Here is a 56,725-nt window from a genome sequence, read left to right on the forward strand (position 1 = left end):
GGCACTACGTCATCGCGGGCCATTCTGTTTGACGCGCAGATGCAACGGGTGGGCACGGCGCAGCGCGAATTCCCCCAGCATTTTCCGCAGGAAGGCTGGGTCGAGCACGACCCCGAAGATATCTGGAACAGTGTTCTGGCCGTCTGCCGCGAGGTCATGGACCAATCGGGTATCTCAGCCGATCAGATCGCCGGGATCGGCATCACCAACCAGCGCGAAACCACTGTGGTTTGGGATCGCAAGACGGGCGAGGTAATCCACAACGCGATTGTCTGGCAGGATCGCCGCACCGCCGAGATCTGCGAACGCCTGCGCCGCGCCGGGTGCGAAGATGACGTAACAGCGCAAACGGGGCTGTTGCTGGACCCTTATTTCTCGGGGACCAAGCTGAAATGGGTGCTGGATACCGTCCCAGGCTCCCGTGAGCGGGCAGCGGCAGGCGAGTTGCTGTTCGGCACGATCGACACATTCCTGATCTGGCGCCTGACCGAAGGGCGGATGCACAGCACCGACGCAACCAATGCTGCGCGCACCATGCTGTTCGATATCCACAGAGGCAAATGGAGCGCAGATATCTGCGAATTGCTGGATGTGCCCGTTTCCATGCTGCCAGAAGTCCGCGATTGCGCCTCGGACTTTGGCACCACGACCCTGTTTGGCGATGAGATCCCTGTTTTGGGCGTGGCCGGAGACCAGCAGGCCGCCACAATCGGACAGGCCTGTTTTCAACCGGGCATGATGAAATCGACCTATGGCACGGGGTGTTTTGCGCTGTTGAACACGGGCGATCAGCCGGTTGCTTCCAAGAACCGCCTACTGACCACCATCGCTTATCAGCTGGACGGAAAACGCACCTATGCGCTAGAAGGGTCGATCTTTATCGCCGGGGCTGCGGTTCAATGGCTGCGCGATGCGTTGCAGATAATCGAGGCCGCCCCGCAAAGCGGTGAACTGGCCCCGAAAGCAGACCCTAATCAACACGTTGTGCTGGTCCCCGCCTTCACGGGCCTTGGCGCGCCCTATTGGAAACCCGACTGCCGCGGGGCCATGTTTGGCCTGACCCGCAACTCGGGCCGTGCGGAAATCGCGCGCGCAACGCTGGAAAGCATCGCCTTCCAGACTCGCGACCTGTGGCATGCCATGCAGGGTGACTGGGGTGCGGATGCTGACGTGACTCTGCGCGTTGACGGCGGCATGAGCGCGTCGGACTGGACCATGCAGGGTCTGTCAGACTGCCTTGGCGCGCCCGTGGATCGGCCGGTCATGCAGGAAACAACCGCGCTGGGTGCCGCCTGGTTGGCCGGGATGAAAGCGGGCGTTTATCCCGATCAAGCCGGGTTTGCCGACACCTGGGCCTTGGATCGCAAATTTGAACCCGCGCTGTCCGATGCCGACCGCGACGCCGCCTATGCGCGCTGGCAGCGGGCGGTTGAGGCCACGATGGCGTTCTAACTGTGGTCCTTCAGCAGGCGCTGTTTCTGACGTGACCAGTCCCGCTTGGCCTGAGTTTCGCGCTTGTCGTGGGTCTTCTTACCCTTGGCGATGCCGATTTTGATCTTGGCCATGCCCTTGTGGTTGAAATACAGAACCAGCGGCACCAGCGTCATGCCCTTGCGCTGGGTCGCATTCCACAGGTTTGACAGCTCTTTGCGCGACACCAGCAATTTGCGGCGACGGCGTTCTTCGTGCTTGAAGACCTTGGCCTGTTCATACGGCGCGATATAGCTGTTGATCAGCCACAGCTCGCCGTCATCGACCGAGGCATAGCTTTCGGCGATGTTCGACCCGCCTGCACGCAAGGATTTGACCTCGGACCCTTCCAGCATGATGCCGCACTCAAGATCGTCCTCGATTGCATAATCGAAGCGCGCACGCCGGTTTTCGGCAATCACTTTGTAATTCGGGTCTGTCTTTTGCTTGGCCATGACGCGTTGATTTAGGCGGCTTGCGCCTGCCTTGCAAGACAGGCTTTCGCCCGGCACGTCAGGATTTCGCAGAAATGATCAGGTCCGGGCCAAAGATCGTGTCAGCATGATTGTGCAAATAGATCTTGAGCCAGGGCGTAAATCGGTCTGGGTGTCGTTTCACCTCGGCCAGCAGATCATGATAATCGATCCAGCGAATATCCATGACTTCCGCCGGATTAGGCTCGATCTTCAAGGGTCCGCGGACATGGGCAAGGAAGACATCGACCACTTCGTTCTCGACCATGTGGTTGCCGACATCGGCGTGGTATTCCAGCCGGTGCCGGTATTCCGGGTAAAGACCGGTTATCCCCAATTCTTCGCGCAGACGCCGCACCGCGCAGGCGGAGGCGGTTTCGTTCCAATCGGGATGGGTGCAGCAGGTATTCGCCCACAGGCCGGGCGTGTGATATTTGCTCAGCGCGCGCCGTTGCAGCAGAATTTCGGTGCCGCGCACGGCAAAGACAGAAACGGCTTTGTGCTTTAGCCCTTTTTCATGCGCCTCCAGCTTGTCGACGGGCGTCAAATGACCGTCCACCCATGCCGGAATCATCATACCCATTGGTTTTCTCCTGCAGCCGATCCCAAAAGGGGCGATCTTTGTGGAATGGCTTTGGCCTGCTTGGCCTGGCGTGCGTGTTGATGGATGCGGGTTTTAAACCGCATGGCACCAAGGTGACGCTGAATGACGCTTGGATCAATCGCACGAAAGGCCGCAGGGGCTGCGGCCTTTTGAATGGTAGTGTTTGGATAAACAGGCGTGCGATTATTCGCCGGACACACTCACGATATAGGCATAGACGTCTTTGGCGCCTTTCTTGAGCTTGAAGGTCATCTTGGACTTGGCTGAGGTCTCACCCAGATAATCCTTCAGGAACGCTTTGGGGTCCTGGGCATACGCAACAAACGTTTCTTCGTCCCAGACCAGGCCGTTTTCACCCGCGGCGACGATGCTTTCGCCATATTTGAACCCTTCAACAGTGCCTGCGGTGCGCCCCGCGATACCATAGAGGTTAGGACCGGTCTTGCCGCCCTTGACGATGACTTCACCCGCCGGGTCTGCAATCAGATGGCAGGATTTGCATTTGTTGAACGCTTTCTTGCCAGCATCTGCGTCACCTTCAGCATAAGCCGGAAGGGCCAGCAGGCCGGTCATTGCGATAGCTAGGATGCGATTCATGGCATTTGCTCCGATAGAATTGGCTGTGTCCAAAGGACAACCGGCCTTGGGCCGAGTCAATGCGCAGATTGCCGCGTAACGACATCGTGCTGGTCCCGCACGACCCATCAGCTTTAGCTGTTGAGCGCAGTCCAACAAGGAAGCAAATCATCTTTTGCCGGTGTCGCCAGGAAGATCGCGCGCGCGATGGCACGGCTGAGGCACAAAGACGCAGCATGGCCGATCAGGCCCAGCGCATCAGGCGTGCAGGCGCGATCGCCGGTGCTGACACCAAAGACCAGATCCCCATCCCCCAGCGTATGAGCCGGCAGGATTGCACGCGCGATCCCGTCATGAGACGCCACCGCAAGCCGAGAACACTGCTGTTTGGTCAGGGCGGCATCGGTGGCGACAATTGCAATGGTCGTGTTTGTCCTATCCGAAGGCACCCCTTGCATGGCCTGCGCCTTGAGGCTTGGTTGAACCTGTCCTTGACCGGATGACGGGTCAGGACCCAGGCCACCGAACTCTTCACCTTCTTCAAATGGTGCGGCCCAAAAATGGCGTCCTCCGGGTGTTGTAACACTACCCAGCGGGTTGGCCGCCACCAATGCACCTACCGTGACACCATTGTCCAGCACGTAGGATGCAGAGCCCAGACCGCCCTTTTGCATGGCCGCCAAGGCGCCGGTTCCGGCCCCGACCGAGCCCAGATCGAACTGCTCCGACGCCGCTTTGTAGGCGGCTTTACCAAGCGCGCGATAGGGATTGTCTGCCCAGTCCTTGTCCCCGCCATTGATCAGATCGAACAAGATCGCACCGGGCACAATCGGGACTTTGGCTTTGCCGACCGGAAATCCGCGCCCGTCGGCGCGCAGCCCGTCTGAAACACCGGAACAGGCGTCCAACCCAAAGGCGGACCCGCCGGACAGGGCGATGGCGTCAATTTGGTCGACCGTTTTATCCGGGGCCAGCAGATCAGTCTCTCGCGTGCCTGGAGCGCCACCCATCACATGAACCGATGCGGTGAATGGCTGGGCTGCGGTCAGGACCGTTGTGCCGGATTTCAGCGCCGCGTCCTGCGCGTTTCCGACCTTGAGGCCGGGGATGTCTGTAATCAGATTTCTGGGTCCGGCGATCATGGCAGTCGGTTGAAAAGCGCGCCGGGGCGCGCTGCCTTCGGCGAGAGTATTTTTGAAAAGATGAAGACGCGGGTCAGATGCATCGGCCTCCGTCCACTTCAAGCGCTGTCCCAGTGATCATACTGGCCTCGTCCGAACACAGGAAACAGGCGGCATTGGCCATGTCTTCGGGGGTTGAGAAGCGGCCCAACGGGATGGTCGACAGGAATTTGGCGCGCATTTCGGGGGTGTCTTCGCCCATGAAGGATTTGAGCAGCGGGGTTTCCCCGGCCACAGGGCAGATGGCATTGACGCGCACGCCCGATGGGGCGAGCTCGACCGCCATGGTTTTGGTTGCCGTGATCATCCAGCCTTTGGAGGCATTGTACCAATTCAGGTTGGGGCGCGGCGACAAGCCAGCGGTAGACGCAACGTTGAGGATCGCACCCTTACCGCGGGCTTTCATGGCGGGAACCAAGGCGCGGGCGGTCAGGTAGACGGATTTCATGTTCACGTTGAAGACGTGGTCAAAGTCATCTTCGGAGACATCCTCAAGCGGGGTCGGCATGTGGGTTACACCGGCATTGTTCACAAGGATATCGATGTTGCCATAGGCGTTGCGGGCAGCGTCGGCCATCGCCTGCACGCTGGTCCCGTCACCAACATCTACTTGCTGGGCCATAGCAGCTGTACCGGACTCTGTGGCCATATGGCGGGCCGCATCACCGTTGATATCTGCAATCATGACCTGCGCGCCCTCGGACAGGAACTTTTGCACAATGCCCGCGCCAAACCCGGATGCGCCGCCGGTGACGATTGCGGTTTTTCCCTCTAACCTCATGGTCTTGCTCTCCCTTGCAGGGCTCAGACTAGCAAGGCCGCGCGAAGTTACCAGATTATTCTTCCGAGACTTTGCCCCGCAGCGCCTTGACGTCTCCACGCGCCTTTTTGGCTGCAAGCCGCCGTTTGACCGATCCATAGGTGGGCTTGGTGGCAATCCGGCGCTTGGGTTTGACCAATGCGCGGGCGATCAATTCAGCAAGGCGGGCGCGGGCGATCTCGCGGTTGCGGGCCTGACTACGGGTTTCCTCACATTGGATGATGATCGCGCCGTCCTTGGTCCAGCGCCGCCCGGCCAGTCGCTTGAGCCGGTTCTTCACTGGATCGGGCAAAGAGGGTGAGCGGGCAGCCTCGAACCGCAACTCGACAGCGGTTGAGACCTTGTTCACATTCTGCCCGCCGGGACCCGAAGACCGAACGAAGCTTTCGGTCAGTTCCCAATCCTGCAGGGCGATATCGTCAGTGATGCGCAACATGAGGCGGACCTTACAAGGCGGCGGGCGAAACAGAAAGGGCCGCCCCGGTGGGACGGCCCTTCGAAAGTTCAGGAGGTCGGGTCGGTTAGATCAATCGACCAGCCGGAGCGAGCGCTCCGCCAAGGGCTGCCCTAACAGGCGATCCCCCCGGTTGTTCCGACACCTCTCTCCAATCTCTTTCTCGACACTGGATCACCTCCTTTTCTATCTGTTGCGGTTGATAAGGAGCGTGACACAAGTTGTGCCATTCTCAAAGAACTTTTTTATGCGGGCTGCGCCGTCATCCGGGCGACGATCACTTTGAACGGAATCAGCGCGATCAGCGCAATCGACAGCTTCACCAACCAGTCAGCCACAGCCAGCGTGACCCACAGCGGCGCCATCGGGCCGGACAGGAGGAAGGGAACCGGCTCCCACGCCCAGCTAATTGCGGCATCCGCATTTGCGCCAAAGAAGACGACCGAGGCCGAAAACGCCAGGGTGAAGAAGATCGCGGTGTCCAGCGCCGAACCGATCAGGGTCGACACCAATGGCGCGCGCCACCAGCGGCCCCCGCGCATCGCGTTGAATACGGTGACGTCGGTCAGCTGTGCGATCAGGAAGGCGGTGCCCGAAGCAACAGCAATCCGCAGCGGCACGGCAGCATAGGTGAATCCGTCACCCTGCAGCATGATCTGGCTGCCGATCAGCGAGCAGATGATGCCGGTGATGAAGCCAGCGAACACAACCTTGCGTGCGGTGGCCACGCCATAAACGCGGTTCATGATGTCGGTGACCAGAAAGGCCAGCGGATAGGTGAAGGCACCCCAGGTCAACAGCCCATCAAAGATCAGGAACTGGACCAGAATGTTTGAGGCCACGACAATGGCGGCCATGGCAATAATGCCGGGAATATAAGAGCGTTGCATGTTCAGATGCCCGTTTTGACAAGGTAGCGGCGACTTGGCCAAGGGGGAATCCCAAGGCAAGCCGTGCGTTTAGACCCTTGGCCGCGCCCTGTCAATCGGGCAAGAGGTATTCCACCAGCTCGGTCCGTTGCAGCGCCAGGAAATTGTCGTCCGAGATCATGGTCGCGCGCAGGCGGCCATTTGCATCCCGCCAGACGCAAAGCCCTTCGAGGTTGTCATGGGCCCCGGTGCCGCTGTCGATCAGAACCTCTTCGGCACTGGGGCGATCACCGCGGATCGCCCATCGACGCAGGCGCGAGCGGAACCCGATCAAGTCCACCTTACGTTCGAGTACATAAAACCGACCGTCCGGGCCGAAATCCGCCGCTACAGGCTGAAACCCGCCGCGCTCGGGCAAGGTAAAAGGCATGGACCACGCCACACCATCCCAGCGATAGACCGGGATCGTGCCTTGGCGAGTGCGGGTTTTTTCCGTCAACGTATACAGATGACCTTTGCCATCTATGGCCAGACTTTCGAAGGACCCGTTGCCATCCAGGTGCTCAAATTCACGCGGGCGAGGCAGAACGCGGGCCTTTTGACCGGGTTCGGCGTAATACGCGACACGGTGCACACCTTCGAACGAGATATAGAGGCTCCCGTCGGGCGTAACGGCAAGCCCCTCGGAATCTCCGGCCCGGCCAGACAGTTTTTTCCCGGAGCTGGACAAAAGCGGCCAGTGGTTTTGTACGGTGATCCCAGATATGCCGTCAGCGTCGCGCTCGATCCGGGCAGAGACCAGTACCGACCGGTCGCTAAGCGCATACATGTGACGCCCGCCATCGGGCAGGTGGATCGCTGAAAACCCGCCGAACCAGTCTGCGTTATGCCGCCAGGTATAGCTGCCCAGCCGCTTTGCCGGGCGCGTTTCCACGGCCCAGGCAGGTCCGACCAACACTCCCGTCGCGATCAGTTGGATTGCAAGACGGCGGCGCATTGCTGGGGCAGATCAGACAGTCGGTATTCCCGGCGCTTTTTCGGCGGCGGCGCATTTGGATCGGGCGGGGTTGGCGGCGGAGGGTTCAGGATGTTGTTCACCCATTGCTGGGCCTCGGCGCAGCCATCGCCCTTGGGTGGCGGATCCTGATTGACGCACCCTTTCGAACCGCGCGGGCATTTCAGACGGACGTGGAAGTGATAATGGTGCCCCCACCACGGCCTGATCTTGCGCAGATAGGCCCGGTTGCCCTTTTCGTCGTTGCACATTTGAACCTTGGCACCCGGGAACACAAAGATCCGGGCAACGCGCTTGTCCTTAGCCGCCTCGCGCAGCACAGCGTGGTGCTGTTTGGTCCAATTGCCGTTCACAAAGGCCCCCTCGGATCGGCGCAGGGAAATCGACGAGATATTCTCGCGCGCCCTGCGGCTCAGACGCATGTCACCGCCGGGCAGCATCCAGATGTCGATGTCCAGACCCAATTGATGGCTGCGGTGGCCCGAAGTCATGGGCCCGCCCCTCGGCTGGCTGATATCGCCCACGTAAAGCCCGTTCCATCCCGGTTGCTTGGCCGCAAACCGGCTGAGGTCCTGCACATAGTCAATCGCCTCGGGATGTCCCCAATTGCGGTTACGTGACAGGCGCATGGCCTGCCATGTGGGCCCGGTTTCGGGCAGTTGCACAGACCCCGCCGCGCAGCCGCGCGAATAACTGCCGTAAGCAGCAGGTTTCTGGGCAGAGCTGACTTTTTGCGACCCGAACAATTGCTTGGCCAGGGGCTGCGCACACGCGGCGCTGGACAATGTGATTGCGGCCAGTATTGCCAAAAAACGTAGTGAAATCATCGGTTCTGATCCCCTTCCGGTTTAACCCAGCGCATCAGGAATAAGCCCAGAATAAACAACCCGATCACCGGTGACACCCCTAAACGCGCGCTGCCGGTTACAGTTGTGGCTATTCCGATCAGCAATGGCGCAACAAATGCCGTGGCGCGCCCTGACAGACCATAAAGGCCGAAGCTTTCGACAGGGGCCGCCGGATCGGTGTGGCGTACCATCATCGACCGGCTGGCGGATTGCAAAATGCCACCCATGCCGCCGATCAGAATTCCGCAGCCAAAGAAGATCAGGTCCGGCAGGCCTGATCCTTCGGGCAGGGCGATTCCAAAGACCTGTGTGCGGTCCATCGAGACTATGGTGGCGCAGACAAAGATCAGCACCCAGATCGTCACCAGGATTACCGGTTTGGGTCCGAACTTTTTGTCCAGCTTGCCGCCAATCCACGAAAATACGGCAGCAGCCAGAACACTGACGATGCCAAACACACCGATCTTGATGAGATCCCATTCCAGCACCAGCCGCGCATAGACACCGCCAAAGCTGTAAAGCCCGTTCAACGCGTCGCGGTAGAACATGGATGACGCCAGATAGCCGGCAAGGCTGACCCGGTGGCGCAGGTCCGAGACTGCCTTGGACAGAACGCCCAGCGCCTCGCGCACGGTGCCGGTTTTGGTCACGACGTCTTCGTCCCTCACCCACAGGAAATACGGCACCATGAACAAGATGAACCATGCCGCGGTAAACGGACCGACAAATCGGGTGCCTTCCTGTTGGGCTGCATCCAGCCCAAACAGTGGATCAATCCCAATCAGGGTCTTGCCGTTGCCCTGTTCGACAAACAGCGTCAGCATGATCGCCAGGGCGATCAGCCCTCCGAAATAGCCAAAGGCGAATCCAGATCCCGAAATCTCGCCCACTTCGCTGTCATCACCCAGATCGGGAAGTTGCGAGTTGACGAAGATCAGCGCGTATTCCGCTCCGATGAAGCCCAGCCCAAAGGCCGACAGCATCAGCCACATGTTCGACCCGTCCGGCATCGTGTACCACAGCGCCCCCGATCCGACCGCGTACATAAGCGAAAAGGCAAAAATCCACGGGATACGTCGGCCCGACACATCCGCCATCGCCGCCAGAAACGGCGCACCAAACGCGATGATCAGCCCTGTGATGGTCAGGCAATTGGCCCACACGGTCTGCGCCTGCGCCGCTGCGGCCTCGGCATCCAGTCCAGAGGTCTGATAGTACCCGGCAGCGACCCCGGCAAAGAACGGGCCAAAGACAAAGGTCACAAGCAGCGTATGGTAAGGCTGGCTGGCCCAATCGAAGAACCACCAGCCCCAGATGCGCTTGCGCTTGGAAATCACTGCCATCGATGCCTCTGTTTCTTTTGTTTCATAAGACGTGGCTTTGCCCCGTTTCGCAAGCGTTGTGTTGCCATAGGCTTGCTCTTTGGCCCAAGGCCGCTTAGGTCTCAGGCAACCTGATTACGGAGTGCCCATGCTGTCGCTGATCCAAATCCTGCTGCTGATCCTGGACATTGTCTGGTTCATCATTCTTGCCCATGTGATCATGAGCTGGCTGATCAACTTCCAGGTGCTGAACCTGCATCAACAACTGGTCGCGCAGATCTGGTATGGCTTGAACCGGCTGCTGGAACCGATCTATGGCCCGATCCGCCGCGTACTGCCCAACATGGGCGGCCTGGATCTGACGCCGTTGGTGGTGTTGATCGCGGTCTACGCGCTGCGGATTATCCTGATCAACAATGCGGTCTATTTCGTCTGACCTCTTGCCCCGTGAATCCGAGTATGTGATGGTCCTGCCATAAGAGCAGACAGACCTCAAAAACAGGGCCACACCGCATATGTTCGACGCCGCACCCATGCTGCGAGATGTCTTTGGATTCGACGCCTTCCGCCCCGGGCAGGAAGAAATTGTCGATGCCGTGACCGCAGGGGACAACGTGCTGGCCATCATGCCAACGGGTGGCGGAAAATCTCTTTGCTTTCAACTGCCTGCGCTGATGCGCGATGGCGTGACCGTGGTAATCTCGCCTCTGATTGCCCTGATGCGCGATCAGGTGCGCGGGCTGCAAGAGGCCGGTGTTGAGGCCGGTGCCCTGACATCCGGAAACACCCCCGAAGAAACCGATGCGGTGTGGGACGCGCTGGAAGCCGGTCGGCTGAAACTGCTTTACATGGCGCCCGAACGGTTGGCGGCGGGGTCAGCACTGGGCATGTTGCGGCGGATCAACGTCAACATGATCGCCGTGGACGAGGCGCATTGCGTCAGCCAGTGGGGTCATGATTTCCGCCCCGACTACCTGCGGATTGGCGAACTGCGGCGCGCGTTGAACGTACCCCTTGCCGCCTTTACCGCCACGGCTGATGCGGAAACACAGGACGAGATTGTCCAAAAACTGTTCGACGGCACCGCGCCGCGCAAATTTCTGCGGGGCTTTGATCGGCCCAACATTCATCTGGCCTTTGCCGCCAAGGACGGGCCGCGCAAGCAGGTGCTCGACTTTGCCGCCGCGCGCAAAGGTCAGTCGGGCATCGTCTATTGCGGCACCCGCAACAAGACCGAAGTGCTGGCGCAGGCCCTGCGCGCTGAGGGTCATGTGGCTTGCCACTATCACGGCGGGATGGAGGCCGAGGATCGCCGCATCGTCGAAACCCGCTTTGCCCGCGAAGACGGGCTGATCGTCGTGGCGACCGTGGCCTTTGGCATGGGCATCGACAAACCGGATATCCGCTGGGTCGCCCATGCAGATCTGCCCAAATCCATCGAAGCCTATTATCAAGAGATCGGCCGCGCCGGGCGCGATGGTGGCCCAGCAGAGACGCTGACCCTGTTCGGCCCCGATGACATTAGACTGCGCCGGTCACAGATTGACGAAGGGTTGGCCCCGCCCGAACGGCGCATGGCCGATCACGCAAGGCTGAACGCTCTGCTGGGTCTGGCCGAGGCTTTGAAATGCCGCCGTCAAACGCTGTTGGGCTATTTCGGCGAAGAGGCTGAACCTTGCGGCAAATGCGATCTGTGCGACACACCGCCCGAGGTATTTGATGGCACAACGCCGGTGCGGATGGCCCTGTCCGCCATCCTGCGCACCGAGGAATGGTTCGGTGCGGGTCATCTGATCGACATCCTGCTGGGTCATGAGACCGACAAGACCCGCGCGCGCCGCCACGACGGCCTGCCGACCTGGGGCATTGGCAAGGACTTGTCCCGCCCCCAATGGCAGGCGATTTTCCGGCAAATGATGGGTCACGATCTGGTGCGCCCTGACCCTGAGCGCCACGGCGCGCTGCGCATGACCGAGGCCGCCAAACCCATCCTAAAGGGTGAGGTGCAGATCGACCTGCGCAAGGACACGATCCGAAAGGCGACCCGCCGCCCCGCGGTCAAGGCGATGGTCTCGGAAGAGGATGCGCCACTGCTGAGCGCACTCAAGGCCAAGCGCCGCGCGTTGGCGGAATCACAGCGGGTTCCGGCCTATGTCATCTTCCCCGATCGCACCCTGATCGAGATGGCGGAAAGACGCCCGATGACGCTGGATGACATGGCGCGGATCGGTGGGGTCGGCGCCAAAAAATTGGAACGCTACGGCGATATATTTCTTGAGGTGATCGCGGGTGCTATCGAAGCTGTCCACCCCGCGCGCCGCAAACTGGCAGGGCGTGAGCAGGGCGAAATCTATGATCAACTGCTGGAGGTTCAGTCGCAATTGTCGCGCGGCCCTGATGGGATCGACAAACCTCTGACCTGCTCGGCGTCGCAGCTGGCCAAAGTGGCGCAGTTGCGCCCTGACGACCCGCGCGGGCTGGAGCAGGTGCTGGGGGATCGTCGTCACGAAAGGTTTGGCGCTGCCTTTCTGGACGTGCTGCGACAGGCGGGCTAGATACCCCTCATCAGGCAAGGAACGAGGGCGGATATGCTGACAGTGATTTCCCCGGCCAAACGGCTGGATTGGGCAGAGCGGGATGTTGCGGTCACGCAGCCTGACTTTCAGGATGACGCGATCCGGCTGTCAAAAACCGCGCGCAATCTGACCTTGGGTGATTTGAAAAAGCTGATGGACCTCAGCGATGATCTGGCCCGATTGAACCGGGACCGGTACCGCGCTTTTGCCCAAGCACCGGAGAGCGAGAGCGTTCGCCCAGCCGCGCTGGCCTTTGCAGGCGATACCTATCAGGGGCTTGAGGCCGCATCGTTAGACGCGCAGGAAATGGCCTGGGCCCAGGATCATCTGCGCATACTGTCGGGGCTCTACGGCGTTCTGCGCCCGCTGGACGCGATACAGCCTTACCGCCTGGAGATGGGCAGCAAGCTGAAGACACGACGCGGCAAGAACTTGTATGAATACTGGCGCGACCAGCTGAGCAAAGCGTTGAACGCGCAAGCCGCCGAGATCGGCAGCGAGGTTCTGGTCAACTGCGCCAGCCAGGAATATTTCGGCGCGGTGGATCTGAAAGCGCTGAAACTGCGCGTCATCACCCCGGTCTTTATGGAAGACAAAGGCGGCACGCCCAAGATCGTCAGTTTCTTTGCCAAAAAGGCGCGGGGTGCGATGGCGCGATACATCACCCAACATCGCCTGACCGATCCCAAATCCCTGCGGGATTTCGACACCGGCGGCTATGCCTATCAGCCCGACCTGTCCCAAGAGGACAAGCCTGTCTTTCTGCGGCCATACCAAGCCTAGAGTGCTGGCCGAAAAACACTGCGTGCGAGTGAGGAGCCAGCCCTTCACGCCCAAAGGAAAATCGACAGAATAGATAGGACCCCGGTTTCAAATCAATCGCGTATCCGGGGTCGGTTCAGCTTGTCCCCTCATCCGTGGGGGAGGCCGGGCAGACGTCTTTCGGGCAGTGCAGCTGGATCATCTCGACAATCAGTTTCTTATGCAGCGGCTTGGTCAGGTAGTGATCCAGTCCGGCGGCGAGGATGTTTTTGTCGTCCCCGGCCATTGCATGGGCTGTTAGTGCCACAATAGGAACCCGGTGATCCGTGCCAATCTCGCGCCGTCGGATTTCGGACGCGGCCTCTTTGCCATCCATCTTCGGCATCGAAATATCCATGAAAATCAAGTCCGGTTTAAAATCCTCGAACATTTCGACCGCCTTCAGGCCGTTATCGACAAAGCGCAGTTCGATATTCTGATCCTTCGTCATCTTTTTCAGGATAAGCTGATTGGTCTTGTTGTCTTCAGCAGCCAGAACGCGCATCTGGCGCTTACCTTTTGACGGGCTGGCATCCGCCGCGCCCGCATCATCATGGCGGGCGTTTCGGTTAGCCTTTCCCGGCACGCCCAGCGCCAGAAGACGGCTGTACAGCTCGGCCCGAGGGATGGGTTTTTGCAACACGCCCTCAATCAGCCCCTGCGCGGGGTCTGCATGTATGACACCCGGGTTGGCCGACATGATAACGATGGGCAGATCCCCCCGACCGCGATCCCGCAGAGTGGTCGCCAGTTCCAGCCCATCCATATCGGGCAGATCATGGTCGCACAGCACCAGATCAAGGCTGTCATCCACAGCCTTCAACGCCTCCCCACCGGTGGCGCAAACCGTCACTTGTGACCCCAGCCGCCTGAGCTGTTTGGTCAGGATCGCCCTGTTGACCGCAAGATCTTCGACAATCAGCACATGCCGCAATCGACCGGCCAGGCAAGGGGGCACGGGTTGTGGACCCTCGGCAGTGGGCAAGGTGATACGAAAGCCAAAGCACGATCCCTTGCCCTCTTCGCTTTCGACCCAGACCGTGCCGCCCATCATCGTGATCAACCGTTTGGTGATGGCCAGGCCCAGGCCCGTACCTTCGAATTGGCGATTGCGCTCATCTTCGACCTGATTGAATTCCCCAAAGATGTGGCTGATTTTTTCTTCATGTATTCCGATACCCGTGTCTTCGATGGCCACGTGAATATCGCAGTTTTCGGCCCCGGTATCCGGCACACCGGTCACCCGGATCAATACGTGACCTTCCGAGGTAAACTTGACCGCGTTCCCAACCAGATTGGTGAGAATCTGGCGTACCCGCCCCGGATCGCCGACAAAGAGCGTGGGCAGGAACAGGTCATAGTCGACCAACAGGGTCAGCCCCTTGTCGCGGACACTCGGCTGCAGCAGCATGGCCACTTCAAGAATACACCGTTCCAGATCGAACTGTTCAGGGTGCAGGGTCAGTTTATCCGCCTCGATCTTGGAGTAATCCAGAACGTCGTTGATGATGACCAGCAAAGCCTCACCCGAGTTGCGGATGGTGTTCACATATAACCGCTGCTCTTCACAGAGCGGGGTTTCGGTGAGCAGCTCAGTCATGCCGACGATGCCATTCATCGGTGTGCGAATCTCGTGGCTCATATTGGCGAGAAAGGCGGATTTCGCGCGGTTCGCCGCCTCGGCGCGTTCGCGGGCTGATTGCAGCTCGGTCTCGTGCCGAACAGACGCGGTGATGTTGAGCGCAAGGCTGACCACGTCGCCGCCCGGGCCGCGCTGATCGATCAGCCGGATATATTGCCCGTTCCAAAGCTGTATGACCTTGGGTTCCGGGTTCGGGTTTATCCACCGGCTTTGCATCCGCTGCTGCCAGTCCGCTGCATTTTCCGCGCCGATATCGACGATCCCTTCGTTCGTCAGGATTTCGAGAATGCGGAAATAGCTGACCCCTGGCGCCACCTCGTCCAGACCGTCAAAAACCCGGAGATAGGCAGTATTGGCGCTGATCAGGTTGTTGTCACCATCGAAAAAGGCGAAACCATCCTGAATGGTCTGGATCGAATGCCACAGGCGGCGCTCGGCGACCTCGATCTTGGCATTGGCAACGGTCAGATCGGATTTCACCTTTTCGTTTTCGCCCCGTACGGTTTCAACCTCGGCCTGGGTTTGACCGATCTGGCGGGTCAAAGCGATGGCATGGCGGCCCAGCTTTCGGTTCGCCGCCGAAAGCTCGGCCTGTTTCAGCTCCAACAGGCGCTCCGCCGCCAGGCGGGCCCGGCGTTCCTGAGCCAGTTTTTCTGCAATATTCATTATGGGCTGCCCCGGGATGGTTTTCAGGCATCATCCCGTCAGACCGTGAAAAAGTGCTTAAGGGCTCAATGCCGTCCTTCGCGCAGCCAACCGGCCAGCAGGAAGCCGCCCGCCAGCAACAGAACAAGCCAGGGCGGCAGCAATCCGGCCTGGGTGACATCGCGGGTCTCATAGGCATTGCGCGGCGTCAGACCGATCCAGCCCCGGCCCGCGGCGGGGCGCCCCTCACGTACGGCGCGGATCGCGGGCAGACCATCTTCGATGCGGATCGCACCGCCACGCAGGGTTGCCAGCGTGGGTGACAGAATCTCATCGGTGGCAATGGTGCGCTCAAATTCCTTGGGCGCAGCAGGGCCAAGGCCGATCACAGCGGAATGCGTGCCCTCTTCCAGGCGGTAGAGCCCGATTTCAGGCCCGAGATACAGCGCTTCGAACCGGCCCGGGGATACCTCCTGCAGGTCGACTTCAAGGGTTTCGCCATTGGGGCGGGTCACTGTAACAGGCCCGATCTCATCCTCAAGGGTCTGACGAATGATGCGCATCGACTGACCGTTGGCCTCGGCCCACAGGGCCTCTTCCTCAAGCTCAGGCTCTTTCATCAGCCAATGCGCCAGACGGCGCAGCAGTTCCAACTGCGGGCCGCCGCCCTCAAAGCCGCGGCTCCACAACCACGCGTGGTCCGAAGCCAACAAAGCGACGCGGCCCTCTTTGACGCGGTCGAGCACAAGCAAGGGCCGTTCCTCCACGCCGGTCATCAGAACTTCGCCCGAGCGGTGTCTGACGTCGATCTGGCGCAGCCAGGCGCCCCAATCGTCAGACGATCCCAGATCAGAGGTAACCGGATGACGCTCACCCAGTTCGCTGACCATGGGGACAAAGCGTTCCTCGATCACCCGCGCGCTGGGTTGTGCGGGCAAGACCGGGCCAAGCGGGGATCGAAAGATGCTGTCGGCGGTGGCAAAATCCGGACCCGAAGCAATCAGAACTGCGCCACCGTTGACGATATAGTCGCCCACATTGTCCAGATAGATCGCGGGCAGAATGCCCCGTCGTTTGTAGCGGTCAAAGATGATCAGATCGAAATCGTTGATCTTTTCCAGAAACAACTCACGTGTTGGAAAGGCGATCAGGGACAGCTCGTCCACCGGCACGCCGTCCTGCTTTTCAGGCGGACGCAGAATGGTGAAATGCACCAGATCGACCGAGCTGTCGGATTTCAGCAGGTTGCGCCATGTGCGCCCGCCGGGATGCGGCTCGCCCGAGACAAGCAAAACGCGCAGCCGGTCGCGCACGCCGTTCATCTGGATCAGGGCGGTGTTGTTGCGGTCGGTCAATTCGCCCTCGGCCTGCGGCACCGAGAACTGAATGACGTTGCGCCCGCCATGGGGCAGCGTCACGGGCAGTTCGACATCAACGCCGATGGGTATGCTGAACTGTTCGGGTTCGGCCCCGTCGACCGAGATCTCAAGCGGCGCGGTCGAGGCTCCTGCAGGGGCCGCGCCGCTGTCTTCGACGCGCAGGGTCAGTGTGACCGGTTCGCCGATAATAGCGAAGGCCGGGGCGTTGCGCACGATCAGGCGCCGGTCCCAATCCGTTTCGCGTCCGGTTTGCAGCAGGTGCATCGGCGCAGGCAGATCGGGTGCCTGATCGGCGTCGTGGACGATCCCATCCGAGACGACCAGAATGCCCGCAATCCGCGCGCGCGGCTCTTCGGCCAAAGCGGCGTTCAGGGCAGCCATGACTTGGGTACCCTCGTCCCCGTCGCCATCGCCAACCGGAATGCGGCGCAGCTCGGTGTTGTCTCGGGCCTCGATCTCCTGGGCCAGCTCATCCGCGGCGCGCTGAGTTTGCTCGGCCCGATCCGACAGCGTCTGGCTAGCGCTTTGATCTTCGAGCATCAGAACAATGTCGGTCAAAGGCGCGCGGTCTTCGACCTGATAGACCGGGCCGGACAACGCTGCGATGACGACAATCGCTGCCAATCCTCGCAAGGCCCAGCCCGACAGGCCGCGCCACAGGGCAAGGATCACGCCAGCGACGGCGATCAGACCAATGATCAACAGCACGGGCCAAGGGATCAACGGGTCGAATATGACGGTTCCGGTCATTGTCCCAACCTGTCCAAAAGAGCGGGCACGTGCACCTGATCGGATTTGTAATTCCCGGTCAGCACATGCATCACCAGATTGACACCAAAGCGATGCGCCAGCTCTCGCTGCCGCTCACCCGCGTAACCCCGGCCAACCGGCAACAGCGCCTGACCGTTGTTGTCCACCGCCCAGGCCCCGGCCCAATCATTGCCGCCGATGACCACAGGGGTGACGTTGTCGTTCAGGTTACGGAACGGCATCCCTTCGATCTGTTCGGCATCGGGCGGGGCGGATTCAACCCAGACCTCGGTGCCCGAATGCCGCCCCGGAAAATCCTGCAGCAGGTAGAAGGCCCGCGTCAGCACATGGTCGCGCGGCACGGGTTCCAGCGCGGGGATATTCAACGGTGCCGCCAGCTGCTGCAGCTTACGGCCATTCTGGCTGGACGCGCCAAACCCCGCGATATCCGCATCGCGCGTATCAAACAGGATCATCCCGCCCGAGCGCAGATAGGCATTGAGCTTGGCGTAAGCCTCGGCCGAGGGTTGCGGTTGCGCTGTCGAAATCGGCCAATAGAGCAACGGAAAGAACGCCAGTTCATCCCGTTCAAGGTCAACACCTATCGGATCGGCGGGTTCCACGGAGGTTCGGAAATGCAGGGTCTGCACCAGACCGCGCAACCCAGCCAGTGCAATGTCATCCACCTGTTTGTCGCCCGTCAGCACATGGGCCAGCACCAGTTCATGCGTGGCCGCAAGCGCGAAATCGGTATCATCGGGCGTCTGCGCCTGTGCCTGAGGCACAATCAGCATCGCGCCCAGCGCCATGGCCGCCGCCCGCGCCAGACCCAGACGCCCCGACAGCGCCAATGAGGCGATCACGTCGATTGTCAGCAGGATCAAAGCGAGGCTCAGAAGAAGACCACCAATCGGGGTTTCTGTACTGACCTCTTGCCCCTTGACCGGAATATCGGACGGCCACACAGCCGGTGTCAGCGCGGCATCCTCGGAAATCACGTTCAGCGCCAGCTTTTGCTTGCCGCTTTCGTAAAGACCGGGCCACAGGTCAGGCCCGGTTGCGCCAGAGACAAGCGCAGCTCCGTCCACTCCGGCCAGAGTTCCGGCATCCGACAGAGTCCCAAACCCGTCCAGAATCTGGATCGGTTCCCACGTGGTGCCTTGCAACTGCTCAACCTGCCGGGATTTGGCGGCAGAGGCTACGGCCAGACGGTCGAGCATTTCGACAAACAGGCCAGACAGCGGCAGGCTGGACCATTCGGCATCAGCGGTGACGTGAAACAGCACGACCTGCCCCAGCCCCAACGCCTTGCGCGTCACCAAAGGTGTGCCATCCGACAGAGACGCAATCACCCGGTCGGCCAGATTGGGATCGGGCTGCGCCATCACCTGCGTCGTGACCACAACATCATCGGGGATCGTCAGGCCAAAGAAGGGCGAGTCTTCGGTGAACGGGGCCAGCCCCTTGGCCTCACCCCAACTCATCGCGCCCCCGACCGAGCGTCCACCGCTGCGCAGGCGGACAGGTAGCAGAATATCTTCCTCATCTCGGCCCAGATCACTTGCGGCCATGCGCGGGCCGGCAAAACGCAAAAGCAACCCGCCCTGTTCCACCCATTCGGTCAGGGCCAGTTTCTCGGCCTCGGCCAGCGTGGCGACATCGGCCAGCGCAATCGCGTCCGGGTTGGCAGGCAGCACATCAAGCAACGCACCGTCAACAAAATCAGCCGTCGGCACCAGAACCTGCGTCAGATAGTGCAGGGGCGACAACAGCTCTAGCCCTTCGCGGTTCTGAGTTCCGGCGATCAAAGCTATTTCACGGCGGCGCAAGCCATCGTCGGTCAGCGACACGGCCCCCGCCGAACGCTGGTTTTGAATCTCAAACCGGGTGATGCGCGCGCGCAGCTCGGAGGGCAGTGAAATCTCGACCTCGGCCCGGGTCGCGTCACTTTCGAACTCCAGTTCAACCGAGTGCAAGACCCGCATCGCCCCGGCCGGGTCGCGGCCTTGCGCCAAAACCGTAACGCGTTCGGAAAGGCCGGGTTCAGGGCGCAGGGCGGCCAATTGAATGACGCCGTCCTGATATTGCGCCGGCAACAGTGCCACGACAGACGAAGACGACAGATAGACGGTGACCGAGCCGCGCGATTCCAGGGTTGAAGTGATCTGATTGCGACCGTCATAGTCCAGACCATCGCTGAACCAATGGGTGTCAAAGCCTCCTTCGGTGATCGCGAATGCCTCAATCGCTGCGGCAATCTGATCTGCATCCGGTTGCCACGGCATCGGGATCAGCCCGGGCAGCCGCCCGCGCCAGGCCTCTGCCGCCTGAAACACCGGGGGTTCCGGATCAGTGAGGCTGAAGATCGAAACCGGACGACCAGCGCGGCCAGCCTCGGTCAGTTGCGCATCAATCTGATCCAGCGTCGCCGACCAGCGGGTCGCCCCGGCCCAACTGCCATCGAGCACCAGCAACAGCGGACCGGATCCGGCCTGATCCCGCGAGGGGTTCAGAACCGGCCCTGCAAGGCCAATGATGATCGCCGCCGCCGCCAGCATCCGCAGCAGCAACAGCCACCAGGGCGTACGGTCGGATACGCTTTCTTCGTCCTTCAGGCCCAACAAAAGGGTCACGGCTGGAAACAGCCGCCGGATCGGCGCCGGAGGAACGGCGCGCAGGATCAGCCACAGGATCGGCAAGGTCAGTAGACCCAGCAATATCCAGGGCGCGGTAAAGCCGATACCTGCCAGAACCGTCATCGAACACCCCCGTCCAACGCACGGTAAAGCCACAACAGGGCTGCCTGCGCGCTGTCGCCGGTATGGTGCAGACCCAGTTGCCAGCCCGTGGCCTGGCATAGCTGTGTCAGGGTTTGTTTGCGTTCAGCCAACCGGTCGAGATACCGGTCCCGCAGTTCCCCTGCTTTCAGGGTCTCGTGCCGGACAGACCCGCCGACGCTTTCGAAAACCGTGCGCCCGCGATAGGGGAACGCCTCTTCACTGGGGTCCAGCACTTGCAACAAAACGCCCCGCACACCGCGATCTGCGGCTTTGGTCAGGGCCAGCTCGACCTCTTCCATCGGTCCCAGAAAATCGGAAATGAACACAGCGCGCGCATGTGGGATCATGGCGCGGTGTTCCGGAGGGGTGTAATCGGTATCCGCATCCTCGGACCATGCCTGCGCCAGCCGGATGATCTGCGCATTACCCCGTCGCGGCGGCAGGGTGGTGCCTGTCAGACCCACACGTTCGCCCCCACGCACCAGTAGAATGGAAGTCGCCAGACCAAGCAAACGCGCCCGATCTGCCTTGGTTGGCAGGGTTTTTTCCGACGCAAAACGCATCGAGGCACCCTGATCGACCCAGAGCATCACCGACTGCGCGATCTGCCATTCGCGTTCGCGGACAAATTGCTGATCCCCCCGGGCCGAACGGCGATGATCGATCATCCGGCGGCTGTCGCCGATCTGGGCGGGGCGGTATTGCCAGAAATCATCGCCCATGCCCGAGCGTCGTCGCCCGTGATCGCCCAGCAGGACGGTGCCAGCCAAGTGTTCAGCCCGCGCCAAAAGGGGCGGCAGCCGTGACGCCTCGGCCTCGGATCTTTCGCGAAGGGTCAGCGCGGCATTCACGCCGCGGCCTCGGTGCGAACCAGTCCGGCGGCAGTGGATTCGATCAGATCAGACAAGCTGTCGCCGCGCGCCCGCGCCGCAAAGTTCAGCGCCATCCGGTGGCTGAGCACCGGACGCGCCATGTCCAGAACATCTTCGGCATTTGGGGCCAGACGGCCTTGCAGCATGGCGCGCGCCCGCACTGTCATCATCAGGGCCTGCGCCGCGCGCGGCCCCGGGCCCCAGGCAACGGTTTCCGCGACGCGCTCGGACACGCCCGCCTCATCGGGACGGAAGGCACGGACCAGATCCAAAATCAGTTCGACAACCGACTCGCCCACCGGCATCCGGCGCAACAGGACCTGCGCGGCCAGCAGGTCCTCTTTGGTGAAAATCTGATGCGCTTCGTCTTCTTCCACACCCGTTGTGGCCAACAGAATATCGCGTTCGGTCTGGCGATCCGGGTACTCGACATCAATCTGAACAAGGAAACGGTCCAACTGCGCCTCGGGCAGCGGATACGTGCCTTCCTGTTCAATCGGGTTCTGCGTCGCCAACACGTGGAACGGAACGCCCAGCGACCGGTCCTCGCCCGCGACGGTCACGGTGCGTTCCTGCATCGCCTGCAATAACGCGGACTGTGTACGCGGGCTGGCGCGGTTGATCTCATCCGCCATCAACAGCTCGCAAAAGATCGGACCAGAGATAAAGCGGAAATGGCGGCTGCCATCATCTGCCGTATCCAGAACCTCGGAGCCCAGAATATCGGCTGGCATCAGATCCGGCGTGAATTGGATCCGGTTGCCATGCAGGCCCATCACCGTCGAAAGCGTCTCAACCAGTCGCGTTTTGCCCAGACCCGGCAGACCGATCAACAAAGCGTGACCGCCGCACAGCAATGCGGTCAGGGTCAGGTCCACGACCCTCTCTTGCCCGATAAAGCGGCGCGTGATCGAGGATTTCGCCTCTTGCAGCTTGTTTTCAAGCGCTTCGATCTCGGTCACGAGGTCGGCAGGTTCGGTCATGAGTTTCCCTTCCGTGGACGAATATGATTGAAGTGTATCGCGCTGAGTGGAAATGGCAAAAGCAATGAGCGGACAAAAACCTGTGAAACCAACACCTGATGGCCTGGCGGCATCGGTCAAAGCGTCCGATTCACGGGGTTTACCCCCTGTTCACCTCTGGAATCCCCCGTTTTGCGGCGATCTGGACATCCGGATCGCAAAAGATGGTACCTGGAGTTATTTAGGGTCGCCCATCAACCGGTTCGAGCTTGTGAGGCTTTTTTCCTCAATTCTTAAGAAAGAAGGCGAAAAATACTTCCTCGTGACGCCGGTTGAGAAGGTGGGAATCATCGTCGAAGACACGCCCTTCATCGCGGTCGACGTCGAACCAAAGGGGAAAGGCGCGGCACAGACCCTGACATTCACCACTCGGGTCGGCGAAACAGTCACGGCGGGGGCCGACCATCCCCTTCGGATTGATATCGATCCGGAAACAGAAGAGCCGTCACCATATGTATTGGTTCGCTCAAACCTCGAAGCGCGCCTGGATCGCAAGACCTTCTATCGTTTGGTTGATATCGCCTCGCATCACGAGGGGTGGTTTGGCGTCTGGTCCGGCGGTCAGTTTTTTGGCCTGATCCCGTCCGATCAGCTCGACCTTGACCAGGTTGACTGATGCGCGGGCCGATCCTGCGCAAGAACAACAGCCAAAGCCACAATCCCCGCCCCAGCCGCACTGGTCCAGTTCCAGGCTTCGCCCATAACAAGCATGATGATCATCACATAGAATGGCGCGATGTTGATGTGAAAGGCCGACAGGGTCACACCGATCCGGCCCACGGACGCGACAAAAAACACCTGGCTGAGCCCCATGGAAACCAGCGCATACATCGCCAGCATCCCGGCTTGCTGCAGGTCAAGCGCGGTCGAAGGCATGACATCAAAGCCCAGTTGCATCGAAGCGAACACCAGGATCGAAGCCATCAGCAATCCTCCGATAAAGGTGATCGTGGTGCGTCCGGTCTGGCTGAGCTCTGGAAAATCCCGGGCGGTCGCCATGCTGGCCCAGCAAAACAATGCGGTCGAGGCGACAGCGCAGGCCGCGCCCAAACCCAACTGCGCGGGTGCCAATACACTTGTGGCGATCAGACCCCCAACCACCGAGACCGCGACACCCAGCACGAAATTCCAGCGCAGGCGCCGCGTGCCCGCCACAAGCTCAATCATCGCAGCCATCAAGGGGGCACAGGATGCAATAATCGCAACAGTTACAGGGTCGGTCAGCTTTTGCGCGAGGATGATCAGATACATCCCCGATCCAAGGCCAAGCCCGCCGACCAGCATGGCGTGTGTCCAGCGGGCATTCAGCACCCGGCGCGGGCCGTCGATCATCAGCCAGATCGGCACCATGACGATTACGGCCAACCCTAGCCGTGCGGCCAGCAAGGCGACCGGAGGCCAGGTTTGCAGCAACACCTCTGCCGCCGGAAACCCTGCCGCCCAGGTCAGCATCGAGGCGACAGCCAATCCATTTCCGGACAAAACGGCCTTCCGCGGATCGGACATAACGGTATTGGTCCCGCAAGCGGTCTCAGGGCGCATACCCATAACGAACAAACCTTCTGTTGGCGCAGCGCAGATGAATTGATTCGCCGCCTTGGTGCCACGCTCTCTTTTTTGAGCCGGTGGTTCTGGCCGATTTTCGACAAACTGTCGTTTTCAGTCCCTTTCGCGTAAATCATCAGACCGCTAAGATCACTGCACCACTCGCTTGAAAGCCACCGATGCCCAAATTTGCCGCAAACCTGTCGCTGCTTTTTGCGGAGCTGCCTTATCTTGATCGCTTTGCAGCTGCGGCGCAGGCCGGGTTCAAAGCGGTCGAGGTTCTCTATCCCTATGACGTGGCGGCCAAAGAAACGCGAAGGGCCTTGTTGTCCAACGGGTTAGAGCTGCTGCTGATCAATGCACCGCCGCCGAACTATGCCGGGGGTGCGCCAGGCTTTGCCGCCGTCCCCGGTGGTGAGGCGCGGTTTCAATCGGACATCCGGCGCGTCCTGCGCTATGCCGAGGTTCTGCGGCCACGCCTGATCCACCTCATGGCGGGTTATGCCTCGGGACCCGAGGCATTTGCATGTTTTGTGCAAAACCTGCAATGGGCCGCCGATTTGGCCCCGCAGCAACACTTTACGATCGAGCCGTTGAATCCCGTTTCGCAACCCGATTATTTCCTGAATGACTACGCGCTGGCAATTGACGTTCTGGACCACATCGATCGCCGCAATGTCGGCCTGCAATTCGACAGCTTTCATGCGCATATGATCCATGGCGATGCCCATGCGGTTTGGGATATGTATCATCCCAAAGTCGTTCATGCGCAGATCGGGGCGGCCCCGGATCGCAAAGAACCCGGCCACGGCCCCACGGATTTTTCGCGCCTTTTCGATGCGATGGACCAAAGCGGCTATACAGGTTGGGTCAGCGCGGAATACACACCCTCCACAGCCCAAACCTCAGACAGCCTTGGATGGCTGCCGTAAGGTTTTAAAGCTTGCTCTGGCATTTTGCGCCAGAATCCCGCAAACCGGGGCATCGCGTTGAAGAGGATGCCCCATATGATCCCCGCCCGCTTTGCCCATGCCCTGTTTGGCCTGATCATGTCTGGCCTGATGTCCTGTATCGTCACCGGCATCGCAACGGCAAAGGCTGTGGGGTTCGGTCCGACCACGTTTGGCGACTGGATGGCATCCTGGGCCTTCTGCTGGCCCATTGCGTTTTCCGTCATCCTGATCCTCGGCCCCGCCGTGAAACGGCTGGTCGAGCGTCTGGTCAGACCGCAGGGCTGACCCGCAGCAAAGAGGGCCCGCCGGGCCTGATGAGCGGCGTCCCTAGTGCGCCTCGGCCCAATTGGCGCCTTGCCCGGCATCTACGCTCAGCTTCACATCCAGCTTCACTGCAGGGTCCGAGGCCCCCTCCATTACGTCGCGCGCCACTTCGACCACCTGATCCACGGCGCCTTCGGCCACTTCGAACAACAATTCGTCATGCACTTGCAACAGCATCTTGGCCGGTAGCCCATTGATCGCCTCCGGCATCCGCACCATCGCGCGCCGGATCACATCCGCCGCGGTGCCCTGAATCGGCGCATTGATCGCCGCCCGGCGCGAGAAGCCCGCATGCGGCCCTTTCGCATTGATCTCGGGTGTATGAATTTTGCGCCCGAACAGCGTCTGCACATAGCCATGCTCTTTGGCGAAGGCGACGGTGTCGTCCATATAGGTCCGAATACCTGGGAATCGCTCAAAATACCGGTCGATGAACCCCTGCGCCTCGGCCCGAGGAATGCGCAAATTGCGCGCTAGGCCGAAACCCGAAATGCCGTAGATCACCCCAAAGTTTATCGCCTTGGCCTGACGGCGGATATCCGGCGTCATCTCATCCGGCGGTACATCGAACATCTCGGATGCGGTCATGGCGTGAATGTCCAGACCGTCCGAAAACGCCTGTTTCAGGGTCGAAATATCAGCGATATGCGCCAGGATCCGCAGCTCGATCTGGCTATAGTCCAGACTGACCAGCACATTGCCTGGCTCGGCAATGAATGCCTCGCGAATGCGACGGCCTTCCTCGGTGCGGACAGGGATGTTTTGCAGGTTCGGATCGGTCGAGGCCAGACGCCCCGTATTGGCCCCCGTGATCGAATAGGACGTATGCACGCGGCCCGTGTCGGGGTTGATATGGGTCTGCAGCGCATCCGTGTAAGTCGACTTCAACTTCGATAGCTGCCGCCAGTCCAGCACCCGACGCGGCAATTCGTGCTCGGTGGCTAGGTCTTCCAGTATATCGGCCCCGGTCGAGTATTTCCCGGTCTTGCCCTTCTTGCCGCCCTCAAGGCCCATCTTGTCGAACAGAATCTCACCCAGCTGTGCGGGTGAGCCGACATTGAAGCTTTCCCCTGCCAGCTCATGAATATCAGCCTCTAACCCGGCCATTTTCTGCGCAAAGGCGTTCGACATGCGGGACAGAACATCGCGGTCGACCTTGATGCCGTGCATCTCCATTTCTTTGAGAACCGGCACAAGCGGGCGTTCCAGTGTTTCATAGACCGTCGTCACCTGCACCTGATGCAATTGCGGCTTGAACAGCTTCCAAAGCCGCAAGGTGATATCCGCGTCCTCGGCAGCGTAAGCCGTAGCCTCGTCAATCGGCACCTTGTCAAATGTAATCGACGATTTGCCTGATCCCAGCAGCGGTTTGATCGGAATCGGGGTGTGATTCAGATAGCGTTCCGACAGCGTATCCATGCCATGCCCATGCTCCCCGCCATGCATCGCATAGGACATCAGCATGGTGTCGTCGATCGGGGCGACATCAATACCAAGCCGCGCAAAGATCTTGGCGTCGTACTTCATGTTCTGCCCGATTTTCAGGATCGATGGATCTTCGAACATGGGTTTTAGCAGTGTTAGAACCTCATCGAGCGGCATCTGCCCCTCGGCCAGCGCATCAGAACCAAACAGATCATCCGTTGCGCTTTCGCGGTGGGTCAGCGGGATATAGCACGCCTCCCCTGCCTCAACACACAGTGAAATACCGACCAGATCGGCGATCATTTCGTTCAGCCCGGTGGTTTCGGTATCCACCGCGACCCAGCCGCGCTCATAGGCCTGATCGATCCACTTCTGCAACGCCGCCGCATCGCGCACACACTCATATTTCGACGCATCGAAGGGCAGCGCCTCAGCCTCTTCCACCTCAACAGGCGCAGGCGCATCGGCGATCACGGGGGCTTCGGCCCCCAGCTTGTCGGCAATGCGCTTGGTGAGGGTCCGGAACTCCATTTCCGCCAGGAACCCAAGCAGGGTGTCAGCGTCAGGGTCTTTCACCTCAAGATCGTCCAGGCCGAAATCCAGCGGGGTGTTTTCGTCCAGCTGTACCAGCTTCTTGGACAACTCGATCTGATCGCGCTTTTCGATCAGGGTCTGGCGGCGCTTGGGCTGTTTGATCTCGTCCGCGCGGTCCAGCAGGGTTTCGAGATCACCATATTCGTTGATGAGCAACGCCGCCGTTTTGACCCCAATGCCCGGAGCGCCGGGCACGTTATCCACCGAATCCCCGGCCAGCGCCTGCACATCGACCACCCGTTCGGGGCCAACGCCGAATTTCTCAACCACCCCGTCGCGGTCGATGCGCTTGTTCTTCATCGCGTCCAGCATTTCCACACCGCCGCCGACCAATTGCATCAGATCCTTGTCGGAACTGACGATGGTCACACGTCCACCGGCCTCACGCGCCTGAACGGCCAGCGTGGCGATGATGTCGTCAGCTTCATACCCCTCCAGCTCTTTGCAGGCGATGTTGAAAGCGCGGGTCGCCTCGCGCGTCAGGGGCATCTGCGGGCGCAGGTCTTCGGGCATCGCCTCGCGATTGGCTTTGTACAGGTCATAGAGGTCATTGCGGAACGTGTGCGAGCCCTTGTCAAAGATCACCGCCACATGGGTCGGCGCATCCGGCCCGGCATTCCCTTCGACATATTTCTGCAACATGTTGCAAAAGCCCGAAACGGCTCCAATCGGCAACCCATCCGATTTCCGCGTCAAGGGCGGCAGAGCATGATAGGCCCGGAAAATAAAGGCCGATCCGTCGATCAGGTGCAGGTGGCACCCTTTTCCAAAATTGCTCATGCGCGCTCTCCCTGTCGGTCAGGGATGGTTCTGCCACAGGGTCGGTCGGGTGACCAGCAAAGAACGCCGCCTAACCCCCAAAGAGGCCCGAGAAGACATCCGAGAAACTGTTGAGAAGCGCCATGATGACGAGCACGCCCAGAAACGCGAAAAAAGCAAAGGCGAAAAACTGGAACAGGATTGCCCCGACACCAATCGAGATGCCCGCGATCGCCGGACGCAGCCTTTCGTGACGCAGGATGCCGATGACCGACAAGACGATGGACAACGCGCCGATCATCGCCACGGCCACGCTCAGGTAGTCGTCTAGGTCCCGGGTGCGGGCGACGGGCTCGGGCTGCTCTAGACCCGCGGCAGAGCGCAGGGTGGATTTGCCGATCTCGGCCGCCAACTCACCAAGCGACACACCGGTGGACTGCTGCGGAGCAAAAGGTCCTGCCCAGAACACAAACAGTGCCGCAAACAGCGCAATCGCTGCGGTACAGAATCCGATCCATCCGAATACGGGGGCGGCAGTCTGGTTGGCTGTAATGTCCATCGGTCTTCCTATCCGCAAATAAGCGCAGACAAGATACCACCAGAATCAGGGCAGGAGTTGGGCAAAGGCCATGGTAGCGGGTGATCAGCCCTGTTCTGTGCCTTTCAGAACATATTTGCAGTCACAATAGGGGCATTCGACCCAACCGATATCTTCGGGGATCTGCAGCCAGACGCGGGGATGGCCCAAAGCGCCCTCGCCACCGTCACAGGCAACACGGGAGGTTTCGACGATCTTGGTTTCCGGCGCTTCGATGGTCACGGCTGGCGATCCTTCACTGGTTGTCGGCCTCGCGGGCATGTACTAGGTGCGTTTATGAGCGATGAGCAAACCGGGGGCAAGAGCCACATGAGCGATGCGGCAATCAGGATCGAAGGGCTGCGCAAAACCTATCGGGGCGGCAAGGGGCAGCCTGAAAAGCAGGCGCTGAAAGGGATTGATCTGGCGATCCCGCGCGGCTCGGTCTTTGGGCTGTTGGGGCCAAACGGGGCGGGCAAATCGACCCTGATCAACATTCTGGCCGGTCTGGTGGTCAAAAGCGCAGGCAAAGTGGCGATCTGGGGGTTCGATCAGGATCAAAACCCGCGCCAGTCCCGTGCCGCGATCGGCGTTATGCCGCAAGAGTTGAACCTGGATCCGTTCTTTACCCCACGTGGCGCGCTTGAGGTGCAGGCCGGTCTGTACGGTGTGCCAAAATCCGAGCGCCGCAGCGACGAGATCCTCGAACTGGTGGGCCTCAGCGACAAGGCCGAGGCCTATGCCCGCACGCTGTCAGGCGGGATGCGGCGCCGGTTGCTGCTGGCCAAGGCGCTGGTGCATCAGCCCAAGGTGCTGGTGCTGGATGAACCCACCGCCGGCGTGGATATCGAGCTGCGCCAGATGCTGTGGACCAATGTGCGCAAGCTGAACGAACAGGGCATGACCATCATCCTGACCACGCATTATCTGGAAGAAGCGCAAGAGATGTGCGACCAGATCGCCATCATCAACCACGGTGAAAAGATCGCACAGGACAGCACCGCCAACCTGCTGAACCGTATGGATTGCAGGACAATGGTTATCGTTCCGGACAGCCCGGTGGCCGATCTGCCCAAGGCCGAAGGCGTCGAGGCCACCCTGCGCGACGATGGCGGGCTGATGTTGCAATACCGCAGCGCCCAGACCAGTGCCGAGCAGGTTCTGGAATCCGTCCGCACCGCAGGTATTCGCATACGCGACGTGCGCACCGAAGAAGCCGATCTTGAGGATGTGTTCCTCGCCCTGACCTCATCGCGTGCGGATGACGCCCCGACGGATGACCTGGATCAGCCGCGCCGGGGCATGCACCGTGTCAAGCTTTAACCCCGGTCGATCCGCGCGTGATAACAATTGTTGAGCGCTGAGCGGATGTGGATATAGGCCACATCGTCGCGGGCAAAGATATCGTCGGCAGCCGCATGCATCTGCGCCTGAGGCGTGATGATCCCGGTGCCGTATACGATCCGATCATCCGGTCCGTATCCCTTGATCAGATAATTGGGCGAGTCGGTCAGCGCCTCTGGCAGATTTTCAGGGTCTTCGTGGCGCTCACAAGACTCTGCACAAAGGAAAATCGGCCCGGTTTCTGCAAATGGCTGTGTCTCGGGGAAAGGTCTATGAGCCAGAACCAGCATCTCTGCGCCCTTGGGAATGTAGGTCAGGCAATGGCGGCAGGGATTTCCATGCCCGTTAGAAATGGTCCGTTCCGGCGGGTTGCCATACCCGTCTGACGCGCCGTTGCGATAGGCTTCGACCTGATCGGTCGGCAGGGCAGTTATCTTGTGCATGATGCGTCTCCTTCTTTGCCCTGAACATGCCGTCCACCCTGGGCCCAAGCGACCCGTTTCCTGCGCAATGGCCCAACGGGATCGGAAAAGAACTAAGCATGAGTGGAACGGAATCTGTAGGAAGGCGAGTGCGCAATTCGCTCTATCCTTTAGAAGCACCGCAATTTCTGCGTTGATCTCAGGGCATGGCAGCATTGCGATGTTAGCGGTAAAATAGGGGCTATGCGCCCTGACAAAATGGGTTTACTCAAAGGCACGTCAGCCGAGGTCAACCCCGTGCTGCCACGGCGCAATGCCACCACAGCGATACATCACCCGAGGCCGCAGCGATGAGCACTCAGAACACCACCGTCAAGGGACTCGGCTTTGCGTTTTTGGGCTTTGCCGTCTTCGCCAGCCATGATGCGCTGATCAAAGTGCTGGGCGGCACCTATTCCGTGCTGCAGATCATCTTTTTCGCCACACTGTTTTCCTTTGTGCCCATGGCGGTCTCGATGCTGGCCGACCGTACGCCCAGCAATTTCCGGCCGCATCACCCATGGCTGGTTCTGTTGCGTTCGGGGCTGGTGGTTACGGCCATGTCTTGTGCGTTTTATGCGTTTTCCGTTCTGCCCCTGGCCGAGGTTTATTCGCTTCTGTTTTCCTTCCCCCTGATCGTCACGGTCCTGTCGATCCCGCTGTTGGGTGAGGTCGTGCGCGCCCAGCGCTGGGCCGCTGTCGGGGTCGGCCTGATCGGCGTTCTGATCGTCCTGCGCCCCGGCACGACAGATATCACACTGGGCCATCTGGCGGCGCTGACCGCTGCGTTTTGCAGCGCGTTTGGCTCTGTTCTGGTGCGCAAGATCGGGAACGAGGAACGATCGGCCGTCCTGATCCTGTACCCGATGCTATTGGCCATCCTGGTCATGAGCCTGATGCAACCCGCCGTCTACCAGGCACCCTCGCTGCTGCATCTGGCGATGATGGCGCTGGTCGGCTTGTTTTCCGTCATCGCGCAGCACCTCATCATCCTGGCCTACCGTGCCGCTCCGGCGGGGGTCATTGCCCCCAGCCAGTACAGCCAGATCATCTGGGCCACGATCTTCGGCATGGTATTCTTCGGAGAACACCCGGATGGTTGGGTCGCGCTGGGCGCAGGCATCATCATCGCGTCCGGTGTCTTTGTCGTCTGGCGGGAAAGCCGGGCAGATGTTTCTCCAAACAAACCGGTTCTGCGCGTGCGCTCACCCCGCACAGATACCGGTGCCTCCGCGCGACCAAACAGGAATACGAACGCAGAAAAGTAAAATCGGTGCGCTCTGCAGCACACCGACCTATTTTTCATTGCAACTTGGTGTTTGAACGACCTTAGTACACCACCACCGAGCGGATGCTTTCGCCTTTGTGCATCAGGTCAAAGCCGTGGTTGATGTCGTTCAGGCGCATGGTGTGGGTGATCATCGGATCGATCTCGATCTTTCCTTCCATGTACCAGTCGACGATCTTGGGCACGTCGGTCCGACCTCGCGCGCCACCAAAGGCGGTGCCGCGCCACGAACGGCCCGTGACCAGCTGGAACGGACGGGTTGAGATTTCGGCACCCGCAGGGGCCACGCCGATGATGATCGATTCACCCCAGCCCTTATGGGCCGATTCCAGCGCGTCGCGCATGACACCGACATTGCCGGTGGCGTCAAAGGTGTAGTCCGCACCGCCTTTGGTCAGGTTGACAAGATAGGGAACCAGATCGCCTTCGACCTCTTTGGGGTTCACGAAATCTGTCATGCCGAATTTGGTGGCCATCTCGACCTTTGAAGGGTTCAGGTCGACACCAACGATCTGATCGGCCCCGGCCAGGCGCAGACCCTGAATGACGTTCAGGCCGATACCGCCCAGACCGAATACGATGGCACGGCTGCCAATTTCGACCTTGGCGGTGTTGATCACCGCGCCGATGCCGGTGGTCACGCCGCAGCCGATATAGCAGATCTTGTCGAAGGGTGCGTCCTCACGCACTTTGGCCAGCGCAATTTCGGGCAGGACGGTGTGGTTCGAAAAGGTCGAGCATCCCATGTAGTGCAGGATCGGGTCACCATCTAGGGTCGAGAACCGCGACGTGCCGTCGGGCATCAGGCCCTGACCTTGCGTTTCGCGGATCGCCTGACACAGGTTGGTTTTCGGGTGCAGACAGTACTCACACTCACGGCATTCGGGGGTGTAGAGCGGAATCACGTGATCGCCCGGTTTCAGGCTGGTCACGCCCGGACCGACCTCAACCACAACGCCCGCGCCTTCGTGGCCCAGAATGGCCGGAAACAGGCCTTCGGGGTCGGCACCCGACAGGGTGAATTCATCGGTATGGCAAATGCCGGTTGCCTTGATTTCCACCAGAACCTCACCCGCCTTGGGGCCTTCGAGGTTCACATCCATCACTTCCAAAGGTTTGCCCGCCTGAACGGCGACGGCGGCACGGGTACGCATGGTGCTTATCTCCCTGTCTTCACTTGCCTCGACCCTGCGTCAATTGCAGAGCGTTTTCAACTGTGCTTTCATGACACCTAACCTAATTCTTTGATTTTGCAGAAACGACATTGCCAGAAGGAGGAACGCCAATGCTCCGGTTTCTACCGATCCTGACCCTGCTGGCGGCCTGTGCAGACACAAATATTCCCCAAGACATTCCCCCGACGCCCGAGATCGCGCCGGTTGATCTGGCCTTTTGCAAGGGTGAGCCCTTTGCCAATTCCATTGGCCAGCCAGTTTCCACCATTCAGTTCGATCTGCCCGAGCGGTCCCGTGTTCTGGGCCCCGATGACATCGCCACGCAGGACTACCGAATTGACCGACTGAACGTCTATGTGAACGAAGTCGGCACTATTGAGCGGCTGACCTGCGGCTAAGCGTGAAATACCGGTCGCTTAGACCAGAGCGGAAATGGGACAGTTCGGTCAATGGCCCAGATTAGGCTCTATTTGCCGCGATACACCAGCAGGTCCGGCAGGTAATCGATCAACCGGATCACCCAGGAAAACGGAGCGGGAAAATCCGTGCGGAACCGACGACGCGCCATCGCCTTGACCACGCGATCCGCCGCATCCTCGGGCGTCATCAGCATGGGCATCTTGAAACTGTTCTTCTCGGTCAGGCGGGTTTTGATAAAGCCCGGGTTGACGATCCGCACGGTCACGCCCGTTCCGGCCAGATCATGGCGCATTGTCTCGGCCAGTGAGACCAGCGCCGCCTTGCTGGAGGCATAGCCGATTGCCGCCGGCAACCCGTGATAGCCCGCCAGTGATCCGATCAAAGTGATCTCACCCTTACCGGCGGTGACAAATCCGGGAACGGTTTCCCCCAGAATGCGCAAGGCACCCTGATAGTTCACGTCACTCATCCGCAGCGCAGCCTCGGTATCCCACTCGGCCGCGCGCATCGGATCGTAGGCCCCGGCGTTGTAGACCAGCCCGTCAACGGACCCGACCTCGGCCACCGCATGGCGCACGGATGCCAGATCGGTGACATCACATGGCACGGCCCGGGCATTTGGCAGCGCGGCACAGATTTCGGCCAGACGGTCGGCGTTGCGCGCGGACAGGATCAGATGCGCGCCCTGACGGGCCAGGGCCTCTGACAGCGCACGGCCCAGCCCTTCGCTGGCGCCAATGATCCAGTAGGTTTTTCCGTCAAAGCTGCTCATGCATCGGCCGTGTCAGTTAGGTTCAAGGGTTTTTACGGCCATATGACTGCGCTGGATCAACCGAACGCGACGGGATCGGAGACTGTAACCCAAGGTCACAATATAGTGCACCTGACAAAATCTTCTAATCTGATTGATCCACCCCACCTTATCCTGCGTATCTTGTTGTAAAACGTTACTTAACGAGGCTGGAATGTTCGACGAATCCCGGGGTGCTCGGAAAAAAATCGCAATCGTGGGTGCAGGCATTTCGGGTCTCTCCGCCGCTTACTATCTGTCAGAAAACAACGACGTGACCTTGTATGAAGCTGAACCTCGGCTTGGTGGTCACGCCCGCACAGTCATGGCAGGCAAGAACGGGGATCAGCCGGTCGATACCGGCTTTATCGTCTTCAATTATGTGACCTACCCGTATCTGACGAAGCTGTTTGATGAACTGAACGTGCCCGTCACGGAATCCGAGATGAGCTTTGGTGCAACCATCGACAACGGGCGCATCGAATACGGGCTGAACAACCTGCGCACCCTGACCGCGCAAAAGCGCAACCTGGCGCGCCCGGCCTATTACAAGATGATCGCCGACATCCTTCGCTTCGGCAAAGAGGCGCCCGAGGCCGCGCAGGACGATGACACAACAATCGGCGAACTGGTTGACCAGCTGCGCCTGGGATACTGGTTCCGCCACAATTACCTGATGCCCATGTGCGGCGCGATCTGGTCAACGCCGGTTGAGTTCGTGGATCAGTTCCCCGCCCGCTCGCTGGTGCAGTTTTTCCGCAACCATGCGCTGTTGGCCAGCGGACGCGCCAACCAGCATCAATGGTATACGGTCAAAGGTGGCAGCATCGAATATGTGCGCCGGATCGAGGCGGCGCTGCGGGCGCGTGGCGCTGACATTCGGCTGGCCGCGCCGGTGCAATCCGTGGAACGCGATGCGGTTGGCGTGACGATCAGCGCCCAGGGCCAATCGGATCTGTATGATGAGATCATTCTGGCCACGCATTCCGACCAATCGCTGGCCATTCTGGGCGAAAACGCATCCCAGGCCGAGCGTGATGCGCTGGGCGCGATCCGATATCAGCCCAACACCGCCATTCTTCATTGCGACCCTTCGCAAATGCCACGCCGCCGGGCGTGCTGGTCCAGTTGGACCTATCGTTCGCAAGAGGGCGACGTTGGGGTCACCTATTGGATGAACCGCCTTCAGAACATTCCCGACAGCGATCCGCTGTTCGTGTCGCTGAACGCATCATCAGATATTCCCTCGGATAAAATCTATGACAAGGTCGAATTTGCCCATCCGGTGTTCGACAAAGCCGCCCTGCGCGCACAAGGGCAAATCCGCGAGATGCAGGGACAGAACCGCACCTGGTTTGCCGGCGCATATAACCGGCACGGGTTTCACGAAGACGGGATCGCCAGCGCGATGCATGTTGTCGACCTGCTGAACGGCGTCCCGCATATTGACGGAGCTGACCATGCCATTCTTGACGAAGACGCAGCCCTACCCGCGTCGGCTTAGGCTGACTGCTGCAGTGACGCTTGCGCTGCTGGTCCCCGGTATGGGGCTGACGGCATCGGACATTTCAGGAAAACTGAGCGATGCCGAACTGCGCGGCACCGCCACCTATCGGTATCTGGGCCTTCCTCTTTATGACGCGCAACTGTTCACGCAGGACGGCGCGCCGCTGAACTGGGGGCAGGATTTCGGGTTAGAGCTGCAATACCGCCGCAACGTGACCAAAAAGGCGCTGATCAACTCCACTCTGGACGAGATGACGCGCATCGGACGCGCAGCCCCGGTGCGCGACCAGCTTGAGGTCTGCTTTGACGCCGTCACCAAGGGCGACCGGTTTCTGGCAGTGTCCGAAGGGCCAAACAAGGTCGATTTCTGGCTGAACGGGCGCAAGACCTGCACGATGTCATACCCGGGTATCACCCGCAGTTTCATGTCGATCTTTTTGGGCGACAACACGCGCTCTGCTGCGTTTACGCAGAAATTGCGAGGGCAGTGATGCTGTATCCGCGAGTCAGCCTCTATGCGCTGATGCTCGCGGCGGCGGGTATCCCGCTTTATATTCACCTGCCGCGGTTTGCGGCGGTAAATCTGGGGATCGGGCTGGGTGTGATTGGCACGGTCCTGCTGCTGATCCGGCTTGTGGATCTTGTGCAGGACCCACTGATCGGTTGGGCCATTGACCGCTGGCCCGGGCAGCAGCTGTTGTTCGCGGCGCTGGCAGCACTGGGTCTGGCAGTGGGTTTTCCGCTGTTGTTCGGCCTGCCTGAGGGCGCTGGTCTTGCTGCGCTGATCGCCATTCTGATCCTACTGTTTTCGGCCTATAGCCTCGGCACGATCCTGCTCTATGGGCGCAGCGCGACGCTTGCAAAACAGGCCAGCGCGAAAGAGCTGATGACGCTGGCTGCGTTTCGCGAGGGCGGCCAGCTGGCAGGCGTTGTGATCGCCGCCAGCGCGCCCGCCTTGTTCGTCGCATTTGGTGCGAGCGCACAGGGCTATCCTGCCTTTGGTCTGTTTCTTGGTATTCTCGCTGTTTCGACCCTATTACTTACGATTCCGATCTGGCGACGCACGCCGATCACCGGTCAGGGTTTGTCATTTGCGGCACTTGGGCAGGCCGGAGCGCTACGCCTGCTGGTTCTGGCGCTGGTGAATTCGCTGCCCGTGGCCATCACCTCAACCCTGTTTCTGTTTTTTGTTGAAGACCGGCTGCAATTGTCCGGCAAGGCAGGGCCGTTGTTGATCCTGTTCTTCCTCAGCGCGGGGGCCAGCGTTCCGCTTTGGGCGCGGCTTAGCAACCGAATTGGGCCGAAACAGACTCTGATCATTGCGATGCCATTGGCCATTCTGGGCTTCATCGGAGCCGCAACGCTTTCGGCAGGCAACCTTGCAGGTTTTGCCGTCATTTGTATCGCATCGGGTGCCGCACTCGGGGCCGATATGGTGGTTCTACCCGCAATGTTTTCCGTGGCGCTGACACGCGCTGGGCTGAATGCCTCGGCTGCGTTTGGCATCTGGTCTTTTGCCGGCAAACTGGGCCTCGCCCTGGCTGCCTTTTTCACTCTGCCGCTGCTGGAACGCAGCGGATTTGTCCCCGGACAAGCCAACTCGGCCGAGGCGCTGCAAACACTGAACCTCGCCTATGCCGTCCTACCCTGCATTCTCAAACTCGGCGCGTTCGGACTGGTTCTGACACTGCCGACGGAGGTTACTGCCAAATGACACTCATCGCACTTGTCCTTGTCGCCGTTCTAGCGCTGATCCTGGGCCGAAGCCGTTACCTGAGCTTCCGGTCGCAATCTCCGACCGACTACTCCGGCACGGGGCCGGACTTTGCCCTGAACAAGCACCTGAACGGAGAGATCCTGTCCGAGGGTCTGATCTATGGCCCGAACGGCAAGATGTCGAACAGCTTTGTCGCGCGCATGGTCGGAGAATGGGACGGAAATACCGGCACGCTGGCCGAGTATTTCACCTATTCCAACGGCAAGCAGATGACACGCAAATGGTACCTGACAATGGGCACCGGCAACACCTTCATCGCAACCGCTGACGATATTGTTGGTGAAGGCAAAGGCGTCATCTCGGGCGCGACGGTCAAGCTGAACTATCGGATCATCCTGCCGCAGGACGCGGGGGCGCATACTCTGGACGTGACCGACTGGATGTATCTGACCGAAAACGGTGTGATCATGAACCGGTCCGAGATGCGAAAGTTCGGCATCAAGGTGGCCGAACTTGTGGCCACGATGCGCCCGGCGCCTGAAACCAAGCCCATGAATCTGAACGGTGCCAACGGGCGTGATACTTCGGCCAATCTGAGGCCTTTGCAATGACGCCGCGTCGCATCCTTTTTGGCTTGGTCACGATAGCTGGGCTGGCGCTTTTGGCTGCGTGTTCGGCCAAACCAAATGTGCCCAAGACCTTCTTGTCCGATCGCCAATTGAACCTTGAGGAGTTCTTTGAGGGCCGCACCGTGGCCTATGGTCAGTTCCAGGACATTTTGGGCAACGTGCCCCGTCGGTTCGAGGTCGAAATCAACGGCACATGGGACGGTGAGACGCTGACCCTGGTCGAAGATTTTGTCTATGACGATGGCGCCACCGAACAGCGCATCTGGACCCTGACAAAAACCGGCGAAGACACCTGGACCGGTACCGCCCCGGGTGTTCTGGGAGCCGCAGAAGGCATCGAACGGGGCGATACGTTCAACTGGACATACAAGATCGATCTGCCAATCAAGGACGGAACCATGCGCGTCAGTTTTGACGACTGGATGTGGCTGTTGTCCGACGACCGGCTGTTGAACCGCGCTTATGTTTCAAGGTTCGGAATACGCATCGGCGAAGTCATCCTGTATTTCGAGAAAGAATAAGATCACTGTGCCGAACCTTTGGTGCTGATCGCGCAAAGACTGCGGTGAAAATAGAGCCTAACCAAAGAGATTGCAGCAGCTATTCCTGCAGGATCGCACTTTCCCATTCCAGCAGAAACGCGCGGCGTTTGAGTTGGTCCAGAAAGACCAAAAGCCCCGGACCGATGCGAATGCGATTCAGCGCGCCATCGATCCAGCCTTCTTCAAGACCCAGCGAAATCAGCGGCGCAGGATTCAGGCCAAAGGACTGTTCGATCAGGTGATCAACAAACTCCCGGGACAAATCCGGTTCAGGCGCATTGCGCGGGATCAAGGCGATACGCTGCATCACCGTGGTGAAATCGGTAGGCAGGATGATCTGGATCTCTTTTTCCTGCTGGTTGGCCGCATAGCTTCCAAGCACGTTATAGGCCACCAGTAGCTCGCCGGATTTAACCGCATCGATCATATCGGATGAGCAACAATAGAGCCGCGCATTCAGCCGCCCCATAACCTCGGTCAAGCGCCAATAGGTCTCAGAGGCACGGGCGTCCTGTGTGGCAAACAGATAGCCCAGCCCAGACGACCGCACATCATAAGTGCCGATCTTGCCCTCAAAGCGTTCGGTGTTCTGCCGCAGCAGGTTGATCAGCTCATTTCGGTTTTCCGGGATGTCCAGTTCATTGAATCCAGCGCGAGAGATCACGGTCGCGGCGGGCTCTTGCGTGAAGGCAAACAGCATATCGTTCCAGCTTGCCCAATCCGGCAGCAATTCCGTCGCGTCCGAGCTGTGCTGGGCCGCCAACCCGTCATTGGCCAGCTTTGTCTGCAAATCCATCGCGCTTGAGATGACGACATCGAACGCCTCATTCTCATCAACTACGGCTTTCATCACCTCGGTTGAACTGGCGACGATGTAATCGACGCGCGTATCCGGGTGGGTCGCGATGAATGACGTGATCATCGGCTGAAAGAATGCGATGTCGGCGGTGGAAATGATCCGCAGCTCTTGGCTGCCTTCACCAAAAGACGCACGATCTTCGACTTCAAAGGCCGACGCGATGCCCGCGAGGCAAATCAGGATTGAGGAAAGTGTAAGGTGACGCACGCCCCGCCCTCCGCTGAGTTGGTGAGATTCAACTGACCGCCATGGGCCTCGACAACCTCTTTCGCGATGGTCAGCCCCAGCCCCGAGCCGACCACGCCCGCTGCATTGCCACCGCGGGTAAAACGCTCGGTCATCCGATGGGTGTCGCCTTGTGCAAATCCGGGGCCAGTATCCTTGACCTGCAGGTTGGCCCCCGTCTGGTTTGCCTTGCAGGTGATTTCTACCCGCGACCCCCGCGGAGCATATTTGATCGCGTTGTCGACAATATTGTGCAGCGCGTTCTGCATCAGGATCAGGTCCCCATGAACCTCTGCCGCGTCGAGCGCGCCACAGGTCAGATCAATGTCCTTCAGTTCGGAAATCGGGCGCAGACGGTCAACCGTGTCCTCCGCCAATCGCACAAGGTCAATGCGTTCTGCGGCCAGATTATCCAGCCGGAACGTCACCATCGCGTGGTCCAAAAGCTGGCTGGCGGTGCGTGAGCTGTCATCAATGGCGTGGATCATGTCGCCAACCGCCGCCCGCGTGTCCGCATCTGCGGCCTGACGTTCGATGATCTCGGCCTTGGTGCGTACAATGGCCAGAGGCGTGCGCACCCGGTGGGCGGCCTCGGCGATGAAATCCTCGGACCGGGTCAGAGAACTGCTCAGGCGCCCCATCAAGGTGTTGAGCGATGCAACAAGCGGTCCCATCTCGCGCGGGACCGGGGCGCGCACCGGGCGTAGGTCCTTGGGGCCACGGCGCGAGACCGATCCGGCCAGACGATCCAGCGGACGTATCGTGCTGCGCGCAATGATTGCGGCGATCAGCGCCGACAGCACAAAGACACCCGCCCCGATCCCAAGTGCGGTGCGAGATATCTGTGTTAGTGTCTGTTTTTGGCTGTTCAGCGTCTGGGCCACGGCCACCTGCAATACAGCTTGCCCCACATCCGTGGACACGGCGCGCGCGATATTGGCCACGCGAATATCCTCGCCCAGAAACGCGGTCGACAGAAAACTGGGCGTTCCGGTTTCCACAACCGCGGCCACCGGAAGATCGGGGTAACCGCTCAGCAGCTCATCCCCCAGCCGGATGGCATAGAAAACCCGTTCATCGGCGTCGCCCTCAAGCATCGACAACGCGGAATAGGGCAGATCAACGTTCAACTGGCCGCCGACAAAGCGCGCGCTGTCCAGGATCGACCGGGCCGAGGCCGCCAACACGTTGTCCTGGCTTTCCTGCGCCACCTGCCGGGCCACCGAAAGGACCAGAAAATACACAACCAGCGCCATCAGGGCCGCACTGGCCAGCAGCGACAGTTGCAGGCGGCGACGGATCGAGCCCTGAACCCTTGGCGCACTCATCCGGTTTCCAGTTTGTAACCAAGGCCGCGCACCGTGGTGATCCTGACGCTGGAGCCATTCAGGTGACGGCGCAGACGCCCCACATAAACCTCGATGGCATTTTCCGAGACGTCTTCGTCATAAGAAAAGAGCCGGTCCACCAGTGCGGATTTCGAATGGATCTGCCCCGGAGATTTGGCGAAAACCTCAAACAAGCGCAGCTCGCGATTGCGCAGTTGCGCCGATTTTCCGGCAAAGGCCAGTGTGCCTGACCGCGAATCGAATCGCACATCGCCAAGCGCGATGCCTTCCTGCGCGGCCCCGCCACGGCGGCGTAAAACGGCGCGGCACCGAGCCTCAAGCTCGGCAAAATCGATGGGTTTGACCATGTAATCATCCGCGCCAAGATCCAGCAAACCGACGCGATCCGACACCTCGGACCGTGCGGTCAGCACGATCACCGGCGTGCGCCCGCTTTGGTCCCGATGCCGTGCCAGGAACGTGCGGCCGTCCCCATCGGGCAGCATAATATCCAGTAAAATCAAATCATAACTGGTTGTCGCGATGAAATCCCAGGCCGTCTGCAAATCCCCTGCATGATCGACGACATGACCATCCAGTCCCAGCCGGGCCACAACGGCCTCGGCCAGTTCCGGTGTGTCTTCGATCAGCAGAAATCGCATGCCCCTGTGGCCCTTTCCGGTTCCCACGCCCTGATGTCAGCTTTGTGTCAGGTTCATTTCCTAGCCTTTGACATGAGCGGCCAGTGCGGCCGTTGTCAAATGGGAGGAAATCGTCATGACATTTGAACTGGGCCGTCGTGCCCTTTTGGCCGCTGCTGCGGCTTTTGCCTTTACCGGCCCGGCATTGGCTGACGGCCACCAGGTGGTCGACAGCATCCACTTTCTGATCCCCGGCGGCGCAGGCGGCGGCTGGGATGGTACCGCGCGTGGCACAGGCGAGGCACTGACCAATGCCGGTATCGTCGGCACTGCATCTTATGAAAACATGTCCGGTGGCGGCGGCGGCAAGGCGATCGGCTTTTTGATCGAAAACGCCGACAGCAACCATGGCACGCTGATGGTGAACTCGACCCCCATCGTGATCCGTTCACTGACCGGCGTGTTCCCGCAGAACTTCCGGGACCTCACTCTGGTTGCGGGCACCATCGGTGACTATGCCGCCATCGTTGTGGGCAAGGACAGCCCGATCAATTCGATGGGTGACCTGCTGGCCGCTTATGACGCGGATCCGAACGGCACAGCCATCGGCGGCGGCTCGGTCCCCGGGGGCATGGACCACCTCGTTGCGGCGATGGTGATGGAAGCCGCCGGCAAAGACGCGCTGAACGTCAAGTACATCCCTTATGATGCGGGCGGCAAAGCCATGGCCGCGCTGCTCTCGGGTGAAATTGCGGCCCTGTCCACCGGTCTTTCGGAAGCGGTGGACCTTGCCAATGCGGGCGAGGTTAAGATCATCGGCATCACCTCGGAGGAGCGTGTGGACGCCGCTGGTGACGCGATGACCATGAAAGAGCAGGGCATCGACACAACCTTCGTCAACTGGCGCGGTTTCTTTGCAGCCCCCGGCCTGCCCGAGGACAAGCTGGTCATGTACCAGGAAGCTCTGACCAAGATGTATGACACCCCCGAATGGGAAGAGGTGCGGGCCCGTAACGGTTGGGTCAACATCCACAACAATGGCGATGACTTCCGCACCTTCCTGGAACAGCAGGAACAGGCCATCGGCGACCTGATGAAGAAGCTCGGCTTCCTTTAAGCTGAGCTTTTGGGGGCGGTACGCCGCCCCCTCATGACAAAGGGGAGGGGACACATGGCGCTTGACCGCTGGATTTCACTTATCTTGCTGGGCATATGTCTGGCCTATGGCTACGCGGCCTGGTTCACCATGGATGGGCAACTTGCACCGTTCATGCGGCGAAACCCGATCTGGCCCTCGACCTTTCCCAAAGTGTTGTCGGTGCTTGGCATCCTCACCTCACTTATCATCCTGTTCGGGCTGGAAAAGGGTGAGCCCAAGATCGGCGACATCGATTATCGGCGCCTTGGCGACTATCACCTGGGTCAAGCGCTGCTGCTGCTGGCACTGATGGTGGCTTACGCGCTGTGTTTGCGCCCGCTGGGTTTCATCTTTTCCACCGCCGGATTCCTGATCCTTGGCTCAGTCATACTGGGCGAGCGTAAGTGGCACATCATGGTGCCCGTCGCGCTGATCGCGACCGGGGTCGTCTGGTATCTGGTCCAGCAGGTGCTGGGTATCTACCTGCGCCCCCTGCCCGGCTTTTTCAACGGAGGCTGACATGCTCGAAGGACTTCTGATCGGGCTGCAAACGGCCTTTTCCTTTCAAAATCTCGCCATGGTCATCGCGGGCTGTCTGATCGGCACATTCATCGGAATGCTGCCCGGTCTTGGCCCGATGTCGATCATCGCGATCATGATCCCCATCGCCATCTCGATGGGCGACCCGTCCGCGGCGCTGATCCTGCTGGCGGGCGTCTATTACGGGGCCATCTTCGGCGGCTCGACCTCGTCCATCCTGTTGAATGCACCGGGGGTGGCGGGCACAGTGGCCAGTTCCTTTGACGGCTACCCGATGGCGCGACAAGGCAAGGCGGGCAAGGCGCTGACCGTTGCCGCCATCGCCAGTTTTGCGGGCGGCACAATCGGTGCGATCCTTTTGATGGTCTTTGCGCCTGCGCTTTCCTCGGTCGCTCTTTTGTTCCACTCCGCCGAATATTTCGCCCTGATGGTCGTCGGCCTTTCGGCCATCGCAGCCTTTGCCGGGTCTGGGCAAGTTGCCAAGGCGCTGATGATGACGGTGCTGGGCCTGATCATGGCGACCGTGGGCGAAGGCGCGCTGTTCAACATGCCGCGCTTCACGATGGGGGTCATGGACCTGCAATCGGGCTTTGGTTTCATCACCCTCGCCATGGCCATGTTCGCCCTGCCCGAGGCCCTGTTCCTGGTCCTCAAGAAACGCGATATGAGCGGTGATGGCAGCGGCGACATCAAAGATCTGCGCATCACCGGGAAAGAGGCCCGCAGTATCGCCCCGGTCATTGGCCGCCAGTCGGTGCAGGGCTTCTTTATCGGCGTTCTGCCGGGTGCGGGTGCGACCATTGCCAGCTTTCTGGGTTATGCGGTCGAACGCAACATCGCCCCCAAGGAAGAACAGGAAGAGTTCGGAAGAGGCTCTATCAAAGGGCTTGCCGCGCCTGAAACGGCAAACAACGCGGCCTGTACCGGGTCTTTCGTTCCGCTGCTGACGCTAGGAATTCCCGGATCAGGAACAACCGCGATCCTGCTGGGCGCGTTGATTGCCCTGAATGTCACACCTGGCCCCCGGCTGATGCTGGACGAACCGCAGGTCTTTTGGGCGGTCATCATGTCGATGTTCATCGGCAACCTCGTGCTGCTGATCCTGAACCTGCCGCTGATCCCTTACATCGCCAAGATCCTGACGATCCCGCGCAACTATCTGATCCCGTTCATTTTGTTCTTTACCCTCATGGGGGCCTATATCGGCCAGAACAACGCGACCGAGCTGCTTTTGCTGGTGGGCTTCGGGGTCTGCGCCACGGCGCTCAAGTTTGCAGACTACCCGCTGGCGCCGCTGCTGATCGGGTTCATCCTGGGCGGAATGCTTGAGGATAACTTTGCCCGTTCCATGCAGCTCTATGACGGGATCGCCTTTATCTGGCAGCGGCCGATGACGCTGGGCCTTCTGCTGATTGCGGTGGCGCTGGTGCTGCTGCCCAGCTACCGCGCCCGCCGTGCAAAGGCCCGCGCCGAAGGTGTCGCTGATGGCGACTGAGCCTCTGGCCGGTATTCGGGTCCTTGACCTGACAAATGTACTGGCCGGGCCATTTTGCTGCTATCAGCTTGCCTTGATGGGGGCCGAGGTGATCAAGGTCGAACGCCCCGGCTCTGGCGATCTGGCGCGGGTTCTGGGGGCTGATCCGGCGCGCAACGCCGCCGGAATGGGGGTCAGCTTTCTGGCCCAGAACGCGGGCAAGAAATCCGTGACGCTGGACATGAAATCCGAACGCGGCAAGGCGCTGTTGAAAGAGCTGGTCAAAACGGCGGATGTTCTGGTCGAGAACTTCCGCCCCGGTGTCATGCAGCGGCTGGGTCTTGGCGCGGATGTGCTGCGGGCTGAAAACCCGGCGCTGATCTACTGCGCCATCAGCGGCTTTGGTCAGACCGGCCCCCGGCGGGGCGATCCGGCCTATGACCAGATCGTGCAGGGCATCAGTGGCGTGATGTCGATCACCGGCGATGCGGACACCGCTCCCTATCGCGTGGGCTATCCTTTGGCCGACACGGTAGGCGGGATGACCGCGGCCTTTGCCATCACGTCGGCCCTCAATGCCTCACCTCGCGGTGCTGTGTTGGATGTGGCGATGAACGAGGCTGTGCTGTCGACCATGGGCTGGGTCATCTCGAACCACCTGATTGGGGGCGTGACGCCCGGTGCGCATGGCAATGAAAACACCACCTCGGCCCCGTCGGGCATATTCCAGACGGCGGATCAGCCCATCAATATCTCCGCCAATCGCGATGAACAATGGCAGGCACTGGCCGAGCATCTGCAATTGCACGAGCTGTTGGACCATCCCGACTACCGCAGCCGTGAAGACCGCAAACGCAACCGCATCGCCCTGCGCACCCGGCTTGAGGAGGTGCTGCGCACGCGCCCGGCCAGCGACTGGTTAGGTGAATTGAACGCGCTAGGCGTACCCACCGGTCCTGTCTTGTCTGTGCCGGACGCGTTGGATGATCCTCAGGTCGCCGGGCGCGGTCTGATCAGCGCGGTGAACACCGCCACCGAAACGCTGCGCCTTGCCGGCAGCCCGGTGATAATGGGCGACACGCGTGCGCATCCAGCAACGCCTCCGCCGGAGCTGGGTGCTGACAATGCCGCGATCTGGGGAGAGTTGGGGCTGGACCCGGACGCGCTGGCGGAACTGGAACAAGAGGGCGTGATATGAGCGATGTTTCCGATTGGTGGCGCACCAGCATCATCGACATGGAGCCCGGCCGGATCGAGCTGCGCAGCGAACCGATCGAAACGCTGATCGGCAATGTCAGCTTTGCACAGATGATCTGGTTGATGGTACGTGGGGACAGGCCCTCCGCTGCGCAGGCGCGTCTGTTTGAGGCGGCGTTGGTTGCAGCAGTCGATCACGGCCCCCAAGCGCCCTCAATCGCTGCGGCCCGGATGGCCGTGACCTGTGGCCTGCCGCTCAACAACGCCATGGCCACCGGGATCAACATGCTGGGCGATGTGCATGGCGGCGCAGGCCAGCAGGCGGTGGAACTGTATCACCGCATTGCAAAAGCCCCCAGCCTGACCGCCGGGCTGGATCAATGGATTGCCGATCATGGGCCAGTGATCCCCGGGTTTGGCCACCGGTTTCATCCCGTCGACCCCCGCGCCCCCCGGCTGATGGAACTGACGCGCGAGGCCGTGGACCAACAGGTTTGCAGCGGCGCATTCGTGGACATCGCCGAAGGGATCGAGGCCGAGCTGACCAAACGCAAGTCCCGCCCTATTCCGATGAATATCGATGGTGCGACGGCTGTGATCTATTCTGAGCTGGGGTTTGCCCCACCCTTGGCACGCGGGCTGTTTTGCCTGTCCCGCTCGGTCGGCATTCTAGCGCATGCGTGGGAACAAATGCAGCAAGGCGGCCGCAACAAGGGCCCAACCCCACCAGCTTATCGCTGGACCTATCTGAAGGAATGATCGCAAAGCGATGCGTAAATCGCAGGACCGTTCAGATCGTCGAATTGGCCGCAACCGTTGCCGCGACATAGTCAACAATCGCAGCGCGGCTGCCCTTTCGCCAGATCACGTTCAACCAGCCGGTGAAGGCATCGGCAAAACGACTGTCATCTCCGAAATCGCCATAGAAATGCTGCTGCCCGATCCATAGGGCTGGAGTCTCCCGGGCTGCCCGAGCAGTGTTTTGCAAATCCTCCCACAGCGGATCGTTTGCAGCGATCTCTGAGCCGTCCTCACGCAGACCTGCGCACATTCGGCACCACAACGCTTCGGCCAGTGCCAGCCCGCTCAGCCCCCCGCCCGAGGCCAGCGCGTCGCGCAGTGACGGCAGCAGGAACGCAGGATGCCGGGACGACCCGTCAAAGGCGACCCTGCGGGTGGTGTCATGGATGGCCGCGTTGGAGAACCGCCGTTCGACGAGGCCCAGATACTCCGTCGCGGATGTACCGGGGACAGCGCTGACATGGGGCAGAATTTCCTGCGCCTGTACCTTTCTGAAGAATGCCAAGACGTCCTCGTCCCGCATGCAGTCTGAGATCGTGGGCACGTTCAGGATTTCACCAACATTGGCCAGCACCTGATGACCACCGTTCAGAATACGCAGCTTCATCGTTTCAAAGCTGTGCACATCATCGGTCAGGGTGACGCCCACCTGTTCCAGCGGCGGCCGTCCGGCGCAAAAGGTATCCTCGATCACCCATTGCCGAAAGTTCTCGTGCGTGACCGGTGCCTGGTCCTCCACACCCAATTCCTGGCATTGAGCAATAACCTGAGCGTTCGTGGCAGGCACGATGCAGTCAACCATCGAGTTCGGGAATGCCCCCTTCTGATCGATCCAATCGGCCAGGTCTGGGTCAGACAGCCGGGCCAATCCAACAATGCATCCCCGCAAGATCGCCCCATTACCCTGCAGGTTGTCACAGCTGAGCGCGGTAAAGGGCGCCAACCCATTCGCCTGGCGTTGCCGAAGGGCCGCGACCATCGCGCCAAAAGCGGTGCGCGGGTGGTCGGGGTTTTCCGCGTCGTGGCGAATATCTTCGTGATCGACGTTGAACGCGCCACTGTTGGGGTCAAGAAAATATCCGCCCTCTGTCACCGTCAGCGAAACGATCCGAATACCCGGGTCGGCCATTTGACGGATCAATGCGGCGTTGCCCTGCTCAATCGGCAAATAGCCGATCATCGGGCCAATCACCTCGGCGGACATCCCGTTCGGATCCAGCTCGATCAATGTGGTCAGGCAATCCTGCGACAGCAACCGTTCGCGCATGTTGACATCATAGTCGCGCACCCCGGCGCCAATGATTGCCCAATCCCGGGCCAAACCATTTTGCATAAGTTTGTGAAGGTACCAGGCCTGATGCGCCCGGTGAAAATTGCCCAGCCCGATATGCACGATACCGGGCTTCAGCTCATCGGGATCATAGCGCGGCACAGCCACGGTCGATGGCAGATCGGCCAGCGTATCGAGCCGCAGCGGAACCGGATAGTTTGTGTGGGCCACAGGGTTCATCAGCTCATCCAGTTTCCGCCATCGACATTGTAGGTCTGGGCCACAATGTACTTTGCCTCATCCGAGGCCAGAAACACCGCCATGCCAGTCAGATCCTCGGCGCGACCCATCCGGCCATACGGCACGGCAGCGGCCACTTCGCGTTTCTTCTGACCAGCGGGTTTGCCTTCGTGCTTTGCAAAGAACGCATCGACACCGTCCCAGTGTTCGCCATCGACAACGCCGGGCGCGATGGCATTCACGTTGATCCCGTGAGAAATCAGGTTCAGACCGGCCGATTGGGTCAGCGAGATGATTGCCGCCTTGCTGGCGCAGTAAACGGCGACCAAAGGCTCGCCTCGTCGTCCGGCTTGCGAGGCCATGTTGATGATACGTCCTTTGGTGCCGTGCTTGATCATGTGGCGCGCGACGGCCTGCATCGTGAACAATGCGCCAGCAACGTTGATATCAAAGACGCGGGCATAGTCGGCGCGCTCGATCTCGGTGATCGGGGCGGCGGTGAAGATGGCGGCGTTGTTGATCAGAATGTCGATCGGGCCGAACTGCGCGGCGGTCTTTTCGATTGCTGCGTCAATGCTGGACTGCTGGGTGACGTCCATCTCAATCGCCAGCGCAGCCTCACCGATCTCGGTCGCAGCCTCTTGCGCACGTTGGACATCGATATCGGCAATCGCAACGCGCGCGCCTTCGGCAACATAGGCTTTGGCAAAGGCCAGCCCGATACCGCGCGCGGCCCCGGTGATCAGGGTGGTTTTGCCAGCCAGCCGCGTCATTCGATTCGCAAGCCTGTCTGGTCAAAGCGATGGATCACATCTGCCCGAGGTGTCAGATGGATGCGATCTCCGTGGCGGAACCCGACCTCACCATCTGCGCGCACGGTGATGGACTCGGCCAATCCGGTCTCATGCACATGGAAAAACGTGTCTGAACCCAGATGTTCCGAGACGCTGACAACCCCGGACCACTGGCCTTCGGTTTCTGACACCGTGATGTGTTCGGGACGCACCCCAATGGTGTGGGCCCCGTGTTTTGCGGCCTCTTCCCCGTCGATGAAGTTCATCTTGGGCGAGCCGATGAAGCCTGCGACAAACAGGTTGCGCGGCGTGCGGTAGAGTTCGAGCGGGCTGCCGACTTGTTCAATCACGCCGGCCTGCAGCACCACAATCTTGTCGGCCATGGTCATCGCCTCGACCTGATCGTGGGTCACATAGATCATCGTTGTCGCCAGACGCTCGTGTAACTCGCTGATCTCAAGCCGCATGCCCACGCGCAGGGCGGCGTCGAGGTTCGAGAGCGGTTCATCAAACAGGAAGGCAGCAGGTTCACGGACAATCGCGCGACCGATGGCGACGCGCTGACGCTGACCACCGGACAGCTGGCCCGGGCGGCGATCCAGATAATCACTCAGGTTCAGAACACTGGCGGCACCTTCGACACGCTTGTCGATTTCGGCCTGATCCAGTTTGGCCATGCGCAGTGGAAAGGCGATATTCTTGCGCACCGACATATGCGGGTAAAGCGCATAGGATTGGAACACCATCGCCAGACCGCGCTTTGCAGGCGGCACGTCGGTGGCATCCGAGCCGTCGATTTCGATATGGCCGCTTGTGATATCCTCTAGCCCCGCAATCAGACGCAAGAGGGTGGATTTGCCACAGCCCGAGGGGCCGACGAACACGGTGAACTCGCCATCTTCGATGGTCAGATCCAGCGGCGGAATGACCTGCACATCGCCGAAGCTTTTGGTCACGGACTTGAGTTGAATATGTCCCATGAGGTGTCTTCCTTATTTCACAGCGCCGAAGGTCAGGCCGCGGACAAGTTGTTTCTGGCTGAACCAGCCGAGGATGAGGATTGGCGCAATCGCCATGGTCGAGGCCGCACTGAGCTTGGCAAAGAACAAACCTTCCGGGCTGGAATAGCTGGCGATAAAGGCGGTCAGCGGTGCCGCATCAACGGCAGTCAGGTTGAGGGTCCAGAACGCCTCATTCCAGGCCAGGATGAAGTTCAGCAGCACGGTCGAGGCGATGCCGGGAATGGCCATGGGCGTCAGCACATAGAGGATTTCCTCTTTCAACGTGGCCCCATCCATCCGCGCGGCTTCCAGAATCTCTCCCGGAATTTCGCGGAAATAGGTGTAGAGCATCCAGACGATGATCGGCAGGTTGATCAGCATCAGAACGACCACCAGACCTCCGCGTGTGTCCAGCAACCCAAGGCGAATGAACAGCAGGTAGATCGGGTAAAGCACGCCAACCGCAGGCAGCATCTTGGTGGACAGCATCCACAGCAGGATGTCCTTGGTGCGCTTGGACGGCACGAATGCCATCGCCCAGGCGGCGGGCACCGCGACGATCACGCCAAGTATGGTCGAGCCACCCGCGATGATGACCGAGTTCCACAGGAACCGCATATAGTCGGATCGCTCTTGCACGACGGCATAATTCTCAAGCGTCCAGTTGAAGTTCAGGAACAGCGGCGGGCTGGCAATGGCCTGCGCCTCGGTCTTGAAACTGGTCAGAATGGTCCAGAGGATCGGGAAAAAGATCAGCAGTCCAACAGCCCAGGCCAGGGCAGTGTTCAGCGATTTACGGCGGGTTGTGACAGCGCGGGCCATGGTCTTACCTCCTCACGCGTCCAGGTTCTTGCCGACGATGCGCATCAGGAAGATCGCAACGATATTGGCAAGGATGATGGCGTAGACACCTCCGGCTGATCCAAGGCCGACATTCTGGCTTTCCAGCACGCGCTGGAAGATCAGGTAGGTGAGTGTACGGGTGCCGAATGCGCCGCCGGTGGTCACGAAGATCTCGGCGAAGATCGACAGCAGAAAGATCGTCTGGATCAGGATCACGATAGTGATCGCACGGCTGAGATGCGGCAGCACGATGAAGTAAAACCGTTTCAGAACCGGGGCCCCGTCCATTTCAGCGGCTTCCAGCTGTTCGCTGTCCAAGGACTGGATCGCGGTCAGCAGGATCAAGGTCGCAAAGGGTAGCCACTGCCACGAAACGATCATGATGATCGACGTCATCGACGCCTCGGACAGCCACGAGATCGGCTCGGCCCCGAAAAAGCGCCAAAGATGCGCCAGCAGGCCGTTCACCGGGTCCATGAACATGTTCTTCCAGACCAGTGCCGATACGGTCGGCATCACGAAGAAGGGCGCAATCACAAGGATGCGGACAACTCCCTGGCCCCACATCGGCTGATCCAGCAGCATCGCCAGCAGGATACCAAGAACCACCGTGATGATCAGGACACCGCCGACGATTGTCAGCGTCGCCTGAACCGCGGGCCAGAACGAGCTGGACGAGACAAAACGGACATAGTTGTCGAAGCCGACCCAGCCCAGGTCCCCGCCACGCAGAGGCAGGTACTTTTTGAAGGAAAAATACAGCGTCATCGTCAGGGGCACCAGCATCCAGCCAAGCAGCAGGACCACTGCGGGTGCCATCATCAGGCGAGCAACGGATCGGGAATGTTGAGTAGCCATTACGCAAACCCTCTCTGTTCAGGCGTAACTCAGCCTGCGAGAAAAACGCGAGTTGTGGAAGGGTGAAGCGGGGGGCAAAGCCTGCCCACCCGCGGGGAGAAGACCTCAGTAACCTGCGGCTTCCATTTCTTCAGCGGTGAAGGCCTGAGCCTTGGCAAGGGCTTCATCCACGGTCTGCTGTCCGGCATAGACAGCCGAGAACTCCTGGCTCACCTGTGTGGCGATGCCTGCAAATTCCGGGATCGCGACGAACTGGATGCCGGTATAGGGCGTCGGCTGGGCGCAGCAGTTCTGCGGATCAGCCGCAAGGATCGACTTGAGCGTCATCTGCGCAAAAGGGATGTCCTTGTAGTTGTCGTTGTCATAAAGCGACGTCCGCGCACCCGGAGGCACATTGGCCCAGCCTTCGTTTTCGGCCACCAGCTCAATATAGTCTTTCGAGGTCGCCCATTCGATGAATTGCTTTGCCGCATCTTCCTGCTGGGTACCCGCCGGGATCGCCAGCGCCCAAGCCCAGAGCCAGTTCGCACGCTTGTCGACACCTTCGGAATTCGGCGCCAGAGCAAACCCGACCTTGTCCGCGACAGTGGAATCGTCGGGGTTTGTCACAAAGGATGCCGCAACGGTTGCGTCGATCCACATGCCGCATTTGCCCTGCTGGAACAGCGACAGGTTTTCATTGAACCCGTTGGTGGCGTATCCGGCAGGACCGGATTCGTTCATCATGTCGACGAAAAAGGTCAGTGCCTCTTTCCATTCGGGCTGATCGAATTGCGGTTTCCAGTTCTCATCAAACCAGCGCGCACCGAACGAGTTTGCGGTTACGGTGATAAAGGCACCGCCCTCACCCCAACCGGCCTTGCCGCGCAGGCAGATACCGTTGATGTCGTTGTCACGGTCGGTCATCGCAGCCGCCGCTTCGCGAATGAACTGCCATGTGGGGGCCTCGGGCATCTCCATCCCGGCCTTTTCCATCAGATCGGTGCGGTACATGATCATCGAGCTTTCGCCGTAGAACGGTGCCGCATAAAGCGTGCCATCGTTGCTAAGGCCGCCGGCCATCGCGGGTAGCAGATCCCCCACGTCATATTCGGCGGACATGCCATCCAGCGGAACCAGCCAGTCGTTGGCGCCCCAGATCGGGGTTTCGTACATGCCGATGGTCATGATGTCGAACTGACCGCCCTTGGTGGTGATGTCGGTCGTCACGCGCTGGCGCAGCACGTTCTCTTCCAGCGTGACCCACTCTACGTCAATGCCGGTCGCCTCGGTGAAATTGTCCGTATAGCCCTGCATCCGGATCATGTCGCCGTTGTTCACGGTCGCGATGGTGATCGTTTGCGCTTGGGCTGCTGCCGTGGCGACGAAAGTCAGCGCAGTCGCCGCACGAAGTGCGTTTCTCAGATACATCCCTGTCCTCCCTGAGCTTGGATGTCGTGCAGGGAGCGTAGTTCGTAAATTATCGCGCCGTCAATAAAAACTTTACGCGCGTTAAAAATAGAAAGTCAGGCAGAGTCCCTTAGAACAAGCCTGGCGGGAAACAGTGTTTCGGTTCGCTCATCAAATTTCCCTCCATTTTCAATAAGTTCAAACAGGGTTTCTGCGCTGCGCACGGCCACGCTGTCATAATCATGCGCCGCTGTGGTCAAAGACGGGCAAGTGAATTTTGCAAAAGGATGGTCATCGTTTGAGGCCACGCGCAGGGTGCAATCCTCTTTGCGGCCCACGCGAATCCCCTGCTCATAGCAGGCAGCAAGAAAGCCAATCGCAAGGCGATCGTTGCTGCACAGCACCGAGTCTGTCCGCAATCCACGTTCCGCCAGAACCTTCAAAGCACCCCTGTGCCCGATCTCTTCAAAGGCCCAGCCTTTGCCCTCCACCTTGATGATATGCGGCTCAAACCCCAGGCGTTCCATCACGTCGATATAGGCTTTGCGCCTTTTGTTGGCGTTCGGGTTTGCGGGTGTGCGCATCTCGAAGAAAGACGGCGGCTCGCCCGTGCGGGTCATGTATTCGACGGTTTGCGAGACAAAGCTGAAATTGTCGGACCCGACAAAGGCCGCGCCCAAGCCTTCGAGATAGCTGTCAAACAGTACCGTTGGCACTTTGGCGCAGAACTTCTCGATCGCGGACCTGTCGGACGTGCGCCCCAATGGGGCCAGAAGGACACCTGCGGGTTTCATGGCTTGCAGACCGTCCAGAATTTCGTTTTCCAGCTTTTGTTCACCGTGCGAACTGAACAGCGATGGGCGATACCCCGCCGCGATACAGCTTTGTTCCAGATAACGTGCAATCTCGGCAAAAAACGGATCGGCCAGATAGGGCACCACGATGCCGATGTTTTTGGTCAGCTTCCGGTTCTGGTTCACCGCATACATATTCGGGCGAAAATCGAACCGCTCCAACGCTTCTTCGATGCGAGCCCGCGTTGTGGCGCGCACGCTGTCAGGGTTCTGAAAATATTTCGAAACCGTGGGCCGCGAGATGCCGCTAAGGGCTGCGAACTCTTCCATGTTCTTGATTTTGGTCATACCAGTCTGCCTGTGGATCGTCCCCGCCTTGATCTTGTCATAGCTTTACGTATTCTTTGCGCGCGCTAAAAATCTATTGCCAGATTCTGCGCGGGGCAAGGGGTTCAAATGTATCTTGGGATCGATATCGGTACATCTGCGGTCAAGCTTGTCTGTGCGCAGGCCGACCAGATCCTTGCCACATCTTCCGTCGGGCTTGAGCTTTCGTCGCCGCAACCGGGCTGGTCTGAACAGCACCCCGATCAGTGGTGGCACGCGACCTGTGACGCGTTGCAACAGCTTGCGGGCAAAGTCGCCCTGTCACAGGTTACGGCCATCGGATTGTCCGGGCAGATGCATGGTGCCGTTCTGCTGGACCGCAACTGTCGGCCCATCCGCCCCGCGATCCTGTGGAATGACAGCAGGGCGGTGCAAGAATGCGATGATCTGCGCGCCGCGCAACCGCAGATCGGGCACATCTCTGGCGTCCTGCCCCTGCCCGGTTTTACAGCACCCAAGATCGCCTGGCTCAAGCAGCATGAACCAGATCGGTACGCGCAGCTTGCCCATATCCTTCTGCCCAAGGACTATATCGGATTGTGCCTGCACGGCGGCCTGGCGACAGACGCCTCCGACGCTGCGGGCACGCTTTGGCTGGATCAGGCGACACGCACATGGAACACCGATATCGCGAGGGCCACGGATGTGGACCCCGATTGGTTGCCGCCGGTCTCAAATGGCCACGATATCGTTGGAACCGTCACCGCACAGGCGGCGGCAGAAACCGGCTTGCCCCAAGGCCTGCCCGTCGTCGCCGGAGGCGGGGATGCGGCCACAGGAGCAGTGTCGCTGGGCGCCACCGAGCCGGGGCGCGGCTTCATATCGCTGGGAACGTCCGGTCAGCTGTTTGTGGCGGATCAGGTGTTTCGGCCCAATCCCGAACGCTATGTGCATGCGTTCGCCCATACGCTGCCGAACCGCTGGTTTCAGATGGCCGCCATGTTGAACGGCGCACGTCCGATTGCCTGGATCGGCGGTCAACTGGGGCTGAGCGCCGCCGAAGTTGTCGCCCTGGCCGAAACGGTCAGTGGTGACCGCCTGCCCGTGTTCCTGCCCTATCTGACCGGCGAGCGCAGCCCCCTTGGGGATCCACATATCCGGGGTTGTTTCTTCGGGCTCGAAGATTCAACGACGCGTGCGGATATCTGCCGTTCGGTCGTAGAAGCCATCGCATTTTGTTTTGCCGATGCGGCGCAGAGCTTTGGCGACACGATAGACAATCTGCCCGCGCTTTCCGCCATTGGGGGTGGCAGCCAATCGGATCTGTTGCTGGGTCTGATCGCGACCGTGATCGGAAAGCCCATCGTCCGATCAGAGGGCGCGGATTCAGGGCCGGCCTACGGTGCGGCCCGGCTTGCCGCGTGCAGCGACGGCGCGCTGTCCTTGACCGATCTGGCAGAGCAGCCTCCGCACGCCGACAGGTTCGAACCCGGTGATCCTACCGCGCTGACCGCACGGTTGAACCGATTCAGAACCCTTTATGCCGCAGTGAAAACCGTCGACTGACTTGTGTCACAGACGGCACAAAGCCCTATTGCAGTTGCAGGATATCGGGCACGCAGGGCTGGCGATTTGCGGGCATCTTGTCGGCACCGTCCTTCCGCTTGAGCCGTTTTGGGCCGTCCTTCACCTTGACTTTCGGCTTTTGCAAAGGTCCGATAACCGTAACCGGCCACGGACTGCGGGACAGAGGTTTCCCGATTTTGCGCGGCTGCAGGTTGAGATCGATCGCCTTCTGCGCAAGGTTCACCTCACCGAAGGCGACCACCTGAACAACGTCTGTTTCCATGGTCGTTTGCCGTGTCTTGATTGTCCCATTTGACAGCGCCAAGGGCGCACGCAGGCAAACGATCGGGGCCACCTTCTGCTTGTCTTTGGAAAAGACCCAAGGCAACAGACCCAGCCCCGCGATGTCCAGCAATTGCGTTTCAATCGACCCGTTGTGAAGGGAAACGGTTGCGTCCCCGGTCATCGAGCTGGTGAAATGCTGAACAGATTCGACCCCGCCGGTGACGTTGAAATCGGCATACATCGTGCCACTGGCGCCTTTCTTGAACTTGAGGTGATGCAGGATCTCTTCCAACTGCCACCCGCCGGCTTTGCCGGATACCGTCAGCTTGTGGTCATCATTCGTCAGGTCCATCGTGCCATGAACGTCAAAGTGTCCCCCGCCATATTCAAAGGTCAGCGGCCCGGCTTTGAGCTCGTTCTTGTTCAAAGTCACTTCGCTGTGGATGCTGCTGACACCCTTGGCGCCTTCGATGTGGTGCAGATCAACCACGATATCCATGTTCGCACCGGACAACAGGATCGACTGGCCAATCGGCTTGAGGGTCACGTCCTTCAAGGGGCCTTCGGTCGTCTCTTCCTTGCTGTCTTCGGTTTCGGGCGCGCCAAGTTTTCTCAGCTGTGCCGCAGCCAGCACAATGGATTGCAGCTGATCGATCTTGATCAGGTCGCTTTCGATCTTGCCATGCAGCACCGGATCCGAGGTCGCATCATCCAAATCCGCCGTCAGTTTCAGGCCCGAGTCGCCAACCGCCACGTCAACCGCGGCGTCCCAATCCGTCAGATGACTGCGCACATCGATTTTCAGCTTGGTGGCCCCGGTTTTGACCGGCTCCAGCGCCATGGCCTGCAACAGTTCGGCGCCCGAGGGGACATCGATACCAATCGCAAGATCCAGATCTTCGAATTTGAGGACATTCTTGACCTTGCCTTTGACCTCAAGGCTCCAGACATCCGTTCCGCTGGTTTTGCCGTCCAGATCTGACAGGGAAAGCTGGTCGATCCCGCCG

At 60.1% G+C, this 56,725-nt stretch carries 54 protein-coding genes (2 of these 54 running past the window's edge); 21 read left to right on the forward strand and 33 right to left on the reverse strand.

The annotated features are described in order from the left end of the window. Window positions 1–1,452: the 3' portion of a glycerol kinase GlpK gene (gene glpK, locus ACR0AG_RS14545; RefSeq protein WP_480840129.1), read on the forward strand. Its footprint begins 27 nt before the window's first position; 1,452 of the gene's 1,479 nt are visible here — the last part of the coding sequence; its start codon lies off the left edge, out of view; its stop codon occupies window positions 1,450–1,452. On the opposite strand, the gene smpB is transcribed toward glpK, so the two are convergent. From smpB to ACR0AG_RS14595, 10 genes are all read right to left on the reverse strand, one after another. After that, complete coding sequence (gene smpB, locus ACR0AG_RS14550; protein ID WP_170568500.1) at window positions 1,449–1,925, reverse strand: SsrA-binding protein SmpB; 477 nt, start codon at window positions 1,923–1,925, stop codon at window positions 1,449–1,451. The two genes, glpK and smpB, sit on opposite strands and share 4 nt — an antisense overlap. Before the next feature lie 58 nt (window positions 1,926–1,983). Next, complete coding sequence (locus ACR0AG_RS14555; protein WP_480840132.1) at window positions 1,984–2,526, reverse strand: isopentenyl-diphosphate Delta-isomerase; 543 nt, start codon at window positions 2,524–2,526, stop codon at window positions 1,984–1,986. Between the two features lie 204 nt (window positions 2,527–2,730). Next, window positions 2,731–3,144 carry a c-type cytochrome gene (locus ACR0AG_RS14560; protein ID WP_480840134.1) on the reverse strand — a complete coding sequence of 138 codons (414 nt, stop codon included), beginning with the start codon at window positions 3,142–3,144 and terminating at the stop codon, window positions 2,731–2,733. 113 nt (window positions 3,145–3,257) lie between these two features. Beyond that, window positions 3,258–4,265 carry a P1 family peptidase gene (locus ACR0AG_RS14565; protein ID WP_480840136.1) on the reverse strand — a complete coding sequence of 336 codons (1,008 nt, stop codon included), beginning with the start codon at window positions 4,263–4,265 and terminating at the stop codon, window positions 3,258–3,260. A 73-nt stretch (window positions 4,266–4,338) separates the two neighbouring features. Continuing rightward, a complete protein-coding gene (locus ACR0AG_RS14570; RefSeq protein ID WP_480840138.1) occupies window positions 4,339–5,085 on the reverse strand; it encodes an SDR family oxidoreductase in 747 nt (248 codons plus the stop codon). A gap of 55 nt (window positions 5,086–5,140) precedes the next feature. Further along, window positions 5,141–5,560, reverse strand: a complete 420-nt coding sequence (gene arfB / locus ACR0AG_RS14575; RefSeq protein WP_480840140.1) for an alternative ribosome rescue aminoacyl-tRNA hydrolase ArfB — start codon at window positions 5,558–5,560, stop codon at window positions 5,141–5,143. A gap of 263 nt (window positions 5,561–5,823) precedes the next feature. Beyond that, a complete protein-coding gene (locus tag ACR0AG_RS14580) occupies window positions 5,824–6,468 on the reverse strand; it encodes a queuosine precursor transporter (protein ID WP_480840143.1) in 645 nt (214 codons plus the stop codon). Window positions 6,469–6,559: 91 nt separating this feature from the next. Further along, window positions 6,560–7,444, reverse strand: a complete 885-nt coding sequence (locus tag ACR0AG_RS14585; protein ID WP_480840145.1) for an esterase-like activity of phytase family protein — start codon at window positions 7,442–7,444, stop codon at window positions 6,560–6,562. Further along, window positions 7,417–8,289, reverse strand: a complete 873-nt coding sequence (gene mepA / locus ACR0AG_RS14590) for a penicillin-insensitive murein endopeptidase (protein WP_480840147.1) — start codon at window positions 8,287–8,289, stop codon at window positions 7,417–7,419. Before mepA ends, ACR0AG_RS14585 begins: the two co-directional genes overlap by 28 nt. Then, complete coding sequence (locus tag ACR0AG_RS14595) at window positions 8,286–9,653, reverse strand: MFS transporter (RefSeq protein ID WP_480840149.1); 1,368 nt, start codon at window positions 9,651–9,653, stop codon at window positions 8,286–8,288. The genes mepA and ACR0AG_RS14595 overlap by 4 nt, the downstream gene beginning before the upstream one ends. Before the next feature lie 127 nt (window positions 9,654–9,780). Here ACR0AG_RS14595 and ACR0AG_RS14600 point away from each other — a divergent pair, with 127 nt between their 5' ends. The 3 genes from ACR0AG_RS14600 to yaaA all read left to right on the forward strand — a co-directional run bounded on the left by ACR0AG_RS14600 (window position 9,781) and on the right by yaaA (window position 12,991). Beyond that, on the forward strand, window positions 9,781–10,068 hold the full coding sequence (locus ACR0AG_RS14600) for a YggT family protein (protein WP_480523002.1): 288 nt from the start codon (window positions 9,781–9,783) through the stop codon (window positions 10,066–10,068). A 79-nt stretch (window positions 10,069–10,147) separates the two neighbouring features. Then, complete coding sequence (gene recQ / locus ACR0AG_RS14605; RefSeq protein ID WP_480840152.1) at window positions 10,148–12,187, forward strand: DNA helicase RecQ; 2,040 nt, start codon at window positions 10,148–10,150, stop codon at window positions 12,185–12,187. Between the two features lie 33 nt (window positions 12,188–12,220). Beyond that, window positions 12,221–12,991, forward strand: a complete 771-nt coding sequence (gene yaaA, locus ACR0AG_RS14610) for a peroxide stress protein YaaA (RefSeq protein ID WP_480840154.1) — start codon at window positions 12,221–12,223, stop codon at window positions 12,989–12,991. Window positions 12,992–13,106: 115 nt separating this feature from the next. On the opposite strand, the gene ACR0AG_RS14615 is transcribed toward yaaA, so the two are convergent. The 5 genes from ACR0AG_RS14615 to ACR0AG_RS14635 all read right to left on the reverse strand — a co-directional run bounded on the left by ACR0AG_RS14615 (window position 13,107) and on the right by ACR0AG_RS14635 (window position 22,060). Beyond that, entirely contained in the window at window positions 13,107–15,317 is a 2,211-nt protein-coding gene (locus ACR0AG_RS14615) for a response regulator (RefSeq protein ID WP_480840156.1), read from the reverse strand. Window positions 15,318–15,382: 65 nt separating this feature from the next. After that, window positions 15,383–17,425, reverse strand: a complete 2,043-nt coding sequence (locus tag ACR0AG_RS14620; RefSeq protein WP_480840158.1) for a hypothetical protein — start codon at window positions 17,423–17,425, stop codon at window positions 15,383–15,385. Next, window positions 17,422–20,184, reverse strand: a complete 2,763-nt coding sequence (locus ACR0AG_RS14625) for a DUF4159 domain-containing protein (protein ID WP_480840160.1) — start codon at window positions 20,182–20,184, stop codon at window positions 17,422–17,424. The genes ACR0AG_RS14620 and ACR0AG_RS14625 overlap by 4 nt, the downstream gene beginning before the upstream one ends. Next, complete coding sequence (locus ACR0AG_RS14630) at window positions 20,181–21,056, reverse strand: DUF58 domain-containing protein (protein WP_480840162.1); 876 nt, start codon at window positions 21,054–21,056, stop codon at window positions 20,181–20,183. Before ACR0AG_RS14630 ends, ACR0AG_RS14625 begins: the two co-directional genes overlap by 4 nt. After that, a complete protein-coding gene (locus ACR0AG_RS14635) occupies window positions 21,053–22,060 on the reverse strand; it encodes an AAA family ATPase (RefSeq protein WP_480840164.1) in 1,008 nt (335 codons plus the stop codon). The genes ACR0AG_RS14630 and ACR0AG_RS14635 overlap by 4 nt, the downstream gene beginning before the upstream one ends. 64 nt (window positions 22,061–22,124) lie before the next feature. Here ACR0AG_RS14635 and ACR0AG_RS14640 point away from each other — a divergent pair, with 64 nt between their 5' ends. Beyond that, on the forward strand, window positions 22,125–22,715 hold the full coding sequence (locus tag ACR0AG_RS14640; protein WP_480840167.1) for a DUF1285 domain-containing protein: 591 nt from the start codon (window positions 22,125–22,127) through the stop codon (window positions 22,713–22,715). On the opposite strand, the gene ACR0AG_RS14645 is transcribed toward ACR0AG_RS14640, so the two are convergent. Next, complete coding sequence (locus tag ACR0AG_RS14645) at window positions 22,688–23,605, reverse strand: DMT family transporter (RefSeq protein WP_480840169.1); 918 nt, start codon at window positions 23,603–23,605, stop codon at window positions 22,688–22,690. The genes ACR0AG_RS14640 and ACR0AG_RS14645 overlap by 28 nt on opposite strands. A gap of 218 nt (window positions 23,606–23,823) precedes the next feature. On the opposite strand from ACR0AG_RS14645, the gene ACR0AG_RS14650 reads away from it, so the two are divergent. Both ACR0AG_RS14650 and ACR0AG_RS14655 read left to right on the forward strand, forming a co-directional pair. After that, a complete protein-coding gene (locus tag ACR0AG_RS14650; RefSeq protein ID WP_480840171.1) occupies window positions 23,824–24,576 on the forward strand; it encodes a hydroxypyruvate isomerase family protein in 753 nt (250 codons plus the stop codon). Between the two features lie 75 nt (window positions 24,577–24,651). After that, on the forward strand, window positions 24,652–24,882 hold the full coding sequence (locus ACR0AG_RS14655; RefSeq protein ID WP_480840173.1) for a DUF2798 domain-containing protein: 231 nt from the start codon (window positions 24,652–24,654) through the stop codon (window positions 24,880–24,882). 42 nt (window positions 24,883–24,924) lie between these two features. On the opposite strand, the gene polA is transcribed toward ACR0AG_RS14655, so the two are convergent. From polA to ACR0AG_RS14670, 3 genes are all read right to left on the reverse strand, one after another. Further along, on the reverse strand, window positions 24,925–27,720 hold the full coding sequence (gene polA / locus ACR0AG_RS14660; protein ID WP_480840175.1) for a DNA polymerase I: 2,796 nt from the start codon (window positions 27,718–27,720) through the stop codon (window positions 24,925–24,927). Window positions 27,721–27,790: 70 nt separating this feature from the next. Further along, window positions 27,791–28,258, reverse strand: coding sequence for a hypothetical protein (locus ACR0AG_RS14665; RefSeq protein WP_480840177.1), 468 nt, complete (start codon window positions 28,256–28,258; stop codon window positions 27,791–27,793). Window positions 28,259–28,342: 84 nt separating this feature from the next. Next, the gene (locus ACR0AG_RS14670; RefSeq protein WP_480840179.1) at window positions 28,343–28,519 is read right to left on the reverse strand and encodes a zinc-finger domain-containing protein; all 177 of its coding nucleotides are present in this window, start codon (window positions 28,517–28,519) and stop codon (window positions 28,343–28,345) included. Between the two features lie 87 nt (window positions 28,520–28,606). Between ACR0AG_RS14670 and ACR0AG_RS14675 the strand changes: the two genes are divergently transcribed. Next, a complete protein-coding gene (locus ACR0AG_RS14675) occupies window positions 28,607–29,599 on the forward strand; it encodes an ABC transporter ATP-binding protein (protein ID WP_480840250.1) in 993 nt (330 codons plus the stop codon). Here ACR0AG_RS14675 and ACR0AG_RS14680 read toward each other — a convergent pair. Continuing rightward, window positions 29,596–30,063, reverse strand: a complete 468-nt coding sequence (locus tag ACR0AG_RS14680) for a DUF1203 domain-containing protein (protein WP_480840181.1) — start codon at window positions 30,061–30,063, stop codon at window positions 29,596–29,598. The two genes, ACR0AG_RS14675 and ACR0AG_RS14680, sit on opposite strands and share 4 nt — an antisense overlap. 329 nt (window positions 30,064–30,392) lie before the next feature. On the opposite strand from ACR0AG_RS14680, the gene ACR0AG_RS14685 reads away from it, so the two are divergent. Continuing rightward, entirely contained in the window at window positions 30,393–31,349 is a 957-nt protein-coding gene (locus ACR0AG_RS14685) for a DMT family transporter (protein WP_480840184.1), read from the forward strand. Window positions 31,350–31,410: 61 nt separating this feature from the next. Here ACR0AG_RS14685 and ACR0AG_RS14690 read toward each other — a convergent pair whose 3' ends face one another. Continuing rightward, complete coding sequence (locus tag ACR0AG_RS14690; protein WP_480840186.1) at window positions 31,411–32,523, reverse strand: S-(hydroxymethyl)glutathione dehydrogenase/class III alcohol dehydrogenase; 1,113 nt, start codon at window positions 32,521–32,523, stop codon at window positions 31,411–31,413. 131 nt (window positions 32,524–32,654) lie between these two features. Between ACR0AG_RS14690 and ACR0AG_RS14695 the strand changes: the two genes are divergently transcribed. After that, complete coding sequence (locus ACR0AG_RS14695; protein WP_480840188.1) at window positions 32,655–32,942, forward strand: I78 family peptidase inhibitor; 288 nt, start codon at window positions 32,655–32,657, stop codon at window positions 32,940–32,942. A gap of 68 nt (window positions 32,943–33,010) precedes the next feature. Here ACR0AG_RS14695 and ACR0AG_RS14700 read toward each other — a convergent pair whose 3' ends face one another. After that, the gene (locus ACR0AG_RS14700) at window positions 33,011–33,736 is read right to left on the reverse strand and encodes an SDR family NAD(P)-dependent oxidoreductase (RefSeq protein ID WP_480840190.1); all 726 of its coding nucleotides are present in this window, start codon (window positions 33,734–33,736) and stop codon (window positions 33,011–33,013) included. Between the two features lie 193 nt (window positions 33,737–33,929). Between ACR0AG_RS14700 and ACR0AG_RS14705 the strand changes: the two genes are divergently transcribed. The 5 genes from ACR0AG_RS14705 to ACR0AG_RS14725 are packed head-to-tail and all read left to right on the forward strand — an operon-like array spanning window position 33,930 to window position 38,127. After that, window positions 33,930–35,258 (forward strand): NAD(P)/FAD-dependent oxidoreductase, encoded by a 1,329-nt coding sequence (locus ACR0AG_RS14705; RefSeq protein ID WP_480840192.1) that lies wholly within the window; start codon window positions 33,930–33,932, stop codon window positions 35,256–35,258. Further along, window positions 35,215–35,751 (forward strand): hypothetical protein, encoded by a 537-nt coding sequence (locus ACR0AG_RS14710; protein WP_480840194.1) that lies wholly within the window; start codon window positions 35,215–35,217, stop codon window positions 35,749–35,751. Before ACR0AG_RS14705 ends, ACR0AG_RS14710 begins: the two co-directional genes overlap by 44 nt. After that, complete coding sequence (locus ACR0AG_RS14715; RefSeq protein WP_480840197.1) at window positions 35,751–36,974, forward strand: MFS transporter; 1,224 nt, start codon at window positions 35,751–35,753, stop codon at window positions 36,972–36,974. Before ACR0AG_RS14710 ends, ACR0AG_RS14715 begins: the two co-directional genes overlap by 1 nt. After that, a complete protein-coding gene (locus tag ACR0AG_RS14720) occupies window positions 36,971–37,588 on the forward strand; it encodes a DUF3833 domain-containing protein (protein ID WP_480840199.1) in 618 nt (205 codons plus the stop codon). Before ACR0AG_RS14715 ends, ACR0AG_RS14720 begins: the two co-directional genes overlap by 4 nt. Continuing rightward, window positions 37,585–38,127: a DUF3833 domain-containing protein gene (locus ACR0AG_RS14725; RefSeq protein ID WP_480840201.1), complete on the forward strand. Its 543-nt coding sequence runs from the start codon at window positions 37,585–37,587 to the stop codon at window positions 38,125–38,127. Before ACR0AG_RS14720 ends, ACR0AG_RS14725 begins: the two co-directional genes overlap by 4 nt. A gap of 79 nt (window positions 38,128–38,206) precedes the next feature. Here the strand turns inward: ACR0AG_RS14725 and ACR0AG_RS14730 are convergent, their stop codons facing one another. From ACR0AG_RS14730 to ACR0AG_RS14740, 3 genes are read right to left on the reverse strand one after another with little or no spacing between them, the layout of a single operon-like run. Next, window positions 38,207–39,214, reverse strand: a complete 1,008-nt coding sequence (locus ACR0AG_RS14730) for an ABC transporter substrate-binding protein (protein WP_480840203.1) — start codon at window positions 39,212–39,214, stop codon at window positions 38,207–38,209. Further along, window positions 39,184–40,560: a sensor histidine kinase gene (locus ACR0AG_RS14735; RefSeq protein WP_480840205.1), complete on the reverse strand. Its 1,377-nt coding sequence runs from the start codon at window positions 40,558–40,560 to the stop codon at window positions 39,184–39,186. Before ACR0AG_RS14735 ends, ACR0AG_RS14730 begins: the two co-directional genes overlap by 31 nt. Continuing rightward, the gene (locus tag ACR0AG_RS14740) at window positions 40,557–41,222 is read right to left on the reverse strand and encodes a response regulator transcription factor (protein ID WP_480840207.1); all 666 of its coding nucleotides are present in this window, start codon (window positions 41,220–41,222) and stop codon (window positions 40,557–40,559) included. Before ACR0AG_RS14740 ends, ACR0AG_RS14735 begins: the two co-directional genes overlap by 4 nt. A gap of 115 nt (window positions 41,223–41,337) precedes the next feature. Here ACR0AG_RS14740 and ACR0AG_RS14745 point away from each other — a divergent pair, with 115 nt between their 5' ends. Genes ACR0AG_RS14745 through ACR0AG_RS14765 form a run of 5 tightly spaced genes read left to right on the forward strand, consistent with a single transcriptional unit; the run spans window position 41,338 to window position 46,309 of the window. Beyond that, window positions 41,338–42,318, forward strand: coding sequence for a tripartite tricarboxylate transporter substrate binding protein (locus ACR0AG_RS14745; protein ID WP_480840209.1), 981 nt, complete (start codon window positions 41,338–41,340; stop codon window positions 42,316–42,318). Between the two features lie 54 nt (window positions 42,319–42,372). Further along, a complete protein-coding gene (locus ACR0AG_RS14750) occupies window positions 42,373–42,858 on the forward strand; it encodes a tripartite tricarboxylate transporter TctB family protein (protein ID WP_480840211.1) in 486 nt (161 codons plus the stop codon). A 1-nt stretch (window position 42,859) separates the two neighbouring features. Further along, complete coding sequence (locus tag ACR0AG_RS14755) at window positions 42,860–44,374, forward strand: tripartite tricarboxylate transporter permease (protein ID WP_480840213.1); 1,515 nt, start codon at window positions 42,860–42,862, stop codon at window positions 44,372–44,374. Continuing rightward, window positions 44,364–45,551, forward strand: coding sequence for a CaiB/BaiF CoA transferase family protein (locus ACR0AG_RS14760; protein WP_480840215.1), 1,188 nt, complete (start codon window positions 44,364–44,366; stop codon window positions 45,549–45,551). The genes ACR0AG_RS14755 and ACR0AG_RS14760 overlap by 11 nt, the downstream gene beginning before the upstream one ends. Next, window positions 45,548–46,309: a citryl-CoA lyase gene (locus ACR0AG_RS14765; protein WP_480840217.1), complete on the forward strand. Its 762-nt coding sequence runs from the start codon at window positions 45,548–45,550 to the stop codon at window positions 46,307–46,309. Before ACR0AG_RS14760 ends, ACR0AG_RS14765 begins: the two co-directional genes overlap by 4 nt. A gap of 31 nt (window positions 46,310–46,340) precedes the next feature. On the opposite strand, the gene ACR0AG_RS14770 is transcribed toward ACR0AG_RS14765, so the two are convergent. The 7 genes from ACR0AG_RS14770 to ACR0AG_RS14800 form a co-directional block, all read right to left on the reverse strand. Beyond that, the gene (locus tag ACR0AG_RS14770) at window positions 46,341–47,861 is read right to left on the reverse strand and encodes a mannitol dehydrogenase family protein (RefSeq protein WP_480840219.1); all 1,521 of its coding nucleotides are present in this window, start codon (window positions 47,859–47,861) and stop codon (window positions 46,341–46,343) included. Then, window positions 47,861–48,634, reverse strand: a complete 774-nt coding sequence (locus ACR0AG_RS14775) for an L-iditol 2-dehydrogenase (RefSeq protein WP_480840221.1) — start codon at window positions 48,632–48,634, stop codon at window positions 47,861–47,863. Before ACR0AG_RS14775 ends, ACR0AG_RS14770 begins: the two co-directional genes overlap by 1 nt. Beyond that, the gene (locus tag ACR0AG_RS14780) at window positions 48,631–49,635 is read right to left on the reverse strand and encodes an ABC transporter ATP-binding protein (RefSeq protein WP_480840223.1); all 1,005 of its coding nucleotides are present in this window, start codon (window positions 49,633–49,635) and stop codon (window positions 48,631–48,633) included. The genes ACR0AG_RS14775 and ACR0AG_RS14780 overlap by 4 nt, the downstream gene beginning before the upstream one ends. A 12-nt stretch (window positions 49,636–49,647) precedes the next feature. Beyond that, window positions 49,648–50,478 (reverse strand): carbohydrate ABC transporter permease, encoded by an 831-nt coding sequence (locus ACR0AG_RS14785; RefSeq protein WP_480840225.1) that lies wholly within the window; start codon window positions 50,476–50,478, stop codon window positions 49,648–49,650. Between the two features lie 12 nt (window positions 50,479–50,490). Next, entirely contained in the window at window positions 50,491–51,357 is an 867-nt protein-coding gene (locus ACR0AG_RS14790) for a carbohydrate ABC transporter permease (RefSeq protein WP_480840227.1), read from the reverse strand. A gap of 105 nt (window positions 51,358–51,462) precedes the next feature. Continuing rightward, on the reverse strand, window positions 51,463–52,767 hold the full coding sequence (locus ACR0AG_RS14795) for an ABC transporter substrate-binding protein (RefSeq protein ID WP_480840229.1): 1,305 nt from the start codon (window positions 52,765–52,767) through the stop codon (window positions 51,463–51,465). 95 nt (window positions 52,768–52,862) lie between these two features. Further along, window positions 52,863–53,888, reverse strand: coding sequence for a LacI family DNA-binding transcriptional regulator (locus tag ACR0AG_RS14800; RefSeq protein WP_480840231.1), 1,026 nt, complete (start codon window positions 53,886–53,888; stop codon window positions 52,863–52,865). A gap of 108 nt (window positions 53,889–53,996) precedes the next feature. Between ACR0AG_RS14800 and xylB the strand changes: the two genes are divergently transcribed. Beyond that, window positions 53,997–55,433, forward strand: coding sequence for a xylulokinase (gene xylB / locus ACR0AG_RS14805; protein ID WP_480840233.1), 1,437 nt, complete (start codon window positions 53,997–53,999; stop codon window positions 55,431–55,433). Between the two features lie 25 nt (window positions 55,434–55,458). On the opposite strand, the gene ACR0AG_RS14810 is transcribed toward xylB, so the two are convergent. Then, window positions 55,459–56,725, reverse strand: the 3' end of a protein-coding gene (locus ACR0AG_RS14810) for an AsmA family protein (protein WP_480840235.1). 1,370 nt of this gene lie beyond the right edge of the window; the window shows 1,267 of its 2,637 coding nt (coding positions 1,371–2,637); the start codon falls outside the window, past its right edge — the gene reads right to left on this strand; the stop codon is at window positions 55,459–55,461.

Source organism: Ruegeria sp. H6, assembly GCF_056532975.1.

Coding starts and splice junctions, on each gene's coding strand:
- smpB (WP_170568500.1), bottom strand. CDS start 1,925: ATGGCCAAGCAAAAGACAGACCCGAATTACAAAGTGATTGCCGAAAAC.
- ACR0AG_RS14555 (WP_480840132.1), bottom strand. CDS start 2,526: ATGGGTATGATGATTCCGGCATGGGTGGACGGTCATTTGACGCCCGTC.
- ACR0AG_RS14560 (WP_480840134.1), bottom strand. CDS start 3,144: ATGAATCGCATCCTAGCTATCGCAATGACCGGCCTGCTGGCCCTTCCG.
- ACR0AG_RS14565 (WP_480840136.1), bottom strand. CDS start 4,265: ATGATCGCCGGACCCAGAAATCTGATTACAGACATCCCCGGCCTCAAG.
- ACR0AG_RS14570 (WP_480840138.1), bottom strand. CDS start 5,085: ATGAGGTTAGAGGGAAAAACCGCAATCGTCACCGGCGGCGCATCCGGG.
- arfB (WP_480840140.1), bottom strand. CDS start 5,560: ATGTTGCGCATCACTGACGATATCGCCCTGCAGGATTGGGAACTGACC.
- ACR0AG_RS14580 (WP_480840143.1), bottom strand. CDS start 6,468: ATGCAACGCTCTTATATTCCCGGCATTATTGCCATGGCCGCCATTGTC.
- ACR0AG_RS14585 (WP_480840145.1), bottom strand. CDS start 7,444: ATGCGCCGCCGTCTTGCAATCCAACTGATCGCGACGGGAGTGTTGGTC.
- mepA (WP_480840147.1), bottom strand. CDS start 8,289: ATGATTTCACTACGTTTTTTGGCAATACTGGCCGCAATCACATTGTCC.
- ACR0AG_RS14595 (WP_480840149.1), bottom strand. CDS start 9,653: ATGGCAGTGATTTCCAAGCGCAAGCGCATCTGGGGCTGGTGGTTCTTC.
- ACR0AG_RS14600 (WP_480523002.1), top strand. CDS start 9,781: ATGCTGTCGCTGATCCAAATCCTGCTGCTGATCCTGGACATTGTCTGG.
- recQ (WP_480840152.1), top strand. CDS start 10,148: ATGTTCGACGCCGCACCCATGCTGCGAGATGTCTTTGGATTCGACGCC.
- yaaA (WP_480840154.1), top strand. CDS start 12,221: ATGCTGACAGTGATTTCCCCGGCCAAACGGCTGGATTGGGCAGAGCGG.
- ACR0AG_RS14615 (WP_480840156.1), bottom strand. CDS start 15,317: ATGAATATTGCAGAAAAACTGGCTCAGGAACGCCGGGCCCGCCTGGCG.
- ACR0AG_RS14620 (WP_480840158.1), bottom strand. CDS start 17,425: ATGACCGGAACCGTCATATTCGACCCGTTGATCCCTTGGCCCGTGCTG.
- ACR0AG_RS14625 (WP_480840160.1), bottom strand. CDS start 20,184: ATGACGGTTCTGGCAGGTATCGGCTTTACCGCGCCCTGGATATTGCTG.
- ACR0AG_RS14635 (WP_480840164.1), bottom strand. CDS start 22,060: ATGACCGAACCTGCCGACCTCGTGACCGAGATCGAAGCGCTTGAAAAC.
- ACR0AG_RS14640 (WP_480840167.1), top strand. CDS start 22,125: ATGAGCGGACAAAAACCTGTGAAACCAACACCTGATGGCCTGGCGGCA.
- ACR0AG_RS14645 (WP_480840169.1), bottom strand. CDS start 23,605: ATGTCCGATCCGCGGAAGGCCGTTTTGTCCGGAAATGGATTGGCTGTC.
- ACR0AG_RS14650 (WP_480840171.1), top strand. CDS start 23,824: ATGCCCAAATTTGCCGCAAACCTGTCGCTGCTTTTTGCGGAGCTGCCT.
- ACR0AG_RS14655 (WP_480840173.1), top strand. CDS start 24,652: ATGATCCCCGCCCGCTTTGCCCATGCCCTGTTTGGCCTGATCATGTCT.
- polA (WP_480840175.1), bottom strand. CDS start 27,720: ATGAGCAATTTTGGAAAAGGGTGCCACCTGCACCTGATCGACGGATCG.
- ACR0AG_RS14665 (WP_480840177.1), bottom strand. CDS start 28,258: ATGGACATTACAGCCAACCAGACTGCCGCCCCCGTATTCGGATGGATC.
- ACR0AG_RS14675 (WP_480840250.1), top strand. CDS start 28,607: ATGAGCGATGCGGCAATCAGGATCGAAGGGCTGCGCAAAACCTATCGG.
- ACR0AG_RS14680 (WP_480840181.1), bottom strand. CDS start 30,063: ATGCACAAGATAACTGCCCTGCCGACCGATCAGGTCGAAGCCTATCGC.
- ACR0AG_RS14685 (WP_480840184.1), top strand. CDS start 30,393: ATGAGCACTCAGAACACCACCGTCAAGGGACTCGGCTTTGCGTTTTTG.
- ACR0AG_RS14690 (WP_480840186.1), bottom strand. CDS start 32,523: ATGCGTACCCGTGCCGCCGTCGCCGTTCAGGCGGGCAAACCTTTGGAA.
- ACR0AG_RS14695 (WP_480840188.1), top strand. CDS start 32,655: ATGCTCCGGTTTCTACCGATCCTGACCCTGCTGGCGGCCTGTGCAGAC.
- ACR0AG_RS14700 (WP_480840190.1), bottom strand. CDS start 33,736: ATGAGCAGCTTTGACGGAAAAACCTACTGGATCATTGGCGCCAGCGAA.
- ACR0AG_RS14705 (WP_480840192.1), top strand. CDS start 33,930: ATGTTCGACGAATCCCGGGGTGCTCGGAAAAAAATCGCAATCGTGGGT.
- ACR0AG_RS14710 (WP_480840194.1), top strand. CDS start 35,215: ATGCCATTCTTGACGAAGACGCAGCCCTACCCGCGTCGGCTTAGGCTG.
- ACR0AG_RS14715 (WP_480840197.1), top strand. CDS start 35,751: ATGCTGTATCCGCGAGTCAGCCTCTATGCGCTGATGCTCGCGGCGGCG.
- ACR0AG_RS14720 (WP_480840199.1), top strand. CDS start 36,971: ATGACACTCATCGCACTTGTCCTTGTCGCCGTTCTAGCGCTGATCCTG.
- ACR0AG_RS14725 (WP_480840201.1), top strand. CDS start 37,585: ATGACGCCGCGTCGCATCCTTTTTGGCTTGGTCACGATAGCTGGGCTG.
- ACR0AG_RS14735 (WP_480840205.1), bottom strand. CDS start 40,560: ATGAGTGCGCCAAGGGTTCAGGGCTCGATCCGTCGCCGCCTGCAACTG.
- ACR0AG_RS14740 (WP_480840207.1), bottom strand. CDS start 41,222: ATGCGATTTCTGCTGATCGAAGACACACCGGAACTGGCCGAGGCCGTT.
- ACR0AG_RS14745 (WP_480840209.1), top strand. CDS start 41,338: ATGACATTTGAACTGGGCCGTCGTGCCCTTTTGGCCGCTGCTGCGGCT.
- ACR0AG_RS14750 (WP_480840211.1), top strand. CDS start 42,373: ATGGCGCTTGACCGCTGGATTTCACTTATCTTGCTGGGCATATGTCTG.
- ACR0AG_RS14755 (WP_480840213.1), top strand. CDS start 42,860: ATGCTCGAAGGACTTCTGATCGGGCTGCAAACGGCCTTTTCCTTTCAA.
- ACR0AG_RS14760 (WP_480840215.1), top strand. CDS start 44,364: ATGGCGACTGAGCCTCTGGCCGGTATTCGGGTCCTTGACCTGACAAAT.
- ACR0AG_RS14765 (WP_480840217.1), top strand. CDS start 45,548: ATGAGCGATGTTTCCGATTGGTGGCGCACCAGCATCATCGACATGGAG.
- ACR0AG_RS14770 (WP_480840219.1), bottom strand. CDS start 47,861: ATGAACCCTGTGGCCCACACAAACTATCCGGTTCCGCTGCGGCTCGAT.
- ACR0AG_RS14775 (WP_480840221.1), bottom strand. CDS start 48,634: ATGACGCGGCTGGCTGGCAAAACCACCCTGATCACCGGGGCCGCGCGC.
- ACR0AG_RS14780 (WP_480840223.1), bottom strand. CDS start 49,635: ATGGGACATATTCAACTCAAGTCCGTGACCAAAAGCTTCGGCGATGTG.
- ACR0AG_RS14785 (WP_480840225.1), bottom strand. CDS start 50,478: ATGGCCCGCGCTGTCACAACCCGCCGTAAATCGCTGAACACTGCCCTG.
- ACR0AG_RS14790 (WP_480840227.1), bottom strand. CDS start 51,357: ATGGCTACTCAACATTCCCGATCCGTTGCTCGCCTGATGATGGCACCC.
- ACR0AG_RS14795 (WP_480840229.1), bottom strand. CDS start 52,767: ATGTATCTGAGAAACGCACTTCGTGCGGCGACTGCGCTGACTTTCGTC.
- ACR0AG_RS14800 (WP_480840231.1), bottom strand. CDS start 53,888: ATGACCAAAATCAAGAACATGGAAGAGTTCGCAGCCCTTAGCGGCATC.
- xylB (WP_480840233.1), top strand. CDS start 53,997: ATGTATCTTGGGATCGATATCGGTACATCTGCGGTCAAGCTTGTCTGT.